General features: G+C 69.6%; 48 protein-coding genes and 1 pseudogene (1 of these 49 only partly in view). 25 read left to right on the top strand and 24 right to left on the bottom strand.

The annotated features are described in order from the left end of the window. A protein-coding gene (gene rpsA / locus ACZ5U5_RS27355) for a 30S ribosomal protein S1 (RefSeq protein WP_469026551.1) crosses the window boundary here: on the bottom strand, positions 1–742 show its 5' portion. The gene continues 782 nt to the left of window position 1, outside the view; the window shows 742 of its 1,524 coding nt (coding positions 1–742); the start codon lies at positions 740–742; the stop codon falls past the left edge of the window. A 398-nt stretch (positions 743–1,140) separates the two neighbouring features. Between rpsA and ACZ5U5_RS27350 the strand changes: the two genes are divergently transcribed. Continuing rightward, the gene (locus ACZ5U5_RS27350; protein WP_469026549.1) at positions 1,141–1,980 is read left to right on the top strand and encodes a class I SAM-dependent methyltransferase; all 840 of its coding nucleotides are present in this window, start codon (positions 1,141–1,143) and stop codon (positions 1,978–1,980) included. Between the two features lie 4 nt (positions 1,981–1,984). Continuing rightward, positions 1,985–4,699 (top strand): ATP-dependent RNA helicase, encoded by a 2,715-nt coding sequence (locus ACZ5U5_RS27345; RefSeq protein WP_469026547.1) that lies wholly within the window; start codon positions 1,985–1,987, stop codon positions 4,697–4,699. On the opposite strand, the gene pgfA is transcribed toward ACZ5U5_RS27345, so the two are convergent. The 4 genes from pgfA to polA all read right to left on the bottom strand — a co-directional run bounded on the left by pgfA (position 4,689) and on the right by polA (position 10,765). Next, a complete protein-coding gene (gene pgfA / locus ACZ5U5_RS27340; RefSeq protein WP_469026545.1) occupies positions 4,689–5,681 on the bottom strand; it encodes a cell envelope lipid trafficking protein PgfA in 993 nt (330 codons plus the stop codon). The two genes, ACZ5U5_RS27345 and pgfA, sit on opposite strands and share 11 nt — an antisense overlap. A gap of 22 nt (positions 5,682–5,703) precedes the next feature. After that, positions 5,704–5,838, bottom strand: coding sequence for an SPW_0924 family protein (locus tag ACZ5U5_RS27335; RefSeq protein WP_361045215.1), 135 nt, complete (start codon positions 5,836–5,838; stop codon positions 5,704–5,706). A 190-nt stretch (positions 5,839–6,028) separates the two neighbouring features. After that, positions 6,029–7,732, bottom strand: coding sequence for a lytic transglycosylase domain-containing protein (locus tag ACZ5U5_RS27330; protein WP_469026542.1), 1,704 nt, complete (start codon positions 7,730–7,732; stop codon positions 6,029–6,031). A gap of 291 nt (positions 7,733–8,023) precedes the next feature. Beyond that, positions 8,024–10,765: a DNA polymerase I gene (gene polA, locus ACZ5U5_RS27325; RefSeq protein WP_469026540.1), complete on the bottom strand. Its 2,742-nt coding sequence runs from the start codon at positions 10,763–10,765 to the stop codon at positions 8,024–8,026. A gap of 122 nt (positions 10,766–10,887) precedes the next feature. Between polA and ACZ5U5_RS27320 the strand changes: the two genes are divergently transcribed. The 5 genes from ACZ5U5_RS27320 to ACZ5U5_RS27300 all read left to right on the top strand — a co-directional run bounded on the left by ACZ5U5_RS27320 (position 10,888) and on the right by ACZ5U5_RS27300 (position 16,297). Further along, complete coding sequence (locus ACZ5U5_RS27320) at positions 10,888–13,182, top strand: FdhF/YdeP family oxidoreductase (RefSeq protein WP_469026538.1); 2,295 nt, start codon at positions 10,888–10,890, stop codon at positions 13,180–13,182. Positions 13,183–13,228: 46 nt separating this feature from the next. Next, positions 13,229–13,702: a PaaI family thioesterase gene (locus ACZ5U5_RS27315; protein ID WP_363208144.1), complete on the top strand. Its 474-nt coding sequence runs from the start codon at positions 13,229–13,231 to the stop codon at positions 13,700–13,702. Positions 13,703–13,793: 91 nt separating this feature from the next. Continuing rightward, positions 13,794–14,168 (top strand): hypothetical protein, encoded by a 375-nt coding sequence (locus tag ACZ5U5_RS27310; protein WP_469026534.1) that lies wholly within the window; start codon positions 13,794–13,796, stop codon positions 14,166–14,168. Next, positions 14,159–14,794, top strand: a complete 636-nt coding sequence (locus tag ACZ5U5_RS27305) for a Tat pathway signal sequence domain protein (RefSeq protein ID WP_469026532.1) — start codon at positions 14,159–14,161, stop codon at positions 14,792–14,794. Before ACZ5U5_RS27310 ends, ACZ5U5_RS27305 begins: the two co-directional genes overlap by 10 nt. 255 nt (positions 14,795–15,049) lie before the next feature. Then, complete coding sequence (locus ACZ5U5_RS27300; protein WP_469026529.1) at positions 15,050–16,297, top strand: branched-chain amino acid ABC transporter substrate-binding protein; 1,248 nt, start codon at positions 15,050–15,052, stop codon at positions 16,295–16,297. 264 nt (positions 16,298–16,561) lie between these two features. On the opposite strand, the gene ACZ5U5_RS27295 is transcribed toward ACZ5U5_RS27300, so the two are convergent. Further along, positions 16,562–17,014: a GNAT family N-acetyltransferase gene (locus tag ACZ5U5_RS27295; protein ID WP_469026526.1), complete on the bottom strand. Its 453-nt coding sequence runs from the start codon at positions 17,012–17,014 to the stop codon at positions 16,562–16,564. Between the two features lie 78 nt (positions 17,015–17,092). Then, positions 17,093–17,551 carry a MarR family winged helix-turn-helix transcriptional regulator gene (locus tag ACZ5U5_RS27290; protein ID WP_469026524.1) on the bottom strand — a complete coding sequence of 153 codons (459 nt, stop codon included), beginning with the start codon at positions 17,549–17,551 and terminating at the stop codon, positions 17,093–17,095. 140 nt (positions 17,552–17,691) lie between these two features. Between ACZ5U5_RS27290 and ACZ5U5_RS27285 the strand changes: the two genes are divergently transcribed. Next, positions 17,692–18,900 (top strand): MFS transporter, encoded by a 1,209-nt coding sequence (locus ACZ5U5_RS27285; RefSeq protein WP_469026522.1) that lies wholly within the window; start codon positions 17,692–17,694, stop codon positions 18,898–18,900. Positions 18,901–18,946: 46 nt separating this feature from the next. Further along, on the top strand, positions 18,947–19,372 hold the full coding sequence (locus ACZ5U5_RS27280) for a GlcG/HbpS family heme-binding protein (RefSeq protein ID WP_469026519.1): 426 nt from the start codon (positions 18,947–18,949) through the stop codon (positions 19,370–19,372). An 85-nt stretch (positions 19,373–19,457) separates the two neighbouring features. Here ACZ5U5_RS27280 and ACZ5U5_RS27275 read toward each other — a convergent pair whose 3' ends face one another. Then, entirely contained in the window at positions 19,458–20,327 is an 870-nt protein-coding gene (locus tag ACZ5U5_RS27275) for a GNAT family N-acetyltransferase (RefSeq protein ID WP_469026517.1), read from the bottom strand. A 5-nt stretch (positions 20,328–20,332) separates the two neighbouring features. Next, complete coding sequence (locus ACZ5U5_RS27270) at positions 20,333–20,884, bottom strand: DUF2269 domain-containing protein (protein WP_469027104.1); 552 nt, start codon at positions 20,882–20,884, stop codon at positions 20,333–20,335. A 76-nt stretch (positions 20,885–20,960) separates the two neighbouring features. On the opposite strand from ACZ5U5_RS27270, the gene ACZ5U5_RS27265 reads away from it, so the two are divergent. After that, positions 20,961–21,593 carry an HAD family hydrolase gene (locus ACZ5U5_RS27265; protein WP_469026514.1) on the top strand — a complete coding sequence of 211 codons (633 nt, stop codon included), beginning with the start codon at positions 20,961–20,963 and terminating at the stop codon, positions 21,591–21,593. A 395-nt stretch (positions 21,594–21,988) separates the two neighbouring features. Continuing rightward, a complete protein-coding gene (locus tag ACZ5U5_RS27260; RefSeq protein ID WP_469026511.1) occupies positions 21,989–23,563 on the top strand; it encodes a globin domain-containing protein in 1,575 nt (524 codons plus the stop codon). On the opposite strand, the gene ACZ5U5_RS27255 is transcribed toward ACZ5U5_RS27260, so the two are convergent. The 4 genes from ACZ5U5_RS27255 to ACZ5U5_RS27240 all read right to left on the bottom strand — a co-directional run bounded on the left by ACZ5U5_RS27255 (position 23,560) and on the right by ACZ5U5_RS27240 (position 26,961). Further along, a complete protein-coding gene (locus tag ACZ5U5_RS27255) occupies positions 23,560–24,042 on the bottom strand; it encodes an NUDIX domain-containing protein (protein ID WP_469026509.1) in 483 nt (160 codons plus the stop codon). The two genes, ACZ5U5_RS27260 and ACZ5U5_RS27255, sit on opposite strands and share 4 nt — an antisense overlap. Before the next feature lie 59 nt (positions 24,043–24,101). Next, complete coding sequence (locus ACZ5U5_RS27250; RefSeq protein WP_469026506.1) at positions 24,102–25,007, bottom strand: LysR family transcriptional regulator; 906 nt, start codon at positions 25,005–25,007, stop codon at positions 24,102–24,104. A gap of 226 nt (positions 25,008–25,233) precedes the next feature. Continuing rightward, the gene (locus tag ACZ5U5_RS27245) at positions 25,234–26,427 is read right to left on the bottom strand and encodes a cystathionine gamma-lyase (protein ID WP_469026504.1); all 1,194 of its coding nucleotides are present in this window, start codon (positions 26,425–26,427) and stop codon (positions 25,234–25,236) included. Between the two features lie 153 nt (positions 26,428–26,580). Further along, entirely contained in the window at positions 26,581–26,961 is a 381-nt protein-coding gene (locus tag ACZ5U5_RS27240; protein WP_469026502.1) for a phage holin family protein, read from the bottom strand. Between the two features lie 71 nt (positions 26,962–27,032). Here ACZ5U5_RS27240 and ACZ5U5_RS27235 point away from each other — a divergent pair, with 71 nt between their 5' ends. The 4 genes from ACZ5U5_RS27235 to ACZ5U5_RS27220 all read left to right on the top strand — a co-directional run bounded on the left by ACZ5U5_RS27235 (position 27,033) and on the right by ACZ5U5_RS27220 (position 29,320). Beyond that, positions 27,033–27,350, top strand: a complete 318-nt coding sequence (locus ACZ5U5_RS27235) for a cupin domain-containing protein (RefSeq protein ID WP_469026499.1) — start codon at positions 27,033–27,035, stop codon at positions 27,348–27,350. Positions 27,351–27,542: 192 nt separating this feature from the next. Next, positions 27,543–27,764, top strand: coding sequence for a DUF5326 family protein (locus ACZ5U5_RS27230; protein ID WP_351167259.1), 222 nt, complete (start codon positions 27,543–27,545; stop codon positions 27,762–27,764). A 280-nt stretch (positions 27,765–28,044) separates the two neighbouring features. Continuing rightward, positions 28,045–28,779 (top strand): IclR family transcriptional regulator, encoded by a 735-nt coding sequence (locus tag ACZ5U5_RS27225; RefSeq protein ID WP_469027102.1) that lies wholly within the window; start codon positions 28,045–28,047, stop codon positions 28,777–28,779. 103 nt (positions 28,780–28,882) lie between these two features. Next, positions 28,883–29,320 carry an SsgA family sporulation/cell division regulator gene (locus ACZ5U5_RS27220; protein WP_469026497.1) on the top strand — a complete coding sequence of 146 codons (438 nt, stop codon included), beginning with the start codon at positions 28,883–28,885 and terminating at the stop codon, positions 29,318–29,320. Positions 29,321–29,453: 133 nt separating this feature from the next. On the opposite strand, the gene ACZ5U5_RS27215 is transcribed toward ACZ5U5_RS27220, so the two are convergent. After that, positions 29,454–30,833, bottom strand: a complete 1,380-nt coding sequence (locus ACZ5U5_RS27215; RefSeq protein WP_469026494.1) for a YibE/F family protein — start codon at positions 30,831–30,833, stop codon at positions 29,454–29,456. A gap of 218 nt (positions 30,834–31,051) precedes the next feature. Here ACZ5U5_RS27215 and thiC point away from each other — a divergent pair, with 218 nt between their 5' ends. After that, positions 31,052–32,842 (top strand): phosphomethylpyrimidine synthase ThiC, encoded by a 1,791-nt coding sequence (gene thiC, locus ACZ5U5_RS27210; RefSeq protein ID WP_469026492.1) that lies wholly within the window; start codon positions 31,052–31,054, stop codon positions 32,840–32,842. Positions 32,843–32,901: 59 nt separating this feature from the next. Here thiC and ACZ5U5_RS27205 read toward each other — a convergent pair whose 3' ends face one another. From ACZ5U5_RS27205 to ACZ5U5_RS27195, 3 genes are all read right to left on the bottom strand, one after another. After that, positions 32,902–33,777 carry a hypothetical protein gene (locus ACZ5U5_RS27205; RefSeq protein ID WP_469026490.1) on the bottom strand — a complete coding sequence of 292 codons (876 nt, stop codon included), beginning with the start codon at positions 33,775–33,777 and terminating at the stop codon, positions 32,902–32,904. Positions 33,778–33,958: 181 nt separating this feature from the next. Beyond that, complete coding sequence (locus ACZ5U5_RS27200; protein WP_469027100.1) at positions 33,959–35,059, bottom strand: metallophosphoesterase; 1,101 nt, start codon at positions 35,057–35,059, stop codon at positions 33,959–33,961. Between the two features lie 257 nt (positions 35,060–35,316). Beyond that, positions 35,317–36,438, bottom strand: a complete 1,122-nt coding sequence (locus ACZ5U5_RS27195) for a LacI family DNA-binding transcriptional regulator (RefSeq protein ID WP_469026487.1) — start codon at positions 36,436–36,438, stop codon at positions 35,317–35,319. 377 nt (positions 36,439–36,815) lie between these two features. Between ACZ5U5_RS27195 and hisC the strand changes: the two genes are divergently transcribed. From hisC to ACZ5U5_RS27170, 5 genes are all read left to right on the top strand, one after another. Then, positions 36,816–37,895: a histidinol-phosphate transaminase gene (gene hisC / locus ACZ5U5_RS27190; RefSeq protein ID WP_469026485.1), complete on the top strand. Its 1,080-nt coding sequence runs from the start codon at positions 36,816–36,818 to the stop codon at positions 37,893–37,895. A 235-nt stretch (positions 37,896–38,130) separates the two neighbouring features. Beyond that, positions 38,131–39,669: a cytochrome ubiquinol oxidase subunit I gene (locus ACZ5U5_RS27185; RefSeq protein WP_469026483.1), complete on the top strand. Its 1,539-nt coding sequence runs from the start codon at positions 38,131–38,133 to the stop codon at positions 39,667–39,669. Between the two features lie 14 nt (positions 39,670–39,683). Next, the gene (cydB, locus tag ACZ5U5_RS27180; RefSeq protein ID WP_469026480.1) at positions 39,684–40,688 is read left to right on the top strand and encodes a cytochrome d ubiquinol oxidase subunit II; all 1,005 of its coding nucleotides are present in this window, start codon (positions 39,684–39,686) and stop codon (positions 40,686–40,688) included. 108 nt (positions 40,689–40,796) lie between these two features. Beyond that, positions 40,797–44,354, top strand: coding sequence for a thiol reductant ABC exporter subunit CydD (gene cydD, locus ACZ5U5_RS27175; protein ID WP_469026477.1), 3,558 nt, complete (start codon positions 40,797–40,799; stop codon positions 44,352–44,354). A 96-nt stretch (positions 44,355–44,450) separates the two neighbouring features. Then, positions 44,451–46,187, top strand: coding sequence for a GAF domain-containing sensor histidine kinase (locus ACZ5U5_RS27170; RefSeq protein ID WP_469026475.1), 1,737 nt, complete (start codon positions 44,451–44,453; stop codon positions 46,185–46,187). A gap of 78 nt (positions 46,188–46,265) precedes the next feature. Here ACZ5U5_RS27170 and ACZ5U5_RS27165 read toward each other — a convergent pair whose 3' ends face one another. From ACZ5U5_RS27165 to ACZ5U5_RS27135, 7 genes and pseudogenes are all read right to left on the bottom strand, one after another. Next, entirely contained in the window at positions 46,266–47,153 is an 888-nt protein-coding gene (locus ACZ5U5_RS27165) for a Cof-type HAD-IIB family hydrolase (RefSeq protein WP_469026472.1), read from the bottom strand. Between the two features lie 61 nt (positions 47,154–47,214). Continuing rightward, positions 47,215–48,139, bottom strand: a pseudogene (locus ACZ5U5_RS27160) (LLM class flavin-dependent oxidoreductase). Positions 48,140–48,211: 72 nt separating this feature from the next. Continuing rightward, on the bottom strand, positions 48,212–48,790 hold the full coding sequence (locus ACZ5U5_RS27155) for an RNA 2'-phosphotransferase (protein ID WP_469026470.1): 579 nt from the start codon (positions 48,788–48,790) through the stop codon (positions 48,212–48,214). A 150-nt stretch (positions 48,791–48,940) separates the two neighbouring features. Beyond that, positions 48,941–49,924: a MerR family transcriptional regulator gene (locus ACZ5U5_RS27150; RefSeq protein WP_469026468.1), complete on the bottom strand. Its 984-nt coding sequence runs from the start codon at positions 49,922–49,924 to the stop codon at positions 48,941–48,943. 26 nt (positions 49,925–49,950) lie between these two features. Continuing rightward, positions 49,951–50,883: a metal-dependent hydrolase gene (locus tag ACZ5U5_RS27145; RefSeq protein WP_469026465.1), complete on the bottom strand. Its 933-nt coding sequence runs from the start codon at positions 50,881–50,883 to the stop codon at positions 49,951–49,953. Further along, the gene (locus tag ACZ5U5_RS27140) at positions 50,880–52,661 is read right to left on the bottom strand and encodes an SDR family oxidoreductase (RefSeq protein ID WP_469026463.1); all 1,782 of its coding nucleotides are present in this window, start codon (positions 52,659–52,661) and stop codon (positions 50,880–50,882) included. Before ACZ5U5_RS27140 ends, ACZ5U5_RS27145 begins: the two co-directional genes overlap by 4 nt. Further along, positions 52,658–53,509, bottom strand: coding sequence for a M24 family metallopeptidase (locus ACZ5U5_RS27135; RefSeq protein WP_469026460.1), 852 nt, complete (start codon positions 53,507–53,509; stop codon positions 52,658–52,660). Before ACZ5U5_RS27135 ends, ACZ5U5_RS27140 begins: the two co-directional genes overlap by 4 nt. Positions 53,510–53,783: 274 nt before the next feature. Here ACZ5U5_RS27135 and ACZ5U5_RS27130 point away from each other — a divergent pair, with 274 nt between their 5' ends. From ACZ5U5_RS27130 to ACZ5U5_RS27115, 4 genes are read left to right on the top strand one after another with little or no spacing between them, the layout of a single operon-like run. Next, on the top strand, positions 53,784–54,785 hold the full coding sequence (locus ACZ5U5_RS27130; RefSeq protein WP_469027097.1) for an ABC transporter ATP-binding protein: 1,002 nt from the start codon (positions 53,784–53,786) through the stop codon (positions 54,783–54,785). After that, positions 54,775–55,680, top strand: coding sequence for an ABC transporter permease (locus tag ACZ5U5_RS27125; RefSeq protein WP_469026457.1), 906 nt, complete (start codon positions 54,775–54,777; stop codon positions 55,678–55,680). Before ACZ5U5_RS27130 ends, ACZ5U5_RS27125 begins: the two co-directional genes overlap by 11 nt. Beyond that, the gene (locus ACZ5U5_RS27120; protein WP_469026454.1) at positions 55,677–56,588 is read left to right on the top strand and encodes an ABC transporter ATP-binding protein; all 912 of its coding nucleotides are present in this window, start codon (positions 55,677–55,679) and stop codon (positions 56,586–56,588) included. The genes ACZ5U5_RS27125 and ACZ5U5_RS27120 overlap by 4 nt, the downstream gene beginning before the upstream one ends. Positions 56,589–56,599: 11 nt before the next feature. Then, positions 56,600–57,319 carry an ABC transporter permease gene (locus ACZ5U5_RS27115; RefSeq protein WP_469026451.1) on the top strand — a complete coding sequence of 240 codons (720 nt, stop codon included), beginning with the start codon at positions 56,600–56,602 and terminating at the stop codon, positions 57,317–57,319. Positions 57,320–57,671 lie beyond the last annotated feature (352 nt).

The following is a 57,671-nucleotide window of genomic DNA, read 5'->3' as shown; positions in this document are numbered from 1 at the left end:
TGTGCTTCCAGGAAAGCTCGGAGACGTGCACGAGACCGTCGACGCCGCCGAGGTCCACGAACGCACCGAAGTTGACGATCGAGGAAACGACGCCGGAGCGGACCTGACCCTTCTGCAGGGTCGTGAGGAACGTCTGGCGAACCTCGGACTGGGTCTGCTCGAGCCAGGCACGGCGGGACAGGACCACGTTGTTGCGGTTCTTGTCCAGCTCGATGATCTTGGCCTCGAGCTCCTTGCCCACGTAAGGCTGGAGGTCGCGGACGCGGCGCATCTCGACGAGGGAAGCCGGCAGGAAGCCACGGAGGCCGATGTCGAGGATGAGACCACCCTTGACGACCTCGATGACGGTACCGGTGACGATGCCGTCTTCTTCCTTGATCTTCTCGATCGTGCCCCAGGCACGCTCGTACTGAGCGCGCTTCTTGGACAGGATCAGACGGCCTTCCTTGTCCTCCTTCTGGAGGACCAGGGCCTCGATCTCGTCACCAACCGCGACGACCTCGTTCGGGTCGACGTCGTGCTTGATGGAGAGCTCGCGGCTCGGGATGACGCCTTCGGTCTTGTAACCGATGTCGAGCAGGACCTCGTCCCGGTCGACCTTCACGATGACGCCGTCGACGATGTCGCCGTCGTTGAAGTACTTGATCGTCTCGTCGATCGCGGCGAGGAAAGCTTCCTCGTTACCGATGTCGTTGACCGCTACCTGCGGAGTGGTGGCGGTGGTCTCGGTGCTGCTCGTCATGTGGGAAAGGGCTCCGGTACGGACAGAAGTCGTAGGTACTGCTAGCGCCAGAACCGATTTCGCTCTGAAGAAGCCGGACAGCCTGGGAAGCGCCGATTCCTGAGTTTCCGAAGAAACGGAAGGCGCCTCGACAACCGAGGGGACATACAACAGATGCGAGCGCGTCCTGCTAGGTCTGAGGACGGCAGGCTCGCAGCGCAACTTGTAGCATACGGGGGCAGCCGGACAGGGTCAATGCGCGAAGGCGCACACCCGGGGCGGAACGCCGCAAACCCGGCACAAATGCTGTCGCGTGAGGCCACATGGGCCGCACAGCGCCCTGTCGCGACGCCTTCGCGGCGTCCCGCGAGCGCCTCACCGCGACGAGCCTCGACGAAGCCAGACGGAAGAGTACGACGATGGAGCCGATCATCCAAGAGTCCGAGCTGCCCGAGACGCCCGAGACATCCGAGCCTGAGGCCACCCGCCGTGACGCTGGGGTCACGGAGAGCAGCCGCGCCAATCGTGGCTGGTGGGACAGGAACGCCGACGACTACCAGATCGAGCACGGCACCTTCCTGGGTGACGACCGGTTCGTGTGGGGTCCCGAAGGTCTCGACGAGGTGGAGGCCGAGCTGCTCGGCCCGCCCGAGGAGCTGAAGGGCAAGGACATCCTGGAGATCGGCGCGGGCGCGGCGCAGTGCTCGCGCTGGCTCGCCGCGCAGGGCGCGCGTCCGGTCGCCCTCGACCTCTCCCACCGCCAGCTGCAGCACGCGCTGCGGATCGGCGGGAGCGTTCCGCTGGTCCAGGCCGATGCCGGGGTGCTGCCCTTCAAGGACGGCGCCTTCGACCTCGTCTGCTCCGCCTACGGGGTGATGCCTTTCGTCGCCGACCCCGTGCTGGTCCTCAAGGAGGTGCGGCGCGTCCTGCGCCCCGGGGGCCGGTTCGTGTTCTCCGCGACGCACCCCATCCGCTGGGCGTTCCCGGACGAGCCGGGTCCCGAGGGGCTCTCCGTGTCGGCCTCCTACTTCGATCGCACTCCCTATGTGGAGCAGGACGAGAACGGGAACGCGGTCTACGTGGAGCACCACCGGACGCTCGGCGACCGGGTGCGGGACATCGTGGCCTCCGGTCTGCGGCTGGTCGACGTGGTGGAGCCGGAGTGGCCCGCGTGGAACACCCAGGAGTGGGGCGGCTGGTCCCCGTTGCGCGGGAACCTGATCCCGGGGTCGGCGATCTTCGTGTGCGTACGAGACTGAGTGCGTGACCCGTCTGCGTAACGAAGCCCTGGATCTGCCCGTGAGCGGCGCGCTGCCCGCGCTGCGTTCCGCTCTGGAGGGGCCGGGCGGCGCCGTTCTGTGCGCGCCTCCCGGTACGGGCAAGACGACGCTGGTGCCGCTGGCCCTGGCGGGGCTTCTGGGGGACGCGCCCGTACGTCGTGTGGTGGTCGCCGAGCCCCGGCGCATCGCCGCCCGGGCCGCCGCGCGGCGGATGGCGTGGCTGCTCGGCGAGAAGGTCGGCGAGAGCGTCGGGTACACGGTGCGCGGTGAGCGTGTCGTGGGACGCCACGCGCGCGTGGAGGTCGTCACGACAGGTGTCCTGTTGCAGCGGCTGCAGCGGGACCAGGAGTTGGCCGGTGTGGACGTCGTGATCATCGACGAGTGCCACGAGCGGCATCTGGACGCGGACACCGTGGCGGCGTTCCTGGTCGACGTGCGGGCGGCGCTGCGGCCCGAGCTGAGCCTGGTGGCCGCGTCCGCGACGACGGACGCGGAGGGGTGGGCGCGGATCCTGGGGGACGCTCCCGTGGTGGAGGCGCGGGGCACCTCGCATCCGGTGGAGGTCGTCTGGGCGCCGCCGGCCCGTCCGGTGCGGCCGCCGCACGGGATGCGGGTGGATCCGGCGCTGCTCACGCATGTGGCGTCGGTGGTGCGGAGGGCGCTCGCCGAGCGGGACGGGGACGTGCTGTGCTTCCTGCCCGGCGTCGGCGAGATCGCGCGGGTCGCGGGGCAGTTGGGGGACGTGTCCGCGGAGGTCCTTCAGGTGCACGGGCGGGCGCCCGCTGCGGTGCAGGACGCGGTGCTCGCGGGGTCGGACGGCACCCGGCGGGTGGTCCTCGCGACCTCGGTGGCCGAGTCGTCGCTGACAGTGCCCGGGGTGCGGGTCGTCGTCGATTCGGGGCTCGCGCGTGAGCCGCGCGTCGACCACGCGCGCGGGCTGAGCGCGCTGACGACCGTACGGGCTTCGCAGGCGGCGGGACGGCAGCGGGCCGGCCGTGCGGGACGTGAGGCGCCGGGGGCCGTGTACCGGTGCTGGGCGGAGGCGGAGGATGCCCGTCTGCCGCGCTTTCCCGCGCCGGAGATCAAGCTGGCGGACCTCTCCGCGTTCGCGCTGCAGGCGGCCTGCTGGGGCGATCCTGACGCCTCCGGTCTCGCGCTGCTCGATCCCCCGCCGGGTGGGGCGATGGCGGCGGCTCGGTCCGTCCTGACCGCGGTCGGCGCGGTGTCCCCGGAGTCGGGGCAGGTCACGGACCGGGGCGCGTGCATGGCGCGGGTCGGCCTCCACCCCCGCTTGGCGCGGGCCCTGCTCGACGCGGCCCCCCTCGTGGGCGCGCGCCGCGCGGCCGAGGTGGTGGCCCTCCTCAGCGAGGAGCCGCCGCGTGAGTACGGGGACGACCTCGCGGCGGCCTGGCGCGCTGCCCGGCGGGGCGGGGACGGGTACGCGGCGCGGTGGCGCACGGAGGTGCGGAGGCTGGTCGCTGCGGCGTCGCTGCCGGGAGCTGGTACGCCGCCTCCGGCAGCTTCGGAGCCCGCGCCTCCGGCGCGGGATCTCTCCCACCCGCCCACCCGAAACCCCAGAGCCGACGGAGATGCTCCGGAGGTAGCCGAGTTGCCGCTCGAAGCCGGAGAACGGGCGGGCGGGCGGGAAGAAGACGGTGCCGGATCATCCCGGGGAAGTGGCGGGCGGGCGGGGCGAGAGCCGCAGGGTCGCTGGAGCGACGACCACGTCGCCGGGCTCGTCGCTGCGCTCGCCTTCCCCGAGCGGGTCGCCCGGAGCCGCGGCGACGGGGCGTACCTCATGGTGAACGGGACCCGTGCCGAGGTGCGGTCCGGGTCCGCGCTGACCGGTGCGGAGTGGATCGCCGTGGCCGTGGCCGACCGGCCGGTGGGCGCGGGGCACGCGCGCGTGCTGCTCGGCGGGCACATCGACGAGGACGTCGCCCGGAGCGCGGCCGCCTCGCTCCACGGCGAGGGGGACGAGGTCGCCTGGGACGACGGGGATCTCGTCGCGCGGCACGTGGAGCGGCTCGGTGCCGTGGAGCTGACGGTGCGGCCTCTCAAGAAGCCCGCCCCTGAACTCGTACGGGAAGGGCTGCTCGCGGGGCTCAGGGAGGAAGGGACCGCCCTCCTGAACTGGTCCCAGGGCGCACGGGAGCTGCGGGAGCGGCTCGCGTTCCTGCACCAGCATCTCGGCGCGCCCTGGCCCGACGTGTCCGAGAGCGCCCTGCACGCGCGCGTGGACGAATGGCTGGAGCCCGAGCTGTCGAAGGCGCGGCGCCGGGCCGACCTGCGGCGCATCGACGCGGGGCAGGCCCTGAACCGGCTTCTTCCCTGGGCGACCGGCGAGGCGACGCGCCTCGACGCGCTCGCCCCGGAAAGGGTGGCGGTGCCCAGTGGTTCCAGGATCCGGATCGACTACTCCGACCCCGAACAGCCCGTGCTCGCGGTGAAGTTGCAGGAGATGTTCGGGCTCGCCGAGACCCCGCGGATCGCGGACGGCAGCGTGCCCCTCCTCGTGCACCTGCTCTCCCCTGCGGGGCGCCCCGCCGCCGTCACCGCCGATCTTGCCTCCTTCTGGCGGGACGGCTACCGGGCCGTGCGGGCCGAGCTTCGCGGGCGGTATCCGAAGCATCCGTGGCCGGAGGACCCGGCGGCCGCCGAGGCGACGCGGTTCACCAACGCCCGGCTCAGGCGTTGACCGGTTCCGGCTCGGGCGCCGCCGTGGCCTCCGGATCACCGGGCCTGCGGCTGCGGGCCTCCAGCCACAGGGAGAGGGCCAGCAGGAGCAGGCCGAGGCCCAGGAAGCCCCAGGGGAGATACGACGTCATGAGGAGGACGAGGACGCGCTGGGACTTCACCAGGTCGACCGTGTCCCTGATGTAGTCCTCGCGCATCTTCACGTGGCCCGCGAAGACCGTGACCTTGTCGCGGTCACCGAGGAGCGTGCCGCCGCGCAGCTCGTTCTTCTGGATCTCCTCGCCGTAGACGGGCGCTCCGGTGGTCGGCTCGACCCAGAACTTGCGGACGGTGGTGTACCAGCGCGTGGTGCCGGTCTTGGCGAGGGACTCCGGGGTGATGCCCTTGACCGGCATGGTCTTGGGGAAGGGCACCTTGGTCCAGGGGATGGTCTGCTCGAAGTAGTAGACGTCGACGCCGCGGAAGGTCTGCGTGCCCTTGTAGTGGATGGGTTTGGTGACGCGGGCCTGGGCGTCGAAGTACTCGTAGTCCCGCTTCTCCGTGAGGAAGGGCCACTTGAACTCGATGCCCGCACGCTTGACCGGGTCTCCGTCGACCATCTCGCCGGTGGCGTGCACCGGTTCCTGGCTGTGCGCGTCGAAGATGTAGCGCTCGGGGACCTTGGACACCATCTTTCCGTCGCCGTCCTGCACGTAGGAGAGGGCGTCCCAGACGACGACGTCACGATCCGCGCTCTTCTCGATCTTCTCCGAGGCCTCCACGTTGCCCTTGAGCGTCTGCACGATGGTGACCTTGTCGATCTTCTTGGCCTGCATGCTGCCGTAGTCGATGAGGGTCGGGTTCTTCGCCTCGAGCACCGCCTCCTGGTACTGGCTCGGCGGGATCTTGGCGAGGCGCGGGAAGGCGTACCAGCGCATGAGCGGGGACATCGCCGTGAAGAACACGGCGAAGGCGAGCAGGATCAGGCTGGCCTTGCGGCGCATCGCGGCGGCCCTCCCTAGGGAGTCAGGGGTGCTTGGGGACGGTGGTGAGCAGCGGCTCCGGCGAGGTCTCGCCGGGCGGGGCCCCCATCGCGGTGATGGTCAGGACCAGGGCGAAGGCGACGGCAAGACCGGTCGCGGCGGCGATGAGAGCGCGCATGCGGATCCTCCCGAGGCGGAAGACGGACGGCATCGTGGGTGCCGACCATGAACTGACAGGGCGTCAGGGCTGGGGCACCGTAGCAATGCGGCGGCCAGATGAGAACACGTTGCACACACAAGCAACGCCCCTGCGCCGGGCGGGCGCAGGGGCGTTGCTTGTGTGCGGTGCGTGCGGGTGGTGCGTGCGGCTAGGCCGCGGGTGCCGCCACCTTCAGTTCGACCGTGAGCGTCGCGCCGCCCGCGGTGGTGACGCGCAGCAGGTACGTGCCCGCCGCGTCGTCGGCGTACATCTTGGGGAGCTTGAGCACGCCGTTCGCGTCCGTCTTCAGGGCCTTGAGGGTGCGGACCGGCTTGCCTTCCGCGTCCTTGAAGTACGGGCCCTTGTCGTTGGCCGTGGCGTCCGCCGCCGACTTGATCATGGTGGCGGTGGCCGCCACGCGGTCGGCGGCCTCTCCCTTGTACGTCGCCTTGACCTCGACCTGCTCGGCGAATTCCTTGCCCGGCTCGCAGGTCAGCGCCGTGTCGCTGGTCCTGGTCAGGGCGTCGGCCTGGCGCGCGGTGACCGTCGCCGTGTAGGTGAGGCCGGGCAGCGACCGGCCGACGACGGTGGCCCGGACCGTGAACTGACCGGTCTTCTCGCCCGACTTGAGTGCCGGGGCGGTGGCCTTGCCGGTGGCGCTGGTGGTGACGGTCGCGCTGGTGGCGCCGCCGGAGAAGCGTGCGTCGGTGTCGCCGACGATCACGAACCGCACCTTGGCCTTGGCCACGCCGGAGCCGGAGGCGGCCTTCGTGCGCACCTCGACGCGCTCGGCGAAGGTGTCGCCCGCCGTCGCGGCGAGCTTGCCGGTGCCGGCGTCCTCCAGGCGTGCGACCCGGTCGGTGGGCGGCGGGGAGGGCGTGGGGCTCTCGGTGTCGCCGCCGTGCGGGGGAGGCGTGGTCGAGCCGCCGCCGCCGTTGCCGGGCTCGGAGGGCTTGTCGCTCGGCTTGTCGTCGCCGGACTTGGGCGGCTTCGGCGAGGGCGAACCGGATGCCGGGGGCGTAGGCGTGGGGCTCGTGCCCGGGACGTTGCTGTCGCTGCGGTCGCCCGGCAGGTCGCCCGTGCCGTCGGGGATCTCGCTGATGCCCTTGCGGTAGTGCTCCAGCCACCTCAGGACCGTGTTCAGGTAGTCCGTCGAGTGGTTGTAACTGAGGATCGCCTTGCGCAGATCGGCGTCGACGGACAGGTCGCGGTCGTTCGCGCAGAGGTAGCTTCCGGCGGCGAGCGCGGCGTCGTAGATGTTGTTCGGGTCCGACTTGCCGTCCGCGTTGCCGTCCTGCCCCCAGGTCTCCCACGTCGAGGGGATGAACTGCATGGGGCCGACCGCGCGGTCGTGGGTCTTGTCGCCGTCGTACGCGCCGTTGTCGGTGTCGGTGATCTTCGCGAAGCCGTTGCCGTTGAGAGGCGGGCCGAGGATCTCTCCGATCGTCGTGCCGCTCGCGTCCACGCGGCCGCCACGCGCCTGCCCGGACTCGACCTTGCCTATCGCGGCGAGCAGTTCCCAGGGGAGGTTGCAGCCCGGCTTGGAGGTGGCCAGGGAGGCCTCGGCCTTCTTGTACGCGTCGAGGACGGTGGCCGGGATCTCCGAGTCGGTTTCCGCGTCGCCGGTGCCGCCGTCGGGCGCTCCGGTCGGCGGGACCGGGCTCTTCAGCTCCGGCAGATCGGTGTAATAGGGGGAGTTGCCGGTCGCGGAGTCCTCGGCCGGCGGCGTGGCGCCTGATGCCCCCGCCCGCTCGCCGCGAGGGACGTCCGTCACGCCCGGGGCCTGGGAGGCCGCGAGCGCGGCCACCGCCGCCGCGGCCACCGCGGTGGTCACCGCTCCCCTGCGCAACCGCCTGCCGAATACCGCCGCCATGACCGTGGACCCCTCCCCTTGACGACTGTGCGTGTCGCCGCCCGCTCGGTTGGTTCCCCGTGCTGCTCCGCAGCGGGCCGACGCAGGCGACACTACGACAACTTCCGGCGCCCAGACACCCGTTCGTGCCCGATTTTCACCGGTTGGCCGCGTCCTGTTCGGACGGGGCCCAACCGTCGGGCACTTGGCTGATCTCGCTCTCCGCGTTGAGCCCGTCCGGCGATTGAGGACGAACTCGGCGAAGCCGGTGAGGGGGCGGTGCGCCGAGAATGCCGCTCAAGCCCGTCGCGATCAGTGTGCTGCCGACTCCCAGTCCGGCCCCACGCCCACCGACACGTCCAGCGGCGCCCGCAGCGACACCGCGCCCGCCATCTCGCGGCGGACCAGCTCCTCCACCTCGGTGCGCTCGCCCGGAGCGATCTCCAGGACGATTTCGTCGTGCACCTGGAGCAGCATGCGGGAGTCGAGCTTCGCCTCCGTCAACGCGCGGTGCACGTTCAGCATGGCGATCTTGACGATGTCCGCGGCCGTGCCCTGGATCGGGGCGTTCAGGGCCATCCGCTCGGCCATCTCGCGGCGCTGGCGGTTGTCGCTGTTGAGGTCGGGGAGGTAGCGGCGGCGGCCCAGCATCGTCTCCGTGTACCCCGTCGCGCGGGCCTCGTCGACGGCTCGGCGCAGATAGTCGCGTACGCCGCCGAACCGCTCGAAGTAGGTGTCCATCAGGGCACGGGCCTCACCCGCCTCGATGTTCAGCTGCTGGGAGAGGCCGAACGCGGAGAGGCCGTACGCCAAGCCGTACGACATGGCCTTGATCTTGCGGCGCATCTCGGCGTCGACGGCGGAGCCCTCGACGGAGAAGACCTGGGAGGCGACCGTCGTGTGCAGGTCCTCGCCCGAGCCGAACGCCTCCAGGAGGCCCTCGTCCTCGGAGAGGTGCGCCATCACGCGCAGTTCGATCTGGCTGTAGTCCGCGGTCATCAGGGACTCGAAGCCCTCGCCGACCACGAAGCCGCGGCGGATCGCCCGGCCCTCGTCCGTGCGGACGGGGATGTTCTGGAGGTTCGGGTCGGTGGAGGACAGGCGGCCCGTCGCCGCGACGGTCTGGTTGAACGTCGTGTGGATACGGGTGTCCGCGGCGATCGACTTGATCAGGCCCTCGACCGTGACACGGAGCTTCGCCTGCTCGCGGTGGCGCAGCATGATGACCGGCAGTTCGTTCTCGGTCTGGGCCGCGAGCCAGGCCAGGGCGTCGGCGTCCGTGGTGTAACCGGTCTTGGTCTTCTTCGTCTTGGGGAGGTTCAGCTCGCCGAAGAGGACTTCCTGGAGCTGCTTGGGCGAACCGAGGTTGAACTCGTGGCCGGCCGCCGCGTGCGCCTCCTTCACCGCCTGCTGCACCGCGCCCGCGAACTGCTGCTCCATCGCCTCCAGATGGGCGCGGTCCGCCGCGATGCCGTGCCGCTCCAGGCGGGCGAGGAGGATCGACGTGGGCAGTTCGATGTCCGTGAGGAGATTGCCCGCGCCGACCTCCGGCAGCTTCTCGCCGAAGGCCGTGCCCAGGTCGAGGATCGTGCGGGCCTGCGACATCAGTGCGTCGGCCTCGGCCTGGTCGTCCTCTTCCGTGCCGAAGGCGAGCTGCCCGTCGGCCGCCCCGGCGGGAGCGAGCTCCCGGCCCAGATACTCCAGGGACAGGGCGTCCAGGGCGAAGGAGCGGCGGCCGGGCTTGACCAGGTACGCGGCGAGCGCCGTGTCCATGGAGACGCCGTCCACCGACCAGCCGTGCTCGGGGAAGACCCGCATCGTGGCCTTGGCGTTGTGCAGGACCTTGGGCTTCTTCGGGTCGGCGATCCAGGCGGCGAAGGCCTTCTCGTCGGCCTCGTCCAGGCGGGAGGGGTCGAACCAGGCCGCCGCTCCCCCGGCCGTGGCAAGGGCGACCTCGGTCACCGAGCCCGTGCCGAGCTGCCAGGTGTCGACCGTGGCCATGCCGAGGACCGCGTTGCCGTGCTCGGTGAGCCACGGGGCGAGCTCACCCGCGCCGATCACCGTGCCGTCCAGCTCCACGCCGGGCTCGGCCGGGGTCTGATCGGCCTCCTCCGCGCCGGGGTCGACGGCCAGGAGCCGCTCCCGCAGCGAGGGGTTACGGATCTCCAGGGTGTCCAGGACCATGGCGAGGGCCGTGCGGTCGTACGGAGCGCGCTCCAGGTCGGTGACCTGCTTGGGGAGCTCGACGTCGCGGACCATCTCCGTGAGGAGGCGGTTCAGCTTCACCGCGTCCAGGTGGTCGCGGAAGTTCTGTCCGGCCTTGCCCTTGACCTCTTCGGCGCGCTCGACGAGGTCGGCGAAGGACCCGAACTGGTTGATCCACTTCGCGGCGGTCTTCTCGCCCACTCCGGGGATGCCGGGGAGGTTGTCGGACGGGTCGCCGCGCAGGGCCGCGAAGTCCGGATACTGGCTTGGCGTGAGGCCGTACTTCTCCTCGACCTTCTCCGGGGTGAAGCGCGTCAGCTCCGATACGCCCTTGGTCGGGTACAGCACGGTCACGTGGTCGGTGATCAGCTGGAAGGAGTCGCGGTCGCCGGTGACGATCAGGACGTCGAAGCCGGCCGCCTCGGCCTGGGTGGCGAGGGTGGCGATGACGTCGTCGGCCTCGAAGCCGTCCACCGCGAACCGCACGGCGTTCATCGCGTCGAGGACCTCGCCGATCAGCTCGACCTGCCCCTTGAACTCGTCCGGGGTCTTGGAGCGGTTCGCCTTGTACTCGGGGAACTCCGTGGAGCGCCACGTCTTGCGCGAGACGTCGAAGGCGACCGCGAAGTGCGTGGGCGCCTCGTCGCGCAGGGTGTTCGCCAGCATCGACGCGAAGCCGTAGATCGCGTTCGTCGGCTGGCCCGTCGCGGTCGTGAAGTTCTCCGCGGGCAGCGCGAAGAACGCCCGGTAGGCCAGGGAGTGCCCGTCCATGAGGAGCAGGCGCGGACGCTGCTCACCACTCGGCTTCGTCGCGGTCTCGGACTTCTTCTTCGCTGCTTTTTCTGCCACGTCCCCGATCCTGCCACGCCCCACTGACACTCAGGCCCAACCCTCACCCGCGAGGGCTCCGACGGCGGCGCGTGGGAGGATCGGAGACATAGCTCACGCACGTGCTCGAAGGGGAGCCGACCATGGCAAGGAAGTCGCCCAAGGGTGATCCGGTCCAGGACGCGCCGCAGGTCGCGCAGGCGCAGCACTCCGCGGCGGGCATTCCCGCCATCGGGCACTCGCTGCGCATGGCCCAGCAGCAGATGGGTGTGCGCCGCACGGCGCTGACGCTGCTGCGGGTCAATCAGAAGGACGGCTTCGACTGCCCCGGCTGCGCCTGGCCCGAGCCCGAGCACCGGCACACGGCGGAGTTCTGCGAGAACGGCGCGAAGGCGGTCGCCGAGGAGGCCACGCTGCGCCGCGTCACCCCCGATTTCTTCGCCGCGCACCCCGTGGCCGACCTCGCCACCCGCAGTGGGTACTGGCTGGGTCAGCAGGGCCGCCTCACCCACCCGATGTATCTGGCGGAGGGCGCCGAGCGCTATGAACCCGTCCCCTGGGAGCGGGCCTTCGACATCATCGGCGAGGAACTGGCCGCGCTGGACAGCCCGGACGAGTCCGTTTACTACACCTCGGGCCGCACGAGCAACGAAGCGGCGTTCCTGTACCAACTGTTCGCCCGTGAGCTGGGCACCAACAATCTGCCCGACTGCTCGAACATGTGCCATGAGTCGTCGGGCTCCGCGCTCACCGAGACGATCGGCGTCGGCAAGGGCAGCGTCCTCCTGGAGGACCTCTACAAGTCGGACCTGATCATCGTCGCGGGGCAGAACCCGGGCACGAACCACCCCCGCATGCTCTCCGCCCTGGAGAAGGCGAAGAACAACGGCGCGAAGATCATCACGGTCAATCCGCTGCCCGAGGCCGGCCTGGAGCGCTTCAAGAATCCGCAGACCCCGCAGGGCATGCTCAAGGGCACCGCCCTCACCGACCTCTTCCTGCAGATCCGCCTCGGCGGCGACCAGGCCCTGTTCCGCCTCCTCAACAAGCTCATCCTTCAGACGGAAGGAGCCGTGGACGAGGAGTTCGTCCGCGAGCACACCCATGGGTACGAGGCGTTCACCGAGGCCGCGCGCGGCGCCGACTGGGACGAGACCCTGGCCGCGACCGGCCTCCCCCGCGAGGACATCGAGGAAGCTCTCGCCATGGTCCTCGCCTCCGAGCGCACCGTCGTGTGCTGGGCGATGGGCCTGACCCAGCACAAGCACGCCGTGCCGACCATCCGCGAGGTCGTCAACTTCCTTCTGCTGCGCGGCAACATCGGCCGTCCGGGCGCGGGCGTGTGCCCGGTGCGCGGGCACTCGAACGTGCAGGGCGACCGCACGATGGGCATCTTCGAGCGGCCCGCGCCGGCGTTCCTCGACGCCCTGGAGAAGGAGTTCGGTTTCGCGCCTCCGCGCGAGCACGGCCTGGACGTCGTCCGCGCCATCGAGGCGCTGCGGGACGGCAAGGCGAAGGTGTTCTTCGCGATGGGCGGCAACTTCGTGGCGGCCTCGCCCGACACGGAGGTGACGGAGGCGGCGATGCGCAAGGCCCGCCTGACCGTCCACGTGTCGACGAAGCTGAACCGCTCGCACGCCGTCACGGGCGCGCGCGCCCTGATCCTGCCGACGCTCGGCCGCACCGAGCGGGACGTCCAGGTCGGCCCGAACGGGAAAAGCACAGAGCAGTTCGTGACCGTCGAGGACTCCATGGGCATGGTGCACGCCTCGCGCGGCCGTCTGGAGCCCGCGAGCCCACATCTGCTCTCCGAGCCGGCCATCGTGTGCCGCCTCGCCCGCCGCGTCCTGGGCCCCGGATCGGCCACGCCCTGGGAGGAGTTCGAGAAGGACTACGCCACGGTGCGCGACCGCATCGCGCGCGTGATCCCCGGCTTCGAGGACTTCAACGCGCGCGTGGCCGACCCCGCGGGCTTCACCCTGCCGCACGCCCCGCGCGACGAGCGCCGCTTCCCCACGGCCACCGGCAAGGCCAACTTCACGGCGGCGCCGGTGGAGTTCCCGGCCCTTCCGAAGGGCCGTCTGCTCCTGCAGACACTGCGCTCGCACGACCAGTACAACACCACGATCTACGGTCTCGACGACCGCTACAGGGGCATCAAGAACGGCCGCCGGGTCGTCCTGGTGAACCCCGACGACGCGCGAGAGCTGAGCCTCGCCGACGGGTCGTACGCGGACCTCGTGAGCGAGTGGAAGGACGGCGTCGAGCGGCGCGCGCCGGGCTTCAGGATCGTGCACTATCCGACGGCCCGGGGCTGCGCCGCGGCGTACTACCCGGAGACGAACGTCCTGATCCCGCTGGACGCGACCGCCGACACCAGCAACACCCCCGCCAGCAAGTCCGTCGTCGTGCGCCTGGAACAATCGGGGACCGACTGAGCGTTCGCTCAGTGACGGTGAGGACGACGAACGGAGCCGGGTCCCCATGGGCGAGCAGCACAGCGTGAAGTTTCCGCAAGAGGTCATCGACGAGTACGCGGCGCTCGGTGTGGACCTGCCCGCCCTCTTCTCCGCGGGCGACCTCGGCACCCGGATGGGCGTCGAGATCGTCGAGGCCTCCGCAGATCGCGTCGTGGGCACCATGCCGGTCGAGGGCAACACCCAGCCGTACGGCCTGCTGCACGGCGGGGCCTCCGCCGTCCTCGCCGAGACCCTCGGCTCGGTCGGCTCGATGCTGCACGGCGGGAGCACGAAGCTCGCCGTCGGCGTCGACCTGAACTGCACGCACCACCGCGGCGCGCGTTCGGGCCTGGTCACCGGCGTGGCGACGCCCGTGCACCGCGGCCGCTCCACGGCGACGTACGAGATCGTGATCACCGACGAGCAGGACAAGCGGGTGTGCACCGCGCGGCTGACCTGCCTGCTGCGCGACGTGCAGCCCAACGGCGCCGCCGCATAAGGCGGTTGAGGGCGGGCGCGGCTCGCACCTGACCGGGCCAGGCGCGCCCCACGCATTGTCGGGGCGTGCGGCCCCGGTCTAGCGTCGGTGCATGAGGCACCGGAAACAGCTCTGTGCGCTCGCCCTCACCGCTCTCCTCGCCACCGCCGGGTGCGAGAACGAACCTGTCGCCGAGACCCCCGCGCCCTCCCCCGCCACCACCTCCCCCGAGGACCTCTACACGGCCCTGATCACCAAGTGGGCGCGGCAGATCTACGACTCGGGCAAGGAGACCTACGGCGACTACCAGTCGATGGGCCTCTCCAACGGTCAGTACATGATCCTGCGGGACACCCTCGACCTGGCCCGCGCCGAGCGGAAGCGTCAAGGGACAGACGCGGGGCGCGAGTTGATCACCCGTCAGGCCCGTGAGCGCTGCGCGGAGCGCTACCGCCACGGGGAGCCGAGCGGCGGGCCGTGGGTGTGAACGCCATCGGCCCCATCGAGCCCGGCGACGACACCTACGAGACCCGGGCCACCCGCGCCACCATCACGGATCCGGCCACCGCTCCCGCCCGCCCCCGCCCGCTCCTCACCCGGCGCCGCCGCACCCTCCTGGCCCTCGCCGCGGCCGTGATCGTCGCCGCCGCCGGCCTCGGCCTCTATCTGACCCGCCCGCGACCCCCGGCACCCCCGCCGCCGCTCCATCCGTCGCAGACCGTGTCCGTGACTTACCGGGGCGACATGACGCACCCACGGGCCGGCGACCGCACGTTCAGCTTCACCGTCGCCCTGCGCCAGGACTCGGGGCCCCCGGTGTCCGTCAGGCGGATCACGCAGCCATCGGCGGCGCTGTCGGTCACCGTCGCCCCCCATACCCCATTCACCGTGAAAACGGGAACCCCTCGTACCGCACGCATCACGATGCACATTCGCGAATGCGGAAAGGTGCAACGGAATGCCGGACTCCCTTTCTTGGTCGTAACACTGCGTAATGTGCGCGCAATGCAGTTACAGGCCTTCATCCTCGGCGAGAGCTACGCAAAAGATCTTTCTCGGGCCCTGACAGCCGCATGCCCCCCGAACACTGATGTCATGAGTAAAACACCCTGACAGTCCTGCAAGTTCTCAGCATGCGGGATACGCCGAAGATGGCTTATTCCACCCCAACCACCCCCTGAGTTCCACCGCGGAATACTCCGTGGCATAACAAGAGCGTCACACCTTTGGCCTGACCACTCCACCTTGAACAAAGCGGCCCTTAGAGTCACGGCCAGTCACCGCGCCCACCGGATTCCTGTCAGTTCGGTTCCGCGCTCGACTCGGCCACCCAACAGGGGACGGCCGTGCCAGGGGAAAGGACTGATCGTGCGTCAACGTTCGCTCATAGCCATCACCGCTGCACTCACCGCGGGGGCACTCACCCTCACCGCCTGTGGCTCACGCGACGACAAGGACAAGGAAGACTCCGCGGGCGGCGGAACCACCGTGGTCATCGGCGTCGACGCGCCGCTGACCGGCGACTTGTCCGCGCTGGGCCTCGGTATCCGCAACTCCGTGCAGCTCGCCGCCAAGCAGGCCAACGAGAAGAAGCACGTCGACGGCATCACCTTCAAGGTGGAGTCCGCCGACGACCAGGGGCAGCCCGCCTCGGGCCAGACGAACGCGACCAAGTTCGTCGCGAACAAGGAAATCCTCGGCGCCGTCGGCCCCCTGAACTCCTCCGTCGGCGAGTCGATGCAGAAGGTCTTCGACGACGCGAAACTCGTCCAGGTCTCCCCCGCCAACACCAACCCGGCCATGACCCAGGGCCAGGACTGGAACGGCGGCAAGAAGGTCCGCCCGTACAAGGCCTACTTCCGTACGGCGACCACGGACGCCGTCCAGGGCCCGTTCGCGGCGCAGTACCTGTACAACGACGCGAAGAAGAAGAAGGTCTTCGTGGTCGACGACAAGAAGACCTACGGCGCCGGCCTGGCCGCCACCTTCACGGACGAGTTCAAGAAGCTCGGCGGCAAGGTCGCCGGCACCGAGCACGTGAACCCGGACACCAAGGACTTCGGCGCCGTCGCCACCAAGATCAAGAACTCGGACGCGGACGTCGTCTACTACGGCGGCGAGTACCCCGCGGCCGGCCCGCTCAGCAAGCAGATGAAGAAGGCCGGGGCCAAGATCCCGCTCGTCGGCGGTGACGGCATCTACAGCGCCGACTTCGTCAAGCTCGCCGGCAAGGAGGGCAAGGGCGACATGGCCACCTCCATCGGCCAGCCCGTCGAGCAACTGCCGTCCGCCAAGGAGTTCATCGCGAACTACGAGAAGGCCGGCTACAAGGAGGCCTACGAGGCTTACGGCGGCTACTCCTACGACTCGGCCTGGGCGATCATCGAAGCGGTCAAGAAGGTCGTCGAGGACAACGACGGCAAGCTGCCCGACGACGCCCGCGCCAAGATCGTCGAGGCCATGCAGGACGTCTCCTTCGACGGTGTGACCGGCAAGGTCTCCTTCGACGAGTACGGCGACGCCACGAACAAGCAGCTCACCGTGTACGAGGTGAAGTCCACCGAGGACCCGACCAAGGGCTGGAAGCCGGTCAAGTCCGGCACCTTCACCGGCTGATCCACCCCGCAGCACGACACCACCGCGGGGGGGGGGGGGGGGGGGGGGGGGGGGGGGGGGGGGGGGGGGGGGAGTAGGGGGGGGGGGGGGGGGGGGGGGGTGGAGGGGGGGGGGGGGGGGGGGGGGGGGGGGGGGGGGGGGGGGGGGGGGGGGGGGTGGGGGGTTGTTCCGTGGGGGGTCGGGGGGGGGGGTGGGGGGGTGGGGGGTTTTTTTCTCCCCCCCCCCCCCCCCCCCCCCCCACCGCGCGATACATCAACGGCAGCTTCAAAGCTGCAGCTTGAAGCCCACATGCGACGCCGTGAACCCGAGGCGCTCATAGAAGCGGCGGGCATCGGTGCGGGTGGCGTCGGAGGTCAGCTGTACCAACTGGCAGCCCTGGCGCCGGGATTCGTCGACGGCCCACTCGATGAAGCGGGTGCCGAGGCCGCTGCCCCGCTCGTCCGCATGGACGCGTACGCCCTCGATGATCGAGCGCAGCGCTCCCTTCCGTGACAGGCCCGGAACGATCGTGAGCTGCAGGGTGCCGACGACGCGTCCCTCGCGCACGGCGACGACCTGCTGTTGGTTCGGGTCCGCGGCGAGGCGTTCGAACGCGGCGAGGTACGGGGTGAGGTCGTCCGGCGACTCGCGCGTGCTGCCCAGGGGATCGTCGGCGAGCATCTCCACGATGGCGTGGATGTCGTCGGTGACCGCCGGGCGTATCTCAAGATCTCCCATGAGGCGCAGCCTATGCAGCCACCCGATTTTTCGGGAGGCCACCGCTTCTCTCGGGGCGCACCGCGTAGTCGGCTGCCCCTACGCCGGGACCCGCACCGCTTCCACGGCCCTGACCAGCGGCGCCAGCTCAGGATTCAGTGCCGCCTCGTCGAGTGCCTCGCGCAGCGCGGTGTCGTTGGTGGGGCGGGCCTCAGCGAGCAGTGAGGCGCCCGATTCGCTGACGTCCGTGTAGATGCCGCGGCGGTCGGTGGGGCAGAGGTAGCGGGACAGCAGCCCGCGGTCCTCGAGCCGGGTGACCAGGCGCGTCGTGGCGCTCTGGCTGAGTACGACGGCGTCGGCGACCTGCTTCATCTGCAGATGACCGCCCTCCCCGTCGTGCTGGCGGCTGAGGACGTCCAGCAGGGAGTACTCCCGCACGCTCAGGTCGTGCTTGGCCTGCAGGGCGCGCTCGATGTGGGTCTCGATCTTCCCGTGGAGCAGGGAGAGCGCACACCAGCCCTGCGCAAGGGCGGTCAGTGCGGGGTCCGTCGCTGTCATGGCTCTTGTTCCTCCGTCCCGGAGCTGCTGAGGCCAGGATAGTCCACCGATGCAATATCCAGCGTTTGCAATTAACCCGCGCATGCAACTATTGTGGACGCAAGCTAAGCGCACCTGCAACCATCTTGGAAGGTAGAACCATGCCTCTCGCGCTACTGGCCCTCGCGATCGGGGCCTTCGGAATCGGGACCACAGAGTTCGTGATCATGGGACTGCTCCCTGAGGTCGCGGGTGACTTCGGCGTCTCCATCCCCACGGCCGGTCTCCTCGTGACCGGCTACGCACTCGGCGTCGTACTCGGCGCTCCCCTGATGACCGTCCTCGGCACCCGCATCTCTCGCAAGCGCATGCTGATGCTGCTCATGGGCCTGTTCATCGCGGGCAACCTGCTCTCCGCCGTGGCGCCGGTCTTCGGCGTCATGCTGGCGGGCCGAGTGGTCGCCTCGCTGGCCCACGGAGCCTTCTTCGGCATCGGCTCGGTCGTTGCGGCGGAACTGGTCGCACCGCAGAAGAAGGCCGGAGCCATCGCCATGATGTTCACGGGCCTGACGGTGGCCAACGTGGTCGGCGTACCGCTCGGCACGCTCGTCGGGCAGACCCTCGGCTGGCGCATCACCTTCGCCGTCGTCGCTGGCCTCGGCGTCATCGGCCTGGCAGGCATCGCCAAGCTCGTGCCGGACCTGCCCAAGCCCGAGGGCGTACGGCTGCGCCACGAGCTGGCCGCCTTCCGCAATGTCCAGGTGCTGCTCGCCATGGCGATGACGATCCTCGGCTTCGGCGGGGTCTTCGCGGCCGTCACCTACCTCGCGCCGATGATGACGGACGTCGCCGGCTACGCGGACTCCTCCGTGACCTGGCTTCTCGTCCTCTTCGGCCTCGGCATGGTCGCGGGCAACCTGATCGGCGGAAAGTTCGCGGACCGTGCCCTGATGCCGCTGCTCTACATCTCGCTCAGTTCACTGGCCGTCGTGCTCGCCCTCTTCACCCTCACCGCGCACAACAAGATCGCGGCAGCCGTGACCATCACCCTCATCGGCGCCCTGGGCTTCGCCACCGTGCCGCCGCTGCAGAAGAGGGTGCTCGACCAGGCCTCCGGCGCTCCCACGCTCGCCTCGGCCATGAACATCGGCGCCTTCAACCTCGGCAACGCGCTTTCGGCCTGGCTCGGCGGCCTCGTGATCTCCGCCGGCCTCGGCTACACCGCCCCCAACTGGGTGGGCGCGGTACTGGCGGGCTCCGCTCTCCTCCTGGCCGTCGTCTCGGCCGCGCTCGAGCGCCGCTCGGCCGCTGCCCGTCCGGTCGTCGCGGGCTCCGCCCCCGTCGAGCAGGGGACGCTCGTCCACCACTGACCCCCTTCCCTCCCCTCAGAAGCACCACCGCGCAAGGAGAAACCCCATGAGCACCACCATCCCCGCCGCCGCTCCGCTCACCACGCAGGACGCCGAGGCACTTGTCACCGCGGCATACCGCGCGGCAGAGGAGGCCGGCGTCACGGTCAGCGTCACCGTTCTCGACGCGGGCGGCCATCTGCTCGCCTTCCGGCGCGATGACAGGGCCGTGCTGATCTCCGGCGAGACCAGCACCCGTAAGGCGTACACGGCGCTTCAGCTCAACGCCCCGACCGCCGACCTCGTCGACCTGGTCAAGCCGGACGGCCCTTTCCACACCCTGCCCACCGCCCTCGACCGGCCGCTGCTTTTCATCGCCGGTGGTGTCCCGGTCCACCGTGACGGCCGGCTGATCGGCGCCATCGGTGTCGGCGGCGGAGCGCCCGAGCAGGACCACGGGTTCGCCACGACGGCGGTGGAGGCCCTCGCGTAGTACGGCAGCGGGAACACACAGAGGCCCGCCTCCGGAGGCCGGATACTCCCGGCGCCCGGAGGCGGGCCTTCGTCGTGCTCTCCGGTCAGCCGGCAGCGACCGTCAGCGGCGCGAAGCGACGGGTCCAGTCGCCGGGCAGCTCGGGGATGCCGTACGTCATCACGGCATTGAAGGCGATCGGCTCCAGGCCGCGGTCCTTCACCCAGGCGAGCAGCTCTTCATGGCGTACGTCGATGTCGGTGCGCAGCGGACGGTCCGAGCCCTCGGCGAGGGAGGCGATCAAGGCCTTCGCGGTCTCCGTGTCCGGAGCGATCAGGGGGCCGATGACATGGGTCTCCATGTTCGGCCAGGCGCCCGCGTAGCCCGTGATCGTGCCGTCCGTCTCCGCGACCCGCAGTTGGTCGACGAAGGCGCGAAGCCGGGTGAGCACGTGCGTGCGGTCGAGGCCGAAGACCTCGGTGTCGAGCCGGACGATCGCGGGCAGGTCTTCCGCGGTCGCCGGACGGGTGGCGACATCCGGCAAGGGGCCGCCGGCGGTGAACCGGCCGCGGACCATTTCGGCACGACCGGTGGTCTTGAATCCGAGCTGTTCATAGAGGGGTTGGCCGTTCGGCGTCGCGTGGAGGGTGAGTGGGGTGGTCCCCGCTCCCTCGACGACGTACTGCATCAGGCGGCGGCCGAGGCCCTTGCGGGCGTGGCGCTCGGCGACGAGGACCATCCCGATCGCTTCTAGGCCGGGGCGCTCCTGTGGTCCGTACGTGGTGACCACACAGGCGGCGGCGAGGCCGTCACCGGCGGGGTCGTCGATGCCGTAGCCCGTACCGGCCGAGAGCAGGAGCCCCCATTTATGGTCCTCGCGTGGCCAGCCTCGATCCTGCGACAGGTCGGCGCAGGCGGTGAGATCGCGGAGGGTCAGCCGGCGGATGGGCAGAGCGGAGAGGGAAGGTGTCGACACTCGGCTCAGGCTGTCTGACGCATGACCTTGGCGTCCACCGGTTTGTGGGCAGAAGCACGTCGGATTTGGCCACGCCGCTTCTGGCCACGGCGGGTCAGACCCCAGGGCTTGAGCACCGAGAGGACCATCATGAAGAGATAGGCGCTCAAGGAGACGATGGGTCCGGCGATCAGCCCGGTCGGATCCGTCACCGGATCGCCCGCGGAAACGATGGCGACCGTGTCGTTGATGCCCGGACGCAGCGCGAACGCCGACGCGGCGGTGGTGGCCAAGGTCAGCCAGAACTTGGTGTAGACCCAGCGGTGCCTGGCAAGTCCCCAAGGGGTGCCCAGGGACAGCAGCAGACCGCTCAGCAGCGTGAGCAGCGCGAGCGGCAGCACCAGCCAGTCCGCGAAGAGCTTCATGGAACGGGCGGCGGCCTCGGTGACCGAGGCGGAATCCGTGGTGATGGCTGCGGAAGCAAGCGCCAGCAGGCCGAGCGTGAGCCCGAGCCAGCCTGCGGCGGCGATGACATGGACGACAAGGGTGGCCCGGCGAGCGGGGCGGCTTAGTTTCACGTGAAACACGGTGCCGCGAGCGGCGGCCGACGGCGTCTGACAGCGGGAGTAACCGCGGGTACTAGCCTCGGCGTACATGGCACGCCTTCATCTCTTCGACCTGGACGGAACGCTGCTGTACGGCACGGCGGCTCCCGTGGAGATCTCGCGCCAGCTCGGCCTCGACGCGGAGATCGCGGAGCTGGAACGGGACTTCGTGGCGCAGCGGATCGACTCCCCTCAGTACGCGGCCCGGGTGCACGCTCTGTGGGCGGACCTCACGGACGCGCAGGTCACCACCGCCTTCGAGGGCGCCCCGTGGCTGACTGGGATCCGGGAAACCTGGGCCGAGATCCGGGAGGGCGGCGACTACTGCGCGGTGATCTCGCTTTCGCCGTCGTTCTTCGTGGAGCGGTTGCTCGGCTGGGGTGCGCATGCCGCGCACGGCTCGCGTTTCCCCTCCGTGCCTTTCACCGAGCCGGTGAATCCGACGGGCATTCTCAATGCCGCGGCCAAGGTGAAGATCGCGAACCGGCTGTGTGAAGAGTTCGGGGTGGGGCAGTCCGATTGCATCGCTTATGGCGACTCGCTCTCGGACCTGGACCTGTTCGCAGCGGTGCCTGTTTCGGTCGCTGTCAATGCGGATCGTCGGCTCGTCGGGCTCGCCACCCACTCTTATGTCGGGCGTGATCTGCGTAAGGCGTATGAATTGGTGCGTGGCGCCGCGTAATTGGGGCAATTGGAGGGCGTCGATCCCTGAATTCCCGGTGAAGGGCGGCGGGACTTGTGCGCCGGACGGCTGCCGGTATGGTCGAGTCCGGTTCGGGCCGGGTGCATCTCAGCGCACCCCTGGGGGGCGCGGGCGGAGGTCAACGAAGCCTAACGGGACGAAGAGATCGAAGACCTGAACTTTCCGTTACGCGACCGGCGTCACGGTGCGGGATGGGACGCTGCGGTGAGGTGGCTGCGGGCAATGTCACATTTATTGCCTACTTGTCCGTAGGGTCCGGTAATCCGAGGTTCAATGTGGCCACATCGGCTGCCGAGGCGGAGCGGGGAAAAGCAAGCAGCTTCCTTCAGGGAAGTGCACGGACCGACTGAGAGATGTTCGAGGCGAGGCACAGCATGGACGCTCCGACCACCACGTCGGCGGGCAACGGTACTTCCGGCGACAGCGGCGGTGGAGGCGGCTGGTTCACCCCACGGAAGGCGCCGAAGCCGTCGGAGGGCGGCGAGCAGCCGACAAGGCCCGAGGGCGGTGAGCCCGAGGCGACCGAAGGACGCCGGGTGTCCGCCATACGCCCGGTGGGCAGGCCCGGGACGCCCGGCCCCGGCCCGGAAGTCCGGCCCGCGCCTGAGCAGGAGCGCGCGGCCGCGCCTGAACACGCCGGCGTACCCGAGCACGCGGTAGCGCCCGAGCACGCGACAGTGCCCGAGCACGCAGCTGAAGAGCGAATACCGGCAGCCAGAGGCGCGGCGGCACCGGCGCCCGCACCGGCCGCGCCGCACGGCACACCTCAGGCCCTGGCACCTCACCCCGAGTTGCGCTCCGAGCGCATACCGGAGCCCCGGAAGCCCTCCTCCCCCTCGGGGTCTCCCGACGCGATCCGCGTCCAGCGCACGATGGCCGAGATAGCCCCCGTGTCCGACAAGGTGACCTCGTACTTCTACGCGCTGCTCTTCACCCGCCACCCCGACCTGCGGCCCCTGTTCCCCGCCGCGATGGACACCCAGCGCGACCGGCTGCTCAAGGCGCTCCTGACCGCGGCCGAGCACATCGACCATCACGACGTACTCACGGCGTATCTGAAGAACCTCGGGCGTGGACACCGCAAGTACGGCACGCGGCCCGAGCACTACCCGGCCGTCGGTGAGTGCTTGATCGGCTCGCTCAGCCGGTACGCGAGCGCGGTTTGGGACGAGGAGACCGAAGCCGCCTGGGTCCGCACGTACACGACGATCTCTCAGATCATGATCGACGCGGCTGCCGCGGATGAACTGCGCGCGCCCGCCTGGTGGTTGGCGGAGGTGGTCTCACACGACCTCAGGACGCCTGACATCGCTGTCGTCACCGTCCGGCCCGATCAGCCCTACCCCTTCTTGGCAGGCCAGTACACAAGCCTGGAGACCCCCTGGTGGCCGCGGATCTGGCGGCACTATTCGTTCGCGTCGGCGCCGCGCTCCGACGGGCTGCTCTCGTTCCATGTGAAGGCCGTCCCCGCGGGCTGGGTCTCCAACGCCCTGGTGCATCACGCACGCCCCGGCGACGTTCTGCGGCTCGGTGCGCCCGCCGGTTCGATGACCGTCGACCACACCACCGACAGCGGCTTGCTCTGTCTGGGCGGGGGCACCGGCATCGCCCCCATCAAAGCGCTCGTCGAGGATGTCGCCGAGCACGGCGAACGGCGGCCGGTGGAGGTCTTCTACGGCGCCCGCAGCGACCACGATCTGTATGACATCGACACGATGCTGCGCCTCCAGCAGACCCACCCCTGGCTTTCGGTCCGCCCGGTGGTGGACGGCCACGCCCACTTCCCGGACGCCGTGCGGGAGTACGGCCCCTGGAACGAGTACGACGCCTATCTCTCGGGTCCGCCCGGCATGATCCGCAGCGGAGTCGACGCGCTGCGGGACGTCGGCATCCCGGCCGGCCGCATTCGCCACGACTCCGTCGAGGAACTGGTCGCCGCGGGCGATTAGCCCAGATCAGGGGCGTGCATCGCGCGTACGCCCTCGATGTTGCCGTCCAGGTAGTGCCGCAGTGACAGCGGTACGAGGTGGACCGAGGCGATACCGACCCGGGTGAAGGGCACGTGGACGATCTCGTACTCGCCGCACGGCTCCTCCATCTCCGGGCCGTGCCGCAGCGAGGCGTCCATGGACTCCAGGCGGCAGACGAAGAAGTGCTGGACTTTGACGCCGGTCGCGCCGCCGTCCTCGCCGATGTGCTCGACGGTGTCGACGAAGCAGGGCACCACATCGGAGATCTTGGCGCCGAGCTCCTCGTGCACCTCACGATGGAGCGCGTCGACGACGGTCGCGTCCTCCGGCTCCACACCGCCACCAGGGGTGAGCCAGTAGGGATCCATGCCGGGTTTGGTCCGCTTGATCAGGATCAGGTCGTCGCCGTCGAGCAGGACGGCACGGGCGGTGCGCTTGACCACGGGTCGGACGGTCATGGGAGGAATGTGGCCCGGACTGTTCCACGTGAAACATCGTGAACCAGCCGGAGTCCTGCTCAAGCCCAGTCGACGGCAGCGCGCAGCAGCCACTCGTGCGCCCGCGCGATGTGCGTCATCGCGAGCGTGCCGGTGCGTACGACGAGGAAATACGTGCGCAGGGGTGGCACCGCCGGGTCCAGCAGGGCCACGACCTCGCCACTCTCCAAGGCGGGCGCACAGAGATAGCGCGGCAGCACGGCGAGTCCCGCCCCGGTGGAGACGCAGGCGAGCACCGCCCTCAGGTCCGGCACAATGACGGCGCCCGATGCGGCCGGACGGGTGTCGAAGACGGCGGCCCAGTAGCGGGCGACCAGCGGCAGCGACTCGTGCACCTCCACCACGGGTAGGTTCTCCAGCACCGCCGCGCCCTTGCGGCGCAGCTTGCCGGGGCCGACGCGGGACGCCAGGCGCGGGCTCGCGACCAGGACGTGCTCCTCGTCGCACAATGGGGTCGCGGTGAGCAGGGTGCCGCGCGGTCGCACAGTGGTGATCGCCAGGTCGTGGTGCCCCGCGGAGAGCCCTTCCAGGACCTCTTCCGCGTTCCCGAACGAGGCCCGCAGTGCGAAGCCCTGCCCGTCCTCCCCGGTCAGCGCGGTGAGAGCGGGTAACGCGCGGGCGGCAGTGAACTCGGGAGGCCCTGCGAGGTGGAGCGTACGTACCGAAGAGTCCTCTTCGAGCCCTGTCTCCGCGATCTCCACCAAGGCATCGAGATGCGGCGCGGCCTTGTGGGCGAGCTCGTCCCCGATGGTCGTGGGGGTCACGCCGCGCGCCTGGCGCAGGAACAAGGGGCGGCCCAACTGCCGCTCAAGGGTCCGAATCTGCGAGGTGACAGCGGGCTGGGACAGGCCGAGCAGGGCGGCGGCACGCGTGAAGGAACCGGCCCGGTGCACGGTCACGAACGTGCGCAGCAGGGCCAGATCCACGGCGGCGCCCTCCCCTCCCGGCCCTCGGGCCGAGGCCAACTATAAATATGTCGATAGGTCTCTGCCGCTACTGTGATTGGACACTGACACACAGTCAACTAGCCTTGTGCGCGCGGTTCTTCGCGCGCAGAACCGGAACGGTCCGAGCCACGAGGGGGGAGGCTCGGACCGTTCGTTGTGCGTAGGCCGGTACTAGCCGGGAGCCCTCCGCGGGCACGCAGAGCGTTCAGCCCGCCGACTCGTCCAGCGCGCGCAGTACGTCCGCGACCAGGTCAACGGCGTCCTCGGAACCGGCGGAGAGGCGGACGAAGCCCTCCGCGACGGCGTCCCCGCCCCAGCGGCCACGCCGCTCCGCGGTGGAACGCACGCCGCCGAAGCTCGTCGCGTCGTCGACCAGACGCAACGCGTCCAGGAAACGGTCGGCACGCTCGCGCGAGGGCAGCGTGAAGGAGACCACGCACCCGAAGCGCCGCATCTGCTGCGAGGCGATCTTGTGCGAGGGGTCGTCGGGCAGCCCCGGATAGCGGAGCCCGGTCACCTCGTCGCGGGCGCGCAGCGCCTCGGCCAGGGCCAGGGCGTTGGCGTTCTGGCGATCGGCGCGCAGTTGGAGCGTGGCGAGCGAGCGATGCGCCAGCCAGGCCTCCATGGGCCCCGGGATGGCCCCGACGATCTTGCGCCAGCGCCGCACGGAGGCGGTCAGCTCCGCGTCGCGGCAGGCAACGTATCCAAGGAGGATGTCACCGTGGCCGGTGAGCATCTTGGTGCCGCTGGCCACGGAGAAGTCCGCGCCGAGTTCGAGGGGCCGCTGGCCGAGCGGCGTGGCCAGAGTGTTGTCGACCGCCACGAGGGCGCCACGCGCGTGTGCCGCGTCGGCGAGGCGCCGTACGTCGCACACGTCGAGGCCCGGGTTCGACGGCGTCTCGATCCACAGCAGCTTGGCGCCGTCCAGGACGTCGAGCTGGGCGTCACCGCCGGTCGGGGCGGTGCGCACCTCGATGCCGTACGCGGTCAGCTGCTCCCTGACGAGGGGCAGCGCCTGATAGCCGTCGTCCGGCAGGACCACCACGTCACCGGCGCGCAGCTGCGAGAAGAGCACCGCCGAGATGGCGGCCATCCCGGAGGCGAAGACCAGGGTCTCGACGTCCGGGCCCGCGGCTCCGCCGCCGCCCTGCTCCGGGGCCTCGAGCTCGCCGATGGCCTGCTCGAGAAGCGTCCAGGTCGGGTTGTCGTCCCGGCCGTAGGTGTACGGCCCGGTGGGTTCGCCCGGCAGGTGGAAATGCGCGGCGAACACCGGCCCGGGGAGGGTCGGCTCGTACTTCACCGGCTCGGGGAGGCCGGCCCGCACTGCTCTCGTGCCGTCACCCGTCCCGCTGCCTGCTCCCGCGCCGTCACCTGCGCTTATCGCTGCGGAGTCCGTCATGCCGCCGCCCTTCCCTTGCTTCGCGTACAGCGTCGAGCAGACCGTCGCTCGCCGCCTCCACCATTCTCAGGCACGGGTCAGCTCCCCGAGCCCGGCGGCGACGGGCCTGTTGCCGCCGCACACGAAGCACACGGAGAAGGCCATGGGGCGGTCTCAGTCCTTGTCGTCGGGCAGGACGACGTTCATCGCCCAGGACACGATCGTGATGATCAGGCCGCCCAGGACGGCGGTCCAGAACCCGTCGACGTGGAAGCTGACGTCGAGCTTGTCGGCCAGCCACGAGGTGAGCAGCAGCATCAGGGCGTTGACCACGAGGGTGATCAGGCCGAGGGTCAGGATGAACAGGGGGAAGGTGAGCACCTTCACGACCGGCTTGACCAGGAAGTTCACCAGGCCGAAGAGCAGTGCGACGACGATCAGCGTGAGCGTCTTCTTGCCCGTGCTGTCGCCGGTCAGCGTGATCTTGTCGAGGAGCCACACGGCGACGGCCAGGGCCGCCGCGTTGGCGATCGTCTTGACTACGAAATTCTTCATGTGTGTGATCGTTGCAGACGGACGGCCAGAACGGCCGGTTCGCGGGCTGGGGCAAGGGGTGTACGAGGACGATGAAGGCATTCCGGCTGGATGAACTGGAGACGGAGCGCGCCGCGAACGACGGCGCGTATCTGCAGTTTCTGCGCGAGCGGAACATGTCGGTCGGGCTGTACGCGCTCGACGCCGGGGAGCCGGACCCGCAGCAGCCGCACCAGCAGGACGAGGTGTACATGATCGTCAGTGGCCGGGCGTCGATCACGGTCGGCATGGAGACCACCCAAGTCGCGCGCGGCAGCGTGGTCTACGTGCCCGCTGGGGTGGCCCACAAGTTCCATCACATCAGCGAGGACCTGCGGGTGCTGGTCGTGTTCTCGCCGCCCGAGGGCTGATCCCCTGCCTGCCGGCAGCCCTGCGGAGGGGTGCTCCTGTACGCCGCAGGGCTGACTTCTCGGGGCTGCGACCTCGGGGTTCCCTAAGGGGCGGATCAGGGGAGGACAAGGGATGCGAGGCCCCCGTCGGGCCCTCCGCCGCCCTAGCATCGAATGCAAGAAGCAGGACGTATGCGGAGAGAGGTAAGGACGATGGCTGCGCAGGAGATCTTCTCGGGATTGCCGTGGTGGGTGAAGTGGATCGCGGTGCCTGTCATCGCCCTGGTCGTGTTCGGCGGCCTGATAGCGAGCGTCGTGGGTTTCGTGGTCGGCCTGCTGTTCAAGGCGCTGCTTTTCGTCGCCTTGGTGGGTGGACTCATCTACGTCGTACGGAAGTTCATATCCGGTTCGACCTCTTCGCGCAGCGACTGGTGACTTCCCGCAACAGTTCGCTCGGGTGGGGGAAGTTTCCTGGTGCGGCGCCTTGGTCCGGCGGCCAGCGGTTAGAGTCCGAAAACCGACGCGGGGCGAGCCCCGCGTGCGGGCGCACTGCGCTCCCACCCGTGTAGCCCCGGGCACGGGCGGAACCCCCAGCCGCTTTCGGGAGTGAACCTTGGCCACGGTTGACGCCACACCCGCCGACATCCCGTCCGACGACCCCTCGTACGCGGCGTCGCCGACCGGTCCGGCCTCAACTACGGCCGCGCCCACCCTCATTGGCTCGGTACAGCGGGCGATGCGCCTCTTGGAGGCCGCGTCCGCGCACCAGGAGGGGGCGCCCGCCAAGCAGTTGGCGCGGGAGGCCGGGCTCGCTCTCCCCACGGCGTATCACCTGCTGCGCACGCTGACGCACGAGGGCTATCTGAGCCGGGAGAAGGGCGTGTTCGTGCTCGGCGAGGCGGCCGAGCGGCTGAGTGCGAGCGGGGCCCAGCAGAATCGTCGCGGCATGATCGGTGAGGCCCTGGAGCACTGGCGGGACGCCATCGGCGTGCCGGTGTACTTCGCCGTCTACCGCGAGGGCGAGATCGAGGTCGTGGCCGTCGCGGACACGCCGGGGAATCCGGCGGTGGAGGAGTGGGCCGACTTCCGCGAGACCGGACACGCCCATGCGATCGGGCAATGTCTGCTCGCCCAACTCGACGACGAACAGCGCCAGGACCACCTCTCCCGTTATCCGGTGCAGTCGATCACTCGATACTCGGTCCGTGACGACCGCACATTCATCCGCCGCCTGGACGCGATGGACCGGATGCGGCCCGTGGTGGAGCGCCAGGAGTACGCGTTGGGGACGGTCTGCGCCGCGATTCCGATCACTGCGGGTAACACGGCCGCAACGATGGCGATTTCAGTTCCGGCCTATCAGTCGGACCGTCTACTACCTGCGGCCGAGCGTTTGCAGGGGGAGATCGGAAGGCTGCTAAGGACACTTGCTTTCTCTATCAGCATCTGAAAACTCACTCCTTGTGATCTGATGTGTACGTTAAGCAAGATGCCATGAGTGTCAGGGAGTTGGTTCCTGGCCAGTCGAGGTTTAGCGACGGGGTAGGCGGGCGATGCGCGAGTCGGTCCAGGCAGAGGTCATGATGAGCTTCCTCGTTTCCGAGGAGTTGTCGTTTCGCATCCCGGTGGAGCTGCGTTATGAGACCGGCGATCCTTACGCCGTCAGGTTGACCTTCCACCTCCCCGGCGACGCCCCCGTCACCTGGGCCTTCGGCCGTGAGCTGCTGGTCGACGGGGTGGGAGAGGCGTGCGGAGACGGGGACGTGCACATCGCTCCCACCGACCCCGAACTGCTCGACGAGGTGCTCATCCGGCTCCAGGTCGGCCCGGACCATGCGCTGTTCCGGGTGGGGATTCCGCCCCTGCTCGCCTTCCTCGACCGTACGGACAAGCTGGTTCCGCTGGGGCAGGAGCGGGCGCTCGCCGACTTCGAGACGCACCTGGACGAGGCGCTGGACCGGATCCTCGCCGAGGAGCAGAGCGCGGGCTGAGCTCCGCGGGCCAAGGGGCGCAGCCGTACGGCAGATTGGTGCATTTCATGGCATCAGCTGATACGGCCCAGAGCTTCGCCGCCCAGAGCCTCGTCAGGTTTCGCCGCTCAGCCTCATCGCGCAGCCTCGTCGCTCAGGCCTTGCGGCGGCGGCCCTTTCCGCCCCGGCTCTGCTTGGGGGCGGGGGTGGCACCGCTTCCGGGGCCGGCCGCGGCCTCCGTCCGCCCCGCAGGGGCCGTACGGTCGGCCGAGACCACCAGGGCCGCGAGCGCCGTCGTCACCGGCACCGAGGCGACCAGGCCGATCGAGCCGACCAGGGTGCGCACGATCTCCTCGGCGACCAGCTCACTGTTGGCCACCGTGCCCACGCTGCTCTGGGCGATGGAGAAGAGCAGCAGCAGGGGCAGCGCGGCGCCCGCGTAGGCCAGGACCAGGGTGTTGACGACCGAGGCGATGTGGTCGCGGCCGATGCGGATGGCGGCGCCGTACAGACCGCGCCAGCCCATCGTGGGATTGGCCTGATGCAGTTCCCAGACCGCGGACGTCTGTGTCACCGTCACGTCGTCGAGCACGCCGAGGGAGCCGATGATGACGCCGGCGAGCAGCAGGCCGCTCATGTCGATGGACGGGTACAGACCGTGGATCAGACCGGTGTTGTCGTCCGTGTTGCCGGTCAGCGAGGCCCAGCCGATGAAGAGCGAGCCGAGCAGACCGATCAGGAGCAGGGAGATCAGCGTGCCGAGGACCGCGACCGACGTTCGCGCCGTCAGGCCGTGGCACAGATAGAGCGCGATCAGCATGATGGCACTCGCCCCGATCACCGCCACGACCAGCGGGTTCGAGCCCTGCAGGATCGCGGGCAGGATGAAGAACGTCAGCACCAGGAAGCTCAACGCCAGCGCGACCAGGGCCATGACGCCGCGCAGCCGCCCCACCGCGACGACGACGAGCGCGAAGATCCCGGCGAGCAACGCCATGGGGAACTTCCGGTTCACGTCGGTGACCGAGTACTGCAGCGCCTCGGGGGCCGTGGGCTCGTAGGCGACCACCACCTGCTGGCCCTGGCGCAACTGCCGCGGTGAATCCGGCTGCACGATCTCGATGAAGGTGCGGCCCTTGTCCTTGCCGCTCGTCACCTCGATCGTCGCCTTCTTGCAGACGCCCTTCGCGCGGGACTCCGCGGACTGGCCCTCGGCGGTGGAGGTATCGCCGTTGGGAGGAGTCTGCGAGGCGTTCACGTCCTTGCAGGGCAGCTCCTGCACCTTCGTCACGTCGGCCGACTGCGTCTGCCGGTCGAAGCCGACGCCGGTGCGCTCATGGCCAGGCGCGCCACCGGGCCACAGCACGATGAGGCCCACGACCACCGCCGTGGCGAAAGGAATCAGCACGGCGGCGATGACCTTGCGCAGGTGCTTCGACACCGGCGCGGCCGGACCATGGCTGTGGGAGTGCCCGTGCGGGTCCGGAGGACGGTTCGGGACGGGCGGCTGGGACGGCGGCTGTGTGGTGGTCACTGCCCGATCATCGCAAGAACGGCGGGGGCCCTCTGTTCAGCGCGCCCGACATGACGCTAGCGTGGAGCCACCTTTGCAATCGCGGGAGCTCGGAGCACCGGGCTGAGAGGGCGCTGACCTCCGTACGGATCGGCACAAGAGTGCACGAACAGTACGGAATCCGCTGCGTCGACCGCCGAACCTGTTACCGGGTAATGCCGGCGTAGGGAGTAGGTCTCATGACCACAGCGGACGCACGCACGCCTGCCTCGACGCAGAACACACAGAACCAGAGCGACGAGGCCGGGAAGTCCATCGGCTGGCACAAGGCGTACGTCGAGGGCTCGCGCCCCGATCTGCGGGTGCCTGTCCGCCAGGTGCACCTCACCAACGGCAAGGCCGTGACCCTGTACGACACTTCGGGGCCTTACACCGACGAGTCCATCGACACCGACGTCCGCAGGGGCCTCGCGCCGCTGCGCGAGAACTGGATCATCGCCCGCGGCGACACCGAGGAGTACGTGGGCCGCCCGCCCCGTCCCGAGGACGACGGCATCAAGCACACCTCGCCGCGCGGGGGCCTGAAGAACCTCGACGCGGTCTTCCCCGGCCGCCCGCGCCAGCCGCGCAGGGGGCGTGCGGGCCAGGCGGTGACGCAGCTCGCGTACGCCCGCCGCGGCGAGATCACCCCCGAGATGGAGTTCATCGGGATCCGCGAGAACCTCGACCCCGAGGTCGTGCGCGCGGAGGTCGCCGCGGGCCGCGCGGTCATCCCCGCCAACGTCAATCACCCGGAGATCGAGCCGATGATCATCGGCAAGAAGTTCCTGGTGAAGGTCAACGCCAACATCGGCAACTCCGCGGTCACCTCCTCCATCGAGGAGGAGGTGGACAAGATGACCTGGGCGACCAAGTGGGGCGCCGACACAGTCATGGACCTGTCCACCGGGCGCAACATCCACACCACCCGCGAGTGGGTCCTGCGCAACTCCCCCGTGCCCATCGGCACCGTGCCGCTCTACCAGGCCCTGGAGAAGGTCGACGGCCAGGCCGAGGCGCTGACCTGGGAGATCTACAAGGACACGGTCATCGAGCAGGCCGAACAGGGCGTGGACTACATGACGGTGCACGCGGGCGTGCGCCTTCCGTACGTCCCGCTGACCGCCAACCGCAAGACCGGCATCGTCTCGCGCGGCGGCTCGATCATGGCGGCCTGGTGTCTCGCGCACCACAAGGAGAGCTTCCTCTACGAGAACTTCGAGGAGCTCTGCGAGATCCTCGCCTCGTACGACGTGACGTACTCGCTCGGCGACGGTCTGCGTCCCGGTTCGATCGCGGACGCCAACGACGAGGCGCAGTTCGCCGAGTTGCGCACCCTCGGGGAACTCAACACGATCGCCAAGCGTCATCACGTACAGACGATGATCGAGGGTCCCGGTCACGTCCCGATGCACAAGATCAAGGAGAACATCGACCTTCAGCAGGAGATCTGCGAGGAGGCGCCGTTCTACACCCTCGGCCCGCTGACCACCGACATCGCGCCCGCGTACGACCACATCACCTCCGGCATCGGCGCCGCGATGATCGGCTGGTGGGGCACGGCAATGCTCTGCTACGTCACGCCCAAGGAACACCTCGGCCTGCCCAACCGGGACGACGTGAAGACCGGCGTCATCACGTACAAGATCGCGGCCCATGCGGCGGACCTCGCCAAGGGGCACCCGGGCGCGCAGGACTGGGACGACGCGCTCTCGGACGCCCGTTTCGAGTTCCGCTGGGAGGACCAGTTCAACCTGGCCCTCGACCCGGTCACGGCACGGGAGTTCCACGACGAGACACTGCCGGCGGAGCCCGCGAAGACGGCGCACTTCTGCTCGATGTGCGGGCCGAAGTTCTGCTCCATGAAGATCTCGCACGACATCCGGCGTGAGCACGGCGGCACGCAGGACGAGATCGCGGCGGGCATGGACCAGAAGTCCAAGGAGTTCGCGGCAGCAGGAAACCGCGTGTACCTGCCCATCGCCGACTGAGCGATGCCACGCGCCGCGCTTCGGGCGGGCACCGCGCCCGCCCGAAGCAGCGTCGCGTACTACTCCGGCTTGTGGTCGGGACCGCCGAAGTCCGGGCTCGAGAAGTCCGGACTGGAGAAGCTCGGGCGCGGTCCCGCCGCCGGGCCGCCCTCCGGGCTGCTGAACCCCGGCCTGTTGTAGCCGAGTTGCGGCATGCGGCCGCCCGGGTCCGACGACGGTGTACGAGCCGCGTGCGCCGCCCCCGGGTCCGCGAGCGCCTCCCGCAGGAACGGCAGGACGCCGCGCTCCATCAGTGCCTCGCCCCAGGCTTCCCTGGCGCGAACCACCTCCTCGTTCCGTTCCCCGTGCGCACCGGCCTGGAGCGACGTGGAGCCGTTGCGCAGGGCGGTCAGGAGCAGGCCGATCGCGGCGATCAGGATGCCCCCTGCGGTGAGCGCGCCGAACAGCCACCCCGCGGTGAGCAGGGTCTCCGCGAAGGCGGGCTCGGGATTGAGCATCTTCAGGATGTAGCCGACGAGCAGGAAGATCGCGGCGGCTGCCCCGGCCAGGACCGGTGCGAGCACCGCGACGACGGCGATGGCCCCCGCCCCGGAAGCCTGGGTGGTGACCTCCCCCATCGTGGTGGCGAGACCGAGGCCTCCGGAGCCGGCTTCCGCCGGACCCTCGGTGCTCCGCTCCCTGATGGATGGTGCGGCAGATCCGCCTTCGCGCAGTTCCTCGCGGACCTTCACATAGTGCGTGTACTCGGTCGTGGCGGCGGCAGTGATCAGCGCAGTGGCGTTCAGGGCCATGGTGCGCAGCTGCTCGGGATTGAGCCGTTCGCCCACTGCGGCGAGATCAGGACGATTCGGTGCCGTGCGCAGCGCCTCATCGAGGATCCGCTCGTACTCGGGGCGGTCCTCATTGAGCAGGTGTGGAGCGCTGTTCATGTGCATCCCCCGATGCTCCGTAGGGCTTGGGGCTCGCATGGGTGCGAGCCGTCGGGCAGGAACGGAGGGGAGCCTGCTACGGATAAGCCGATGGTAGAGCCGTGGAGGCACGCGGTGACAGGGGGTTTCCAGAAATAGACCCCCTGGCCAGCGTGATCCTGTAGTGGTGCGCCTGCCCGGCGAACGCTCAGTTATCCAGGGGCAGTTGGCAGACCAGCAGCTTTCCGGCCATGGTCACGCCGCCGTCCATGGCGATGGCCAGTCCGCCTGCGTAGATGTGTGGGCCCTCGATGACGGGACCGCCGCCGTCCGAGTCATCCTCGGAGCCGACATCGCCGAGCAGATACGGGATAGGGCTGTGGCCATGCACGATGCGGTGGCCGCCGTACATGTCGAGGAGTTCGCGTACGGCTGAGGGGCCCGACTCGTCGCGGAAGGCGAAGCGCTTGGTGAACTTCCGGAAGAGGTCCCAGCACTCGTCGGCGTCGTTGCGCGTGAGGGTCTCGCGGACCGTGTCGTTCACGGCCTCGATCGAGTCGCCGTAATCCAGATAGGCGGTTGTGTCGGAGTGCATCAGGAGGTGCCCGTCCTCCGACTCGATCGCGTCGAGGCGCGCCATCCACTGCAGATGGTGGTCCTCGAGGCGCTCCATGTCGGTCTTCTGGCCGCCGTTCAGGAGCCAGGCGGCCTGGAAGGTGGCCGTACCGGCGCCCGAGTTGACCGGGGTGTCGCCGAACCGCTTCGCGCCGAGCAGGAGCAACTCGTGGTTGCCCATGAGCGCCTTGCAGTAGCCGCCCGCGGCCGCCGCCTGGGCGGACAGGCGCATCACGAGGTCGATGACGCCGATGCCGTCCGGGCCGCGGTCGGTGAAGTCGCCGAGGAACCACAGGCGCGCGTTGCCCGCGGACCAGTCGCCTTCGGCGTCGATGAGGCCCTGCTCCTGGAGCGCCGCGAGCAGCTCGTCCAGATAGCCGTGCACGTCGCCCACCACGAACAGCGGGCCGTGTTCGTCGGACGCCGGCGCCTGCGGAGGCTCGGGCATGGCCTGCACCTCCACTTGCACGGTGTCTGTGCGGTTGATGACCGGCAGGTCGCGCTGGGTTGGGGTGTAACCGTCATCCAGCGATCCGGGGGCCTCCCCGGGGGCGCCCGGAACGGCCACGCCCGCCGGGTCCCCCTGGACCGGACCGGTCTCGTGGACGTACGCCGGAACGCGGAAGTCGCGCAACGTCGCCGTCCGCACATCGGGTCCCTGACCGGCCCCCTGAGTCATCGACCCCTCCACCACCATTGCGCCGCATCTGCACCGAGATCGGACTGCCTGGTCGCAGCGGCCCGCGGTGTCGTCCGCCCATCATAGGAATGCGGCTCGCGCTGTGTGGTGCACCAGGGGTGGTGAATCAGTGCTGAACCCCGGTTCACCGAGGTTTTCTCCCGAATTGGGTGGGGGTTTCCCCCCAAGCCACGGCCGAGATGCGCCAGGCAGTGCTGGTTGACGGCCGGACGACGGCCGATTGACGGGGTTCTCCCCGCGGGGCGGCCCGCTCAACCGGGTCCCGGTGAGCGGGGTGGGCTGACCGTCGTACGCGGTGGACGTCGCTCGGACGAGGTGCGCACGATCAGCTCCGTCGGTATCACCTGCTCGACGGGCCGGCCCGAATCCAGACCTTCGATGGCGTCGATGAGGAGTTGGACGACGGCTGTGCCGATGCGCCGGGGTTTGAGCGAGAGCGTGGTGATGGGCGGTTCGGTGGTGGCGTAGACGGTGGACTCGCTGCAGCACACGAGCAGCAGGTCGTCCGGGACACGCAGTCCGTACCGGCGGGCGGCCGCGAGGAGATCGGTGCCGTTCGGGTCGAAGAGGCCGTACACGGCGTCGGGACGGTCGGGCCGGGCGAGCAGCCGGTCGGCCGCGACCGCGCCGGCACACGGGTCGTGGGCCGGGTAGGACTCGTAGACCGGGTCCTGGCCGACGCGCTCGCACCAGCGCAGATAGGCGGTGGTGGACAGATGGGTGTAGGTGTCCGTGGTGGTCCCGGTGAGCAGCCCGATGCGGCGCGCTCCGGACGCCGCGAGGTGGTCGAGGATCTCAAGGACCGCCGCTTCGTGGTCGTTGTCGACCCAGGCGGTGACCGGGAGGGACCCGGCAGGACGTCCGTCGGACACGACGGGTAGGCCCTGGCGCACCAGTTCGCTGACGACGGGGTCGTGGTCGGACGGATCGACGACGACGGTGCCGTCGAGCGCGACGTTCGACCACACGTCGACCGGGCTGCGCCGGGAGGTGGCGGGAAGGATGACAAGGGCGTAGCCGCGGGCCAGCGCGGCCGAGGTCGCGGCTCTGGCCATCTCCGCGAAGTACGCGAATTCGGTGAAGGTGAAAGGTTCATCCCCGTAGGTCGTCACAGTCAGGCCGATGAGGCCCGACTTGCCGGTACGGAGCGTTCGGGCCGCCGCGGAAGGGCGATAGCCCAGCCGTTCGGCGACCTCGCGGACATGGCGTCGGGTGGCGTCCGGGAGCCGGCCCTTGCCGTTGAGAGCATCGGAGACAGTCGTGATGGAGACACCGGCTGCTGCGGCGACGTCTCTGATGCCCGCTCGGCTCTGCCGGTTGCCCCGGCGGGCGGTCTCCGCTCGGCTCACCTGGTGGTTCCCTGCTGCTGTCATGGCGAGCCGATAGTAGGGCTCATGAGGGTGGGTAGTGCGGACGCATATTCACTCGTTGACAGGCACGTTTCTGCATGATCAAAGTTGGGCAACGGCCTTGGATTGCATGGGAGTTGGGCCTCCTTGAGGTGGACGGTCCCTTGTCGCTGCGCACAGGCCTGCCAAATGAGCGATGTCTCGAAGAGGTCTCAACTCACCTTCACGGGTGATGCGCGCCACGGAGTGAGCCACGGGCGCGCGCTGGAGAAGGGAGCGCTCCCCCCTCGTTGCGCGCCCGGAGGAGCGGATACCGCTGACCCATTCGCACCAGAGCTGAATCCTCATAAGGTGAGGAGTATTGAAGTCAGGGTGTTCAGGTGTTCAAGAGGAGGACTGCGGTGAGCGAGACGAGCCCGAGGCTGCGTGCCGAGCTGGAGGGTATCCCCACGTACAAGCCGGGGAAGCCCGCCGCGGCCGATGGCCCGGTGGCCTACAAGCTGTCCTCGAACGAGAACCCCTACCCGCCCCTGCCGGGCGTCATGGAGAGCGCGCTGGCCGCCGCGGGCGCGTTCAACCGCTACCCCGACATGGCGTGCACGAGCCTGATGAGCGAGCTCGCCGAGCGCTTCGGGGTGCCGGTGTCCCATGTGGCGACGGGGACCGGTTCCGTCGGTGTCGCGCAGCAACTGATCCAGGCCACCTCCGGTCCGGGGGACGAGGTCATCTACGCCTGGCGGTCCTTCGAGGCGTACCCGATCATCACGCAGGTGAGCGGGGCCACGTCGGTCAAGGTGCCGCTGACGCCGGGGGACGTCCACGACCTGGACGCGATGGCCGACGCCATCACCGACCGGACGCGGCTGATCTTCGTCTGCAACCCGAACAACCCGACCGGCACCGTGGTCCGCAGGGCCGAGCTGGAACGATTCCTCGACCGGGTGCCGAGCGATGTCCTTGTCGTCCTCGACGAGGCCTACCGCGAGTTCATCCGCGACCCCGAGGTGCCGGACGGCGTCGAGATCTACCGCGAGCGTCCGAATGTCGCCGTGCTGCGTACGTTCTCCAAGGCGTACGGCCTCGCGGGGCTGCGCGTCGGCTTCGCCATCGCCCATGAGCCGGTGGCGGCCGCCCTGCGCAAGACGGCGGTGCCCTTCGGGGTGAGCCAGCTCGCGCAGGACGCGGCGGTGGCCTCGCTGCGGGCCGAGGACGAGCTGATGGGCCGCGTCGGCTCGCTGGTCGGCGAGCGCACGCGGGTGGTCGAGACGCTGCGGGGGCAGGGCTGGACGGTGCCCGAGACGCAGGCGAACTTCGTGTGGCTGCGGCTCGGGGAGCGTACGGCCGACTTCGCGGCGGCGTGCGAGAAGGCCGGCGTGGTGGTGCGGCCGTTCGCGGGCGAGGGGATGCGGGCCACGATCGGGGAGACCGAGGCCAACGACATCTTCCTGCAGGCAGCGGAGGCGTTCCGCAAGGAGCTCTAGCCTCCAGATCTAGTGGAAGAGAAGGCCCCGGGGCGTGTGCTCCCCGGGGCCTTCTCGCGTTCCCCCGAGCGAGGGTCCCCGAGTAAGGGGGACCCCCCTTACCAGGCCGATAAGCAGTACGTCATAATTGCTTGTGAATGTGAACGCGTTCACAAGCGTGTCCCGGTTCCTCCGAAGATCAGAGGGATTTAAGGGGCAAACCGCCGAGTGATCACGGCCGTAAGGAGAAGTCGACGTGGACCTGGCTCTGGCGCCGGAGACCCTGGCGCGATGGCAGTTCGGCATCACCACCGTCTACCACTTCCTGTTCGTCCCGCTGACGATCTCTCTGGCCGCCCTCACGGCGATCCTGGAGACGGCCTGGGTGCGTACGGGCAAGGAGCACTACCTCAGGGCGACCAAGTTCTGGGGAAAGCTGTTCCTGATCAACATCGCGATGGGCGTCGTCACCGGCATCGTCCAGGAGTTCCAGTTCGGCATGAACTGGTCCGACTACTCGCGCTTCGTCGGTGACGTCTTCGGGGCGCCGCTCGCCTTCGAGGCCCTGATCGCCTTCTTCTTCGAGTCGACCTTCATCGGTCTGTGGATCTTCGGCTGGGACAAGCTCCCGAAGAAGCTGCACTGCGCCACGATCTGGATCGTCTCCGCCGGGACCATCGCGTCGGCGTACTTCATCATCGCCGCCAACGCCTTTATGCAGCACCCGGTCGGTTACAAGATCGCGGAGCGGGACGGCACCAAGCGCGCGGAGCTCACCGACTTCGCGAAGGTGCTCTTCCAGGAGACGGCGCTGGTCAACTTCTTCCACGTCATATCGGCGGCCATCCTCGTCGGCGGCGCCTTCATGACCGGCATCGCGATCTTCCACCTCCGTAAGAAGCAGCACATTCGCACCATGCGGATGTCGATGCGGCTCGGACTGGTCACCGCGTTCGTCGGCACGCTGCTCACCGTGGTCAGCGCCGACACCCTCGGCAAGGTCATGTACGAGCAGCAGCCGATGAAGATGTCGGCCGCCGAGGCGCTGTGGGAGTCGGAGAAGCCGGCGCCGTTCTCGCTCTTCGCGTACGGCGATGTCTCCGAGGGCCACAACAAGGTCGCCATCGAGGTCCCGGGGGTGCTGTCCTTCCTCGCCAAGAACAACTTCAGCGCCGAGATTCCCGGCATCAACGACCTCAACCGGGAGGCGCAGGAGAAGTACGGTCCCGGCGACTACCGGCCCAACATCCCCACCGCCTACTGGTCCTACCGCTGGATGATCGGCTTCGGCGGGGTCTCGATGGCCCTGTGCACCGCCGGGCTGTGGCTCACACGGAAGAAGTTCTGGCTCGCTCCGGAGCACCGTACGGGCGCGGACGACGTGCCGAAGCTGATGCTCACCAAGAACAGGGAGCTGACGCCCAAGCTCGGCAACTGGTGGTGGCGGCTCTCCCAGTGGACGCTGATCTTCCCCCTCATCGGCACGGCCTGGGGCTGGATCTTCACCGAGACCGGGCGGCAGCCCTGGGTGGTCTACGGCGTCCTGAAGACCCAGGACGCGGTCTCGCCGGGGGTCTCGCAGGGTGAGGTGATCACCTCGCTGGTCGTGTTCACCGGGATCTACGCGATCCTCGCGGTGATCGAGGTGAAGCTGCTGCTCAAGTACATCAAGGCGGGTCCGCCCGAGCTCACCGAGGCCGACCTCAACCCGCCCACCAAGATCGGCGGCCCCGGACCGGGATCGGGTTCCGATGACGACGCCGACGCCGACCGGCCCATGGCCTTCTCGTACTGAGGGAGTTGATCGACATGGAACTTCACGACGTCTGGTTCGTGCTGATCGCAGTCCTGTGGATCGGCTACTTCTTCCTGGAGGGCTTCGACTTCGGGATCGGCATCCTCACCAAGCTCCTCGCCCGTGACCGGACCGAGAAGCGGGTCCTGATCAACACCATCGGTCCCGTCTGGGACGGCAACGAGGTGTGGCTGCTCACGGCGGGCGGCGCGACCTTCGCCGCCTTCCCCGAGTGGTACGCGACGCTCTTCTCGGGCTTCTACCTGCCGCTTCTGATCATCCTGCTCTGCCTGATCGTGCGGGGCGTCGCCTTCGAGTACCGGGCGAAGCGGCCCGAGGAGAAGTGGCAGCGCAACTGGGAGCAGGCCATCTTCTGGACCTCGCTGATCCCGGCGGTGATGTGGGGCGTGGCCTTCGCCAACATCACGCGCGGCGTGAAGATCGATGCCCACAAGGAGTACGTGGGCAACTTCTGGGACCTGCTGAACCCGTACGGCATCCTGGGTGGCCTGGTCACCTTGACGCTGTTCACCTTCCACGGCGCGGTCTTCGCCTCGCTCAAGACGGTGGGGGACATCCGGATGCGGGCGCGGAAGCTGGCGTTCGGGCTCGGCCTGGTGACCGCTGTCCTGGCGCTCGGATTCCTGCTCTGGACGCAGGCGGACAACGGCAACGGCAAGAGCCTGGTCGCGATGGCCGTGGCCGTGGTCGCGCTGGTCGGTGCCATCGGGGCGATCAAGATGGGGCGCGAGGGCTGGTCGTTCGCGCTTTCGGGCATCACGATCGCGGCCGCCGTGGCGATGCTCTTCCTGACGCTCTTCCCGAACGTCATGCCGTCGTCGCTGAACGAGGAGTGGAACCTCACGGTCACCAATGCCTCGTCGAGCCCCTACACCCTGAAGATCATGACCTGGTGCGCGGGCATCGCGACGCCGATCGTGCTGCTCTACCAGTCGTGGACCTACTGGGTGTTCCGCAAGCGGATCGGCACGCAGCACATCGCGGATGCCGCGCACTGAGTGCTTGTTCCTTGATCCCTTTTCCTGATCCCTGAGTTCTTCGGCAGTCTCTTCCGGCCCTTGAGCTCCTCGGCAGTCTCTTCCGGTCCCTCGGAGGGTGTGTTTCACGTGAAACCAATCGACCCGCGTCTGCTCCGGTACGCCCGCGCCACCCGGTTCTTCCTGGCCGCGGTGGTGGTCCTCGGCGTCGCCGGGGCGGGCCTGGTCGTCGCCCAGGCGATGCTCATCGCCGAGATCGTGGTCGGGGCCTTCCAGAAGGGGCTCGCCCTCGGTGACCTGCGGACGCCGATCGTCCTGCTCGTGGTCGTCGCGGTCGGGCGGGCGTTCGTCGCCTGGCTGACCGAACTCGCCGCTCACCGGGCGAGCGCCGCGGTGAAGTCGGAGTTGCGGGGGCGGCTGCTCGACCGGGCGGGGCAGTTGGGTCCCGGCTGGCTGAGCAGCCAGCGGACGGGTTCGCTGGTGTCGCTGGCGACGCGAGGCGTGGACGCACTCGACGACTACTTCTCGCGTTATCTGCCGCAGTTGGGGCTCGCGGTGGTGGTTCCGGTGGCGGTGCTCGCGCGGATCGTCACCGAGGACTGGGTGTCGGCGGCGATCATCGTCGTGACGCTGCCGCTCATCCCGGTCTTCATGATCCTGATCGGCATGGCGACCCAGAACCGGATGGACCGTCAGTGGCGGCTCCTCTCGCGCCTGTCGGGCCACTTCCTGGACGTGGTGGCGGGACTGCCGACCCTGAAGGTGTTCGGGCGCGCGAAGGCCCAGGCCGAGTCGATCCGGCAGATTACGGGCGAGTACCGGCAGGCGACGATGCGTACGCTGCGCATCGCCTTCCTGTCGTCCTTCGCGCTCGAACTCCTCGCGACGCTGTCGGTGGCGCTGGTCGCCGTGACCATCGGGATGCGGCTCGTCCACGGCGACATGGATCTGTACGTGGGTCTGGTCATCCTGATCCTCGCGCCCGAGGCCTATCTGCCGCTGCGCCAGGTCGGGGCGCAGTACCACGCGGCGGCGGAGGGGCTCTCCGCCGCCGAGGAGATCTTCGAGGTTCTGGAGGCTCCCGTACGGGTCGCGGGGCAAGCCGCAGCGCCTGCGGGGACGCTGAGCGTGGAAGGCGTGACGGTCCGGTATCCGGGGCGGTCCTCTGACGCCGTCTCCGGGGTGTCGTTCGCGGTGGAGCCCGGCGAGACCGTGGCTCTGGTCGGGCCCAGCGGCGTGGGCAAGTCGACGCTGCTCGACACGATCCTCGGGTTCGTCGAGCCTGCCGAGGGCCGGGTGTGCGTCGGGGGCGTCGACCTGGCCGAGGTGGCGCCGGAGCGGTGGCGGGAGCGGATCGCCTGGGTCCCGCAGCGACCGCACCTGTACGCCGGGTCCGTCGCGGAGAACGTACGCCTTGCGCGGCCGGACGCGGACGACGCCTCCGTGCGGGACGCGTTGGAGTCGGCGGGGGCATGGGAGTTCGTGTCCGCGCTGCCGGGTGGCGTGGAGACGCAGCTCGGGGAGGACGGCGCGGGTCTGTCCGCCGGGCAGCGGCAGCGCCTGGCCCTGGCGCGGGCGTTCCTGGCCGACCGCCCTGTGGTCCTGCTGGATGAGCCGACGGCCGCCCTGGACGGGGAGACCGAGGCCGGGGTCGTCGAGGCGGTGCGGCGGCTGGCCGTGGGGCGGACCGTGCTGCTCGTCGTGCACCGGCCGGCGTTGCTGGCGGTGGCGGGCCGGGTCGTACGGCTTGGCGCTTCCCGGCAGCGTGGGCTGGACGGGGCGGCGCTTTCGCGGGCTGCGGTGGACGCGGGGGTGGGCGACGGGGCCTTGGGGCACCTGGAGTCGTCCTTGGGGCGCCCGGAGACGCAGGCCGCCCCGGGGGACGCGTACGAGGGCCCCCTGCCGAAGAGTTCGTACGAGAGCCCCCGGCAGAAGGGCGACGTCCTTGCCCGGGTGCGGGGTGCCGCGCAGGCACGCAAGGGCAAGCTCGTGCTCGCCCTGCTTCTGGGCGCCCTGGCGATCGGCAGCTCCGTGGGGCTGATGGCCACCTCGGGGTACCTGATCAGCAGGGCGTCGGAGCAGCCGCCGGTGATGTACCTGATGATCGCCGTGACGGCGACCCGCGCCTTCGGCATGGGCCGTGCCGTCTTCCGTTACGCGGAGCGCCTCGTCTCGCACGACGCCGTCCTGCGCATGCTGGCCGACACCCGCGTGGCCGTCTACCGGCGCCTTGAGCGCCTCGCCCCGGCCGGGCTCAGGAAGACCCGCCGCGGCGACCTGCTCTCCCGCCTGGTCGCCGACGTGGACGCCCTGCAGGACTACTGGCTGCGCTGGCTCCTGCCCGCGTCGGCCGCCGCGGTGGTGGGCGCCGGAGCGGTCGGCTTCACCGCCTGGCTGCTGCCCGAGGCCGGCGCTGTCCTCGCCGCCGGTCTGCTCCTCGCCGGGGTGGGCGTACCGCTGCTCTCCGGAGCCGTCGCCCGCCGGGCGGAGCGCAAGCTCGCCCCCGCCCGCGGGGCGCTGGCCACCCGCGTGGCCGATCTCCTCACCGGTACCGCCGAGTTGACGGTCGCGGGCGCACTGACCCGGCGCACGGCCAAGGCGAAGGAGGCCGACGCCGAGCTGACCCGGATCGCGTCACGGACCGCCACGGCCACCGCGCTCGGCGACGGGCTCGGCGCGCTCGCCACCGGACTCACCGTGACCGCCGCCGCCGTGGTCGGAGTACAGGCGCTGCACGACGGACGGCTCAGCGGCGTAGCGCTCGCCGTGGTCATCCTCACCCCGCTCGCCGCCTTCGAGGCCGTCCTGGGGCTGCCGCTCGCCGTGCAGTACCGCCAGCGCGTCAGGAAGAGCGCCGAGCGCGTCTATGAGGTCCTCGACGCACCCGAACCCGTACCCGAGCCCGCCGTGCCCGCACAGCGCCCGCAGACGCCCTTCCCGCTCCGCGTCGAGGGACTGTACGCCCGGTACGAGGGGCAGGGTCGGGACGCGCTCGCGGGCGTCGGCCTGACCCTGGAGCGCGGGCGGCGTGTCGCGGTGGTCGGCCCCTCGGGTTCCGGCAAGACGACGCTCGCCCAGGTGCTGCTGCGGTTCCTGGGGGCGAGCGAAGGCACGTACAGCCTGGGCGGCACGGACGCGGCCTCCCTCGACGGCGACACCGTGCGTGAACTCGTCGGGCTGTGCGCGCAGGACGCGCACATCTTCGACAGCTCCGTACGCGAGAACCTGCTCATCGCGCGGAAGGGTGCCACCGACGACGAACTGCGTGGCGCCCTCGCGCGGGCCCGGCTGCGGGAGTGGACCGACTCGCTCCCGGCGGGGCTCGACACCCTGGTCGGCGAGCACGGGGCCCGTCTCTCCGGAGGCCAGCGCCAGCGCATCGCCCTGGCCCGCGCGCTGCTCGCGGACTTCCCCGTCCTCGTCCTCGACGAGCCGGCCGAACATCTCGACCTGCCGACCGCCGACGCCCTCACCGACGACCTCCTCGCCGCCACCGAGGGCCGTACGACGCTGCTCATCACGCACCGGCTCGCCGGGCTCGACGCGGTGGACGAGGTGATCGTCCTGGACGCGGGTCAGGTGGTGCAGCGCGGTGCGTACGCGGACCTCGTCCTTGTGGACGGGCCGCTGCGGCGCATGCTGGAACGGGAGCGGGCGGCCGATCTGCTGATGACGGCGGCTGGATAGGGAGCGGGGCGAGGGGGCCTGCGCCAAACCGCGTGTGACCAGTTCGGGGCACGCCCCGACTTTCCTCGCCAAATAGGACTAACTACTCTCAAAGGCATGTCAGCGCCCTCGGCCTCCGCCGCCTCTCCGCAACCCGACGGCTCATCGGACGCCATAGAGGCCGCGAAGAAGGCGACCCGCAGCCTGCAGGGGCTCTCCCCCGAGCTCACCGCGCGCGTGCCGCAGCTCCTGGAGGCGATGCGTTCCGTCGGCGCCGGGCTCGAACTGCACACCACGCTCGACCGCATCTGCGAGACGGCGGCCGAGCTCGCGGACGCCCACTACGCGGCGATCGGCGTCGTCTCGGAAGACGGCAAGGGGCTCTCCGACTTCGTCCACGTCGGGATCGGCGAGGAGACGGCCGAGCGGATCGGGCGGTTGCCCGACGGGCACAAGGGCATCCTCGGCGCCCTCATCCACCAGCCGGAGACCCTGCGTCTCGCTGACCTCTCCGCCGACCCGCGCTCGTGCGGCTTCCCGGCCCACCACCCGCCCATGCGGACCTTCCTCGGTGTCCCCATCCGCGTCCAGGGCGAGATCTTCGGCAACCTCTACCTGACCGAGAAGCGTGGCGGCGCCGACTTCAACGAGTACGACGTGCACATGGTCCGCGTCCTCGCGACGGAGGCGGGCATCGCCATCGGCAACGCCCGCCTCTACGAAGCCGCCATGCAGCGCGAACGCTGGATCGACGGCTCCGTGGCGGTCACCACGGCGCTGCTCTCGGGCAGCGACGCGGAGGAGTCGCTCGCCGTCGTGGCCGAACAGGCCCGCCATCTCGCCGACTCGGCAGCCGGGATCGTGCTCCTGCCCGACGAGGAGGGCGGCATGGAGATCGTCGCCGTCTCCTCGGACGAACCCTCCGGAATGCTCGGCGTGATCGTTCCCCCGGAGAGCCGCATCATCACCGATCTGCTCGCCGGGGACTCCGTGTTCATCGACGACGCGGCCACGGACCCGCGCGTCATGACCGACCTGGCCCGCGGCTACGGACCCGTCATGATGCTGCCGCTGCAGAGCGACGGCCGCGTCATGGGGACGCTCGTCACGCCACGCGCGCGTGGCGCCCGGCCGTTCAGCGAGACCGAGCGGACCCTCGCCACCCAGTTCGCCTCGCAGGCCGCGCTCGCTCTGATGATGGCCGAGGCGCAGCGCGACCGTGAGCGGCTCGCGGTGTACGAGGACCGCGACCGGATCGCGCGGGACCTGCACGACCTCGTGATCCAGCGCCTGTTCGCCACCGGGATGATGCTGGAGAGCGCGCAGCGCAGGTCCGTCGTGCCCGAGGTGCAGACGGGTGTGGGCAAGGCCGTCGACGAGCTGGACGTGACGATCCAGGAGATCCGGACGGCGATCTTCGCCTTGCAGCAGGGGCCGGCCGAGGCTCCTTCGGGGCTGCGGACGCGGGTCCTTCGCGAGATCAACATGGCTGCCGTGCCGCTGGGCTTCAAGCCCTCGCACCACTTCGTCGGACCCGTCGACACCGTCGTCGGCGAGCTCACCGGGAAGAACCTCATCGCGGCCCTGCGCGAGGCGCTGTCCAACGCGTTCCGGCACGCGCGGGCCGACCGCATCGACGTCGTCGTCGACGCGACGGTGCTCCTGCCCGACGGGCAGCAGGGCGTACGCCTGACCGTCTCGGACGACGGGGTCGGCATCGCGGAGGGCGGCCGGCGCAGCGGCCTGAAGAACCTCAAGAGGCGCGCGGAGTCGCTCGGCGGGGACAGTTGGTACGGGCCCGGCATCGGCGAGAACGGCGGGGGCACGGCCGTGGTGTGGCAGGCGCCTTACTAGGAGGGGGCCCGTCGTGTTACTAGGAGGGGTCCCGTCGTCCGTCGTGGGTTACCAGGAGGGGTCCCGTCGTGGGTCTCGCTACAGGTCCTGCTGTTCGCGCAGGATCCGTTCGATGACGACCGCGACGCCGTCCTCGTTGTTGGCGACCGTGCGGCCCGAAGCGGCGGCGAGCACGTCCGGGTGGGCGTTGCCCATCGCGAACGACGTGCCCGCCCAGGTGAGCATCTCGATGTCGTTCGGCATGTCCCCGAAGGCGACGACCTCCGCGGGCGTGATGCCGCGCTCGGCGCAGCACAGCTCCAGCGTGCTGGCCTTGGACACTCCCGGGCCGCTGATCTCGAGCAGGGCGCTCGGGCTCGACCGGGTGATCTCCACCTGGCCGCGCACGGCCTCGCGGGCCACGACAAGGAAGTCGTCGGGCGCGAGCTCGGGGTGGAAGGCGAGCACCTTCAGGATGGGCTGGGTCGCGTTCTCGGAGTCCTCGGCGAGCAGCTTCTCCGCGGGGGCGATGCTCTCGCCGGGCTCCAGGTGCAGGGGCGGGTACGTCGGCTCGTGGTGCAGTCCGCCGGTCCGCTCGACCGCGAAGGACGTGCCGGGGGCCGCCGCGCGCAGCAGCCGGACGACGTCGAGCGCGTCCTCGCGCCGCAGCTCCCGCACCTTCACGAAGCGATGGCCGCCCGACCCGTCGTGCAGGTCGACCACGGCTGCGCCGTTGCCGCAGATGGCGAGGCCGTGGCCGTGCACGTGAGCGCTGACGACGTCCATCCAGCGTGCCGGGCGGCCGGTCACGAAGAAGACCTCGATCCCGGCCCGCTCGGCGGCGGCGAGTGCGGCGACGGTGCGGTCGGACACGGACTTGTCGTCACGAAGGAGGGTGCCGTCCAGGTCCGTGGCGATCAGCCGGGCCTTGGGCCGGTGGGGGGCGGGGACGGCCGGGGTCTTGGGCCGTGGGGTAGCTGAGGTCACGCCATCGATTGTCCCGCACTTGCGTGCACGGGCGTGCGCTGGGGCGCACATCTGAGTGCCTTTATGCCTCTGCTGTGCTGCCGCCCAGCTGCACCAGTGCCTCCGTGGCGATCCGTTCGAAGATCTTCTCGTCGGCTGCGAAAGCCGTTCCCGGCAGCGGCCAGTGCAGCACGATCTCGTTGAAGCCCAGCTCAGCGTGGTTGCCGGCGAAGTCGACGAAGGCGTCGAAGGAGTCGAGGGGACGGTCCGGGGTGAACCCGGTGAGCAGGATCTTGTCGAGCTCGGCGACGTCCCGGCCGATCGCGTCGCAGGCGGCGGCCAGCTTGTCGGCCTGTCCGCGGATGGCTCGAAGTGATTGCTCCGGGGTGCCGTTCTCGAAGAGTTTCGGGTCGCCCGTGGTCACCCAGGCCTGTCCGTGACGCGCGGCGAGCTTCAGGCCGCGCGGTCCGGTGGCGGCGACCGCGAAGGGCAGCCGGGGACGCTGGACGCAGCCCGGGATGTTGCGCACCTCGGATGCGGAGTAGTACTCGCCTTCGTACGAGACGACGTCCTCGGTGAGAAGGCGGTCGAGCAGCGGCAGGAACTCGCCGAAGTGATCGGCCCGTGCGCGCGGGGTCCAGGGCTCCTCGCCCGCCTTGAGCAGCGCGGTGGCGTCGAAGCCGTTGCCGCCCGCGCCGATGCCGAGGGTGATCCGGCCGTCGGACACGTCGTCCAGTGTGATCAGGTCCTTGGCGAGGGTCACCGGGTGCCGGAAGTTCGGCGAGGTGACCAGGGTGCCGAGGCGCAGATGGTCGGTGGCGGCCGCGGCGGCGGTCAGGGTCGGCACCGCGCCGAACCAGGGCCCGTCACGGAAGGTCCGCCAGGAGAGGTGGTCGTAGGTGTACGCGGTGTGGAACCCCAGCTCCTCCGCCCGCTGCCAGCGCTCCTTGCCCCCCCTCGTGCCAGCGGCGGACGGGCAGGATCACGGTGCTCAGACGCAAACTCATGGATCAGAGCGTATGCCCCTGGAAACCGCGCCCTCGCAGCTCACTCCGGTCGAGCCGGTGTGTGGGGGTAGGTCAGTGGGCGGCCGGGAAGCGGATATATGCGGTGGGCACGGCGGCGGTGAGCCAGACGCCGTTGGCGCTGACCTGGAAGACGTGCCCGTCGCGGTGCATCGCGCCTGTGTCGACGGAGAGAACGACCGGCCGTCCGCGACGGGCCCCGACGCGGGTGGCGGTCTCGCGGTCGGGTGACAGGTGCACGGCGTGACGGTTCATGGGCCGCAGGCCCTCGGCGCGGATCGCGGCGATGTTGTGGACCACCGTGCCGTGGAAGAGATAGGTGGGCGGGGTCGCCGGAGGCAGCTTCAGGTCGACGTCGACGGAGTGGCCCTGACTGGCGCGGATCCGGCTGCCCTCCACGGCGAAGCGCTGTTTGTCGTTCACGGCCACCACGTGCTCGAGCTCGGCACGGGTGAAGCGGAATCCGTGGGCGGCGGCTGCCGCGACAAGGGCGTCGATCTCCACCCAGCCGTTCTCGTCGAGCGTGAGACCGATTCTCTCCGGCTGATGGCGCAGGTGTTTGGAAAGGTATTTCGACACCTTCACGGTGCGCCGCTCGTCCGCCGCGTCGGCGGAGGGGGCTTCTCTATTCATCCGTTCAGCCTCGCTCCGAACCGTTCTCCCCGCACTTGATTTTCGTCCACCGACTCTTCATCCACCACTTTTCGTCCACAGGTTTGATCCACAACCAAGTCCGGTTATCCACAGGCTAATTGGCGATTCTGTGGACAACGCGCGCTCAAATTAGGCCTTTTGCTCAACAATGCGCGCATTGTTCTGGCTTGTCGCTAGCGCATCCAATGTCCTGGCCTGCACTTCTCGTTCAGCCGCCGCGGTGACGAAGGCCGCCGCGTTCTCCCGCCCAACCAGCGCCTCCACGGCCTGCATTGTTGCCGCGGGTAGCGCCACCGGGAGCGGCCCATTCGTACGGTCGGCCGGATGCCCCGCGGCGAGGTGGTGCTGCAGATGACGCGTCGCGAACAGGCGCATGGCCCGCGCCAGTTCGGCGTCCACCGACTGCTGGGCCAGCGGCCTCAGGCGCCGGACGAGAGCGGCCGCCTCCGCCGCGTCCGCCTCGCTCGGCGGATGCTGACCGAGATAGCGCGCGAATACATGCTCGGTGGTGAACTCCAGGAAACGGGCGGCTATGTGCTCGACCTGCCCCCTCAACTCCCGTAGATGGCCCGAGATCGCGGACAGTGGAACCCCGGCAGCATGCAACTCCACCGCAACCGCGAGTTCTTGAGGGCTCGGCACCAGGAATTCGTCGTCCCGCCCGGAAACGGGCTCAAGCACTCCGAGGGCGATCGCGTCGGCCACCGCGGCCTCGTCCGGCTCTCCGCCGAACGCCGCGTCCAGCTCCGCCCGGGTCATCCGGTCGGCCTTCTCGTCCGTCCACGGGCCGCCGACCTCGGCTACCAGGCCCAGGACGCCACCGAGCCCCCGGCCCGCGTCCCAGGCCTCGAGCAGCTCCTTGATGGAGGCCAGGGTGTAACCCCTGTCGAGCAGGTCGGCGATCTGTCTCAACCGGGCCAGATGCGTGTCGCCGTACACGTTGGCCCGGCCGCGCCGCTCGGGCCGGGGGAGCAGGCCGCGGTCCTGGTAGGCGCGGATCGTGCGGACCGTGGCGCCGCTGTGGTGCGCCAGGTCCTCGATGCGGTACTCCGCCGGCCTGTGCCCGGTGCCGTGAGCCACGAGTCCCTGCCCGGCGTCCGACTGCTCGTCCACGCTCCCCGCCTCCGTAAACCCTCGTGCTAGGCGATGGCCGCTCGGCCGACCGCAGCGGCCGCGGCCCGCGCCGCGGGTGACTCCGCCAGGTAGTCGACGGCCTTGCGCAGCGAGCCTTCCTGCGAGGGATGGTACGACCGCCGCAGGTAGCGGGGTATGGCCGTGCCGATCTCCCGCCACGTGGGCAGAAGGCCCTTCCTGACGGCCTTGTTGTGCCCGGCCAGGGAGTAGCGGAGGCGCCCCGCGAGCTGGGGGTCCCGGCGCATCAGATAGGCGGTGCCCCAGATCCACAGGTACAACATCACGGGCGCCGTGACCGTCATGCCCGCGATGCGGCGGGCATAGCGGGGCAGACCCTCGCCCCCGCAGTGCTGGTACATGTCGAAGGCGACCGAGCGGTGCTCGACCTCCTCCGCGCCGTGCCAGCGCAGCAGGTCGAGCATGACCTCGTCGGCGTCCGCGCGGTCCAGACCCTCGGCGTGCAGCACCCAGTTCCCCAGGACCGCCGTGAACTGCTCGATCGCCGCGACGACCGCGAGGCGGAACCGCAGCCACTCCTGCGTCGGTATCAGAGCGCCCAACGGCGGCCTCTCGCCGAGGAGTTTCTCGAAGAGGAAGTCGACGTACTTGGTGAACGCGGCGGTGTCGAGCCGCTGCGCCGCCAGGTGGTCGAGCACATGCGCGTGCTGCACGCTGTGCGTGGCCTCCTGGCCCATGAACCCCTTGACGTCCTTCAGGAGCACCGGATCGGTGACCAGGGGCAGGCCTTCCTTGAAGACCTTCACGAACCACCGCTCTCCCGCGGGGAGAAGCAGATGCAGCACGTTGATCACGTGGCTGGCGGTGGGCTCGTCCGGTATCCAGTGCAGCGGGGTCCGCTCCCAGTCGAACGAGACCCGGCGCGGAACGATCGTGTAGTGCTCCTCGGTGTTCGTGCCGGTGCTCTTCTCCGTGCTCACAGCGGCGGCTCCAATCGGGCTATCGCGCGCAGGGCCTTGGGCGTGAAGCGGGACATGAGGTGGGCGCCACGGGCCTCCGGGGTGACCGGTACCACGGCCTGGTTCTTGACGACCGCGCGCAGGATCGCGTCCGCGACCTTCTCCGGCGGGTAGTTCCGCAGGCCGTACAGGCGCGACGTCTTCTTCTGCCGGCGCTTCTCCTCCTCGGCGTCGACGCCGGCGAAATGCGTGGTCGCCGTGATGTTCGTGTTCACGAAGCCCGGGCATATCGCGGAGACCCCGATGCCCTGGCCCGCCAGCTCCGCGCGCAGGCACTCGCTGAGCATCAGGACCGCGGCCTTGGAGGTGCTGTAGGCGGGCAGGGCCTTGGACGGCTGATACGCCGCCACGGACGCGGTGTTGACGATGTGGCCGCCCTGACCGCGCTCGGCCATCTGCTTGCCGAAGAGCCGGCAGCCGTGGATCACGCCCCACAGATTGACGTCGAGGACCTTCTTCCAGTCCTCGGCGCTCGTGTCGAGGAACGAGCCGGAGAGCCCGATCCCGGCGTTGTTCACCAGGACGTCGACGATGCCGTACTCCCTGGCGACCTTCTCGGCGAGCTTCTCCATGGCCTGCTCGTCGGTGACGTCGACCGTCTCGCCCCAGGCCTCGGGGGCACCGATCAGACGCGACATCTCCGCCGTGCGGGAGGCGCTCTCCGCGTCCCGGTCGACGGCCACGACGCGTGCGCCCGCCTCGGCGAACGCGAAGGCGGTGGCGCGGCCGATGCCGCTGCCCGCCCCTGTGACCAGGACCAGCTGGCCGCCGAAGCGATCGGCGTGCTTGCCCGTGGCCACGCTGTCGTTCGTGGGCACGCCGTCCTCCTTCGACGTGACGAAATCGGTGATCCAGGCGGCCAGTTGGTCCGGGCGCGTGCGGGGCACCCAGTGCTTGGCCGGAATGCTGCGGCGCACCAACTCCGGTGCCCAGAACTCCAGCTCGTCGTAGAGCCGCTCGGACAGGAAGATGTCGCCTGACGGCGTGATGAGCTGGACGGGGGCGTGCGCGTACGCATCGGCGCGGGGCCTGCGCATCCGGGCGCGGACGTTGTCGCGGTAGAGCCATGCTCCGTGCGCGGCGTCCGACCGCAGCGACGACGTCGGGTAGTCACCCGCGGGTACCTTCTCCATGCGCTGGAGGATCTTCGGCCACTGCTTGCCGAGCGGCCCGCGCCAGGCGAGCTCGGGGAGCACCGGCGTGTGCAGCATGTACACGTACCAGGACTTGGCGCCCTGGCCGAGGAGCTGGCCGACCTTGCGGGGTGTGGGCCGGGTCATCCGCTTCTTGATCCAGTGCCCGAAGTGGTCGAGCGAGGGTCCCGACATCGAGGTGAAGGACGCGATGCGCCCCTCGGTGCGCTTGACCGTGACGAACTCCCAGGCCTGCACCGAACCCCAGTCGTGACCGACCAGATGCACCGGCTTGTCCGGGCTCACCGCGTCGGCGACGGCCACGAAGTCATCGGTCAGCTTCTCCAGCGTGAAACCGCCGCGCAGCGGCTGCGGAGCCGTCGACCTGCCGTGGCCACGTACGTCGTACAGCACGACGTGGAAGCGGTCGGCGAGGCGCTCGGCCACCTCCGACCAGACCTCCTTGGAGTCCGGATAGCCGTGCACGAGCAGCACCGTGGGCTGCGTCGCATCGCCGAGCTCGGCGACGCACAGCTCCACCCCGCCCGTGCGCACCCAGCGCTCGCGAGCGCCCTTGATCCCCTTGGTGATTCCTCCCGTGGTCATGCGGCGGCCCTCTCCTCAGCCCAGCGCCGCACATGCGGCAGATCGTCGTCCAGCCAGAACGCGCTCTGCTCGGGGTCCTTGGAGTCGGTGACGACCAGGATCTCCTCGAACTTCGCGCCCGTACCCCTGAATCCGAGGTGCGGTTCGACCGCCCATAGCCCCTTCTGGGGCGGGTGGTCGGAGAATTTGTACGGCGACCAGAGCGGCGACCAGCCGTCCCGGTGGCCGTGGATCGCGTCGCTCGCGAGGCCCTTCAGGGACTGCGTGCCGAAGCCGAAGACGTTCGGCGAGAGCCGGCGCTCCTTGACCCGGTCGACCTTGTGCGCGATGACGCCGAAGGGATACGCGCGATGACGGTTGGCATAGCCCTGGCGCACCATGAGCCGGTCCACGTCCTCGTAGATCTCGCGCAGCGGGCGGCGCTCACGGACCTCGCGCAGGAGGAGCTCGCGGTGTGCTTCCAGGTCGGCGAGCAGCTTGTCGTGCACGGGGTTGAGACCGAGGCAGCCCGAGTAGCCGATGTCCGCCGTATATCCCTTGTAGACCGGAGCCATGTCGAGGATGAAGGGCATCCCCGGCTCCAGGCGGCGGTTGGTGGGGAAGAACTGCAGCGGTATCCGGAAGTTCACGAACGCCGTGCGGTCCCCGAACCAGGCGAAAGGCAGGTGGAACCAGTCGCGCACACCCCGCTCACGCAGCCAGTCACGCTGCATCCGAGCCGCCTCGCGCTCGGTCACCCCCGGCCTGAGCTGAGCCGCGACCGCCTCCGCGCATTCATACGCGAGGGTCTGCACTTCCCTGAACCCCCGCAGCTCCGCGGAGAGTTCACCTGCCACTGCTGAGGTCATGCCACCGTCCGTCCGTGTCCGTCATCGCCATACGCGTGTCCGGTCCATCGCAGTACGCGTCCGTAACTTGACACTGATGAATGTGACAATGCTCGGCGGCTACGTCAATAGCTGCGCACGAGCCGGGCCCGACTCCAGGGCCGACTGCGGGACATCCCCCAGGGGTCGACCTCAGGAGGACCCTTACGGGCCCGTAATACCGGAGAGTGAGGCGAGGACAAGACCCTGGTCTGACGCCCGATGTGGCCTGCGCCACTACCTTCGAATCGTGACTGTGATCGCGACCGAAAGCCTGAGCAAGCGGTTCCCGAGGGTGACCGCGCTTGACCGGCTCTCCATGGATATCGGACCCGGTGTGACCGGACTCGTCGGAGCCAACGGAGCCGGCAAGTCCACACTGATCAAGATCCTGCTGGGTCTTTCCCCCGCCACGGAGGGCACCGCCGCCGTGCTCGGCCTCGACGTCACCACCAGTGGCGGCCAGATCCGTGAGCGCGTCGGCTATATGCCCGAGCACGACTGTCTGCCACCGGACGTCTCGGCCACCGAGTTCGTCGTCCACATGGCGCGCATGTCGGGGCTGCCTCCCACGGCCGCCCGCGAGCGCACCGCGGACACGCTGCGGCACGTCGGTCTGTACGAGGAGCGCTACCGCCCCATCGGGGGTTACTCAACGGGCATGAAACAGCGCGTGAAGCTCGCGCAGGCCCTCGTCCACGACCCCGACCTGGTCTTCCTGGACGAACCGACCAATGGCCTCGACCCCGTGGGCCGCGACGAGATGCTCGACCTCATCCGCCGCGTCCACACGGACTTCGGCATCTCCGTCCTGGTCACCTCGCACCTGCTCGGCGAACTGGAGCGCACCTGTGACCACGTCGTCGTCATCGACGGCGGCAAGCTCCTGCGCTCCAGCTCCACCACCGACTTCACCCAGACCACCACGACGCTGGCCGTCGAGGTGACGGACACCGACGAACACCCCGACGGCACCAAGGTGTTCCGCGACGCACTGCAGGGCCGGGGGGTGGCCACCCACGAGGGAAGCGGCCTGCCCGGCGCCGGGCACACCGTGCTGCTCGAAGCGACCGGCGACGAGACGTACGACCTGATCCGCGACCTCGTCGCGGACCTCGGCCTCGGCCTGGTCCGGATGGAACAGCGCAGGCACCACATCGCCGAGGTCTTCCAGTCCGAACAAACCAAACGAACCGAGCAACCCGAGCAGTCCGAGCAGACAGATGCGCGAAAGGAGGCGGTCCGCCATGGCGGTTGAGCAGCCCCCGGCACACGCCGGTGAACAGACCCAGATCCACAACATCGGCTATCGCAAGTACGACGGCCCGCGCCTGGGCCGCGCCTACGCCCGACGCTCGCTCTTCTCACAGAGCCTGCGCGGGGCGTACGGACTCGGCCGCTCGGCCAAGTCCAAGGTTCTCCCCATGATCCTCTTCGCGGTGATGTGCGTCCCCGCCGCGATCATGGTGGCGGTCGCCGTGACCACCAAGGCGAACGACCTGCCCGTCGAATACACCCGATACGCGATTCTGCTGCAGGCCGTCGTCAGCCTCTACCTCGCCGCCCAGGCCCCCCAGACGGTCTCCCGCGACCTGCGCTTCAAGACCGTCCCCCTCTACTTCTCCCGCCCCATCGAGCACAGCGACTACGTACGCGCCAAGTTCGCGGCGATGGCCTCGGCCCTTTTCATCCTCACGGCCGCACCGCTGCTCGTCCTCTACGTGGGGTCGCTGCTCGCCAAGCTCGACTTCGCCGACCAGACCAAGGGCTTCGGCCAGGGGCTCGTCTCCGTGGCACTCCTCTCGCTCCTCTTCTCCGGCATCGCCCTCGTCGTCTCGGCCGTCACACCCCGCCGCGGCTTCGGGATCGCCGCCGTCATCGCCGTACTGACCATCAGCTACGGAGCGGTGTCCACGGTCCAGATCATCGCCTACGAACAGGGCAGCATCGACGCCCTGCCCTGGCTCGGCCTCTTCTCGCCGATCACGCTCATCGACGGCGTACAGTCCGCCTTCCTCGGCGCGACCTCCGCCTTCCCCGCAGGGGAAGGCCCCTCGTCCGGCACGGGCGCGGTCTACGTGATCGTCGTCCTCGCCCTCATCGCGGGCTGCTACGGCGCACTGCTGCGCCGCTACCGAAAGGTCGGGCTGTGAGCACGATCAACATCGACCACACCAGCCGCTGGTTCGGCAACGTGGTGGCGGTAAACGACATCACGATGAACGTGGGCCCGGGCGTCACCGGCCTCCTCGGTCCGAACGGCGCGGGGAAGTCCACCCTCATCAACATGATGGGCGGATTCCTCGCCCCCTCCACCGGCAGCGTCACCCTCGACGCCAAGCCGATCTGGCGCAACGAACAGATCTACAAGGACATCGGCATCGTCCCCGAGCGCGAGGGGATGTACGACTTCCTCACCGGACGGGAATTCGTCGTCGCCAACGCCGAGTTGCACGGCCTGGACGAGCGGGCCGCGCACAAGGCCCTCGCCACGGTCGAGATGGAGTACGCGCAGGACCGCAAGATCTCGACGTACAGCAAGGGCATGCGCCAGCGCGTGAAGATGGCGTCCGCCCTCGTCCACGAACCCTCCGTGCTCCTGCTCGACGAGCCGTTCAACGGCATGGACCCCCGCCAGCGCATGCAGCTGATGGACCTGTTGCGGCGCATGGGGGACGAGGGCCGAACGGTCCTGTTCTCCTCGCACATCCTCGAAGAGGTCGAGCAACTGGCCTCGCACATCGAGGTGATCGTGGCCGGCCGCCACGCGGCGAGCGGTGACTTCCGCAAGATCCGGCGTCTGATGATCGACCGTCCCCACCGCTACCTCGTGCGTTCCAGCGACGACCGCGCCCTGGCCGCCGCCCTGATCGCGGACCCGTCGACGGCGGGAATCGAAGTCGACCTCAAGGAAGGCGCCCTGCGCATCCAAGCCATCGACTTCGGGCGCTTCACCGCCCTGTTGCCACGCATCGCCCGCGATCACGACATCCGGCTCCTCACGGTCTCGCCCTCGGACGAGTCCCTCGAGTCGGTCTTCTCCTACCTCGTCGCGGCCTGAAGGGAGCCATCGTGTACGACCCCACTGTCGCCCGGCTCACCTACCGGGCCCTGCTCGGTCGCCGCCGGGCCTTGATCCTCTTCTCCCTGCCCGTCCTGCTGATCGTCATCGCCGCCGCGGTCCGCGGTTTCAGCGGCGCCGACGACCAGGTCGCCTCCGACCTCCTCGGCGGCTTCGCGCTCGCCACGATGGTGCCGATCATCGGCGTCATCGCGGGCACCGGAGCCATCGGCCCGGAGATCGACGACGGCTCCGTCGTCTATCTCCTCTCCAAGCCGATCAAGCGGCCCACGATCATCATCACCAAGCTCACCGTCGCCATCGCCGTGACCATGGCCTTCTCCGCGGTTCCGACCTTCATCGCGGGCATGATCCTGAACGGCAACGGCCAGCAGATCGCTGTGGCGTACACGATCGCCGCCCTGGTCGCCTCCATCGCGTACGCCGCGCTCTTCCTGCTCCTGGGCACCATCACCCGGCACGCGGTCGTCTTCGGGCTCGTCTACGCCCTCGTGTGGGAGACCCTCTTCGGGTCGCTGGTCGCTGGTGCACGCACGCTCAGCGTCCAGCAGTGGTCGCTCGCCGTCGCCCAGAAGACGGCGGGCGGCGACCTGGTCACCTCGGACGTCGGACTGCCGGTCGCCACGGTGCTCCTTGTCGGCGTCACGGTCCTCGCCACCTGGTACGCCGGGCAGAAGCTGCGGTCGCTGACGCTGGCCGGGGAGGAGTGATTAATTGGGTGGCGGGCACATCAGGGCGCGGGCACAGTAGTTGTGTCACCGCGCCACGACCCTGGCGCCCGCTTACCGGGAGAGGAGCCGACGTGTTGTTCATCAGTCCGTCGAGTTCCCGGCAGGGCAGCCCGCGGCAGGCTTCGGAGTAGTCACTCGCTCCGTAGAGCCCCGCCCACGGGGGAGCTGTCCGGGGCGGCCGCTTCGAGCGCGCACTTCGCTGCGCGGGCCGCCCACCCGACCACGCAGTGGGGGGGGGGGGGGGGGGGGGGGGGGGGGGGGGGAAGGGGGGGGGGGGGGGGGAGGGGGGGGGGAGGGGGGGAGGGGGGGGGGGAGGGGGAGGGAGAAATGC

This window comes from Streptomyces sp. NPDC033177 (genome assembly GCF_055577715.1).
Note: the sequence above shows the minus strand (reverse complement) of the source record. Positions and strands in the feature narration are given on the sequence as shown.

What these genes read in the sequence shown, in the direction of transcription:
- ACZ5U5_RS27140 (WP_469026463.1), bottom strand. Translation starts at nt 52,661, where the DNA reads ATGACCACGGGAGGAATCACCAAGGGGATCAAGGGCGCTCGCGAGCGC.
- pgfA (WP_469026545.1), bottom strand. Translation starts at nt 5,681, where the DNA reads ATGCGCCGCAAGGCCAGCCTGATCCTGCTCGCCTTCGCCGTGTTCTTC.
- ACZ5U5_RS27195 (WP_469026487.1), bottom strand. Translation starts at nt 36,438, where the DNA reads ATGACAGCAGCAGGGAACCACCAGGTGAGCCGAGCGGAGACCGCCCGC.
- ACZ5U5_RS27330 (WP_469026542.1), bottom strand. Translation starts at nt 7,732, where the DNA reads ATGGCGGCGGTATTCGGCAGGCGGTTGCGCAGGGGAGCGGTGACCACC.
- ACZ5U5_RS27285 (WP_469026522.1), top strand. Translation starts at nt 17,692, where the DNA reads ATGCCTCTCGCGCTACTGGCCCTCGCGATCGGGGCCTTCGGAATCGGG.
- ACZ5U5_RS27315 (WP_363208144.1), top strand. Translation starts at nt 13,229, where the DNA reads ATGGGCGAGCAGCACAGCGTGAAGTTTCCGCAAGAGGTCATCGACGAG.
- ACZ5U5_RS27280 (WP_469026519.1), top strand. Translation starts at nt 18,947, where the DNA reads ATGAGCACCACCATCCCCGCCGCCGCTCCGCTCACCACGCAGGACGCC.
- ACZ5U5_RS27350 (WP_469026549.1), top strand. Translation starts at nt 1,141, where the DNA reads ATGGAGCCGATCATCCAAGAGTCCGAGCTGCCCGAGACGCCCGAGACA.
- ACZ5U5_RS27255 (WP_469026509.1), bottom strand. Translation starts at nt 24,042, where the DNA reads ATGACCGTCCGACCCGTGGTCAAGCGCACCGCCCGTGCCGTCCTGCTC.
- ACZ5U5_RS27265 (WP_469026514.1), top strand. Translation starts at nt 20,961, where the DNA reads ATGGCACGCCTTCATCTCTTCGACCTGGACGGAACGCTGCTGTACGGC.
- ACZ5U5_RS27295 (WP_469026526.1), bottom strand. Translation starts at nt 17,014, where the DNA reads ATGGGAGATCTTGAGATACGCCCGGCGGTCACCGACGACATCCACGCC.
- ACZ5U5_RS27310 (WP_469026534.1), top strand. Translation starts at nt 13,794, where the DNA reads ATGAGGCACCGGAAACAGCTCTGTGCGCTCGCCCTCACCGCTCTCCTC.
- ACZ5U5_RS27220 (WP_469026497.1), top strand. Translation starts at nt 28,883, where the DNA reads ATGCGCGAGTCGGTCCAGGCAGAGGTCATGATGAGCTTCCTCGTTTCC.
- ACZ5U5_RS27235 (WP_469026499.1), top strand. Translation starts at nt 27,033, where the DNA reads ATGAAGGCATTCCGGCTGGATGAACTGGAGACGGAGCGCGCCGCGAAC.
- ACZ5U5_RS27320 (WP_469026538.1), top strand. Translation starts at nt 10,888, where the DNA reads ATGGCAAGGAAGTCGCCCAAGGGTGATCCGGTCCAGGACGCGCCGCAG.
- ACZ5U5_RS27245 (WP_469026504.1), bottom strand. Translation starts at nt 26,427, where the DNA reads ATGACGGACTCCGCAGCGATAAGCGCAGGTGACGGCGCGGGAGCAGGC.
- thiC (WP_469026492.1), top strand. Translation starts at nt 31,052, where the DNA reads ATGACCACAGCGGACGCACGCACGCCTGCCTCGACGCAGAACACACAG.
- ACZ5U5_RS27205 (WP_469026490.1), bottom strand. Translation starts at nt 33,777, where the DNA reads ATGCACATGAACAGCGCTCCACACCTGCTCAATGAGGACCGCCCCGAG.
- ACZ5U5_RS27290 (WP_469026524.1), bottom strand. Translation starts at nt 17,551, where the DNA reads ATGACAGCGACGGACCCCGCACTGACCGCCCTTGCGCAGGGCTGGTGT.
- ACZ5U5_RS27335 (WP_361045215.1), bottom strand. Translation starts at nt 5,838, where the DNA reads ATGCGCGCTCTCATCGCCGCCGCGACCGGTCTTGCCGTCGCCTTCGCC.
- cydB (WP_469026480.1), top strand. Translation starts at nt 39,684, where the DNA reads ATGGAACTTCACGACGTCTGGTTCGTGCTGATCGCAGTCCTGTGGATC.
- ACZ5U5_RS27125 (WP_469026457.1), top strand. Translation starts at nt 54,775, where the DNA reads ATGGCGGTTGAGCAGCCCCCGGCACACGCCGGTGAACAGACCCAGATC.
- ACZ5U5_RS27170 (WP_469026475.1), top strand. Translation starts at nt 44,451, where the DNA reads ATGTCAGCGCCCTCGGCCTCCGCCGCCTCTCCGCAACCCGACGGCTCA.
- ACZ5U5_RS27230 (WP_351167259.1), top strand. Translation starts at nt 27,543, where the DNA reads ATGGCTGCGCAGGAGATCTTCTCGGGATTGCCGTGGTGGGTGAAGTGG.
- ACZ5U5_RS27240 (WP_469026502.1), bottom strand. Translation starts at nt 26,961, where the DNA reads ATGAAGAATTTCGTAGTCAAGACGATCGCCAACGCGGCGGCCCTGGCC.
- ACZ5U5_RS27155 (WP_469026470.1), bottom strand. Translation starts at nt 48,790, where the DNA reads ATGAATAGAGAAGCCCCCTCCGCCGACGCGGCGGACGAGCGGCGCACC.
- ACZ5U5_RS27135 (WP_469026460.1), bottom strand. Translation starts at nt 53,509, where the DNA reads ATGACCTCAGCAGTGGCAGGTGAACTCTCCGCGGAGCTGCGGGGGTTC.
- ACZ5U5_RS27260 (WP_469026511.1), top strand. Translation starts at nt 21,989, where the DNA reads ATGGACGCTCCGACCACCACGTCGGCGGGCAACGGTACTTCCGGCGAC.